At 34.1% G+C, this 57,671-nt stretch carries 58 protein-coding genes and 1 tRNA gene (2 of these 59 cut by a window edge); 36 read left to right on the top strand and 23 right to left on the bottom strand.

All coding sequences use genetic code 11. The features are described 5' to 3' along the window. From cyoE to ACNQF6_RS04690, 8 genes are all read left to right on the top strand, one after another. On the top strand, positions 1 to 276 hold the 3' portion of the coding sequence (cyoE, locus tag ACNQF6_RS04725) for a heme o synthase (protein ID WP_417963708.1). It extends 627 nt beyond the left edge of the window; 276 of the gene's 903 nt are visible here — the last part of the coding sequence; its start codon lies off the left edge, out of view; its stop codon occupies positions 274 to 276. Positions 277 to 278: 2 nt separating this feature from the next. Then, positions 279 to 866: a cytochrome c oxidase subunit 3 gene (locus tag ACNQF6_RS04720; RefSeq protein WP_417963706.1), complete on the top strand. Its 588-nt coding sequence runs from the start codon at positions 279 to 281 to the stop codon at positions 864 to 866. A 42-nt stretch (positions 867 to 908) separates the two neighbouring features. After that, complete coding sequence (locus tag ACNQF6_RS04715; protein ID WP_315206358.1) at positions 909 to 1,886, top strand: cytochrome c oxidase subunit 3; 978 nt, start codon at positions 909 to 911, stop codon at positions 1,884 to 1,886. Between the two features lie 18 nt (positions 1,887 to 1,904). Continuing rightward, positions 1,905 to 2,255: a cytochrome C oxidase subunit IV family protein gene (locus ACNQF6_RS04710; RefSeq protein WP_417963704.1), complete on the top strand. Its 351-nt coding sequence runs from the start codon at positions 1,905 to 1,907 to the stop codon at positions 2,253 to 2,255. A gap of 75 nt (positions 2,256 to 2,330) precedes the next feature. Further along, positions 2,331 to 2,972, top strand: coding sequence for a hypothetical protein (locus ACNQF6_RS04705; RefSeq protein ID WP_417963702.1), 642 nt, complete (start codon positions 2,331 to 2,333; stop codon positions 2,970 to 2,972). A 6-nt stretch (positions 2,973 to 2,978) separates the two neighbouring features. After that, positions 2,979 to 3,665: an SCO family protein gene (locus ACNQF6_RS04700; protein ID WP_417963700.1), complete on the top strand. Its 687-nt coding sequence runs from the start codon at positions 2,979 to 2,981 to the stop codon at positions 3,663 to 3,665. Positions 3,666 to 3,667: 2 nt separating this feature from the next. Further along, positions 3,668 to 4,210 carry a DUF420 domain-containing protein gene (locus ACNQF6_RS04695; RefSeq protein WP_315162950.1) on the top strand — a complete coding sequence of 181 codons (543 nt, stop codon included), beginning with the start codon at positions 3,668 to 3,670 and terminating at the stop codon, positions 4,208 to 4,210. Further along, positions 4,200 to 4,490 (top strand): hypothetical protein, encoded by a 291-nt coding sequence (locus ACNQF6_RS04690; RefSeq protein ID WP_282710828.1) that lies wholly within the window; start codon positions 4,200 to 4,202, stop codon positions 4,488 to 4,490. The genes ACNQF6_RS04695 and ACNQF6_RS04690 overlap by 11 nt, the downstream gene beginning before the upstream one ends. Before the next feature lie 97 nt (positions 4,491 to 4,587). On the opposite strand, the gene ACNQF6_RS04685 is transcribed toward ACNQF6_RS04690, so the two are convergent. Further along, on the bottom strand, positions 4,588 to 5,997 hold the full coding sequence (locus ACNQF6_RS04685; RefSeq protein ID WP_417963698.1) for a DUF4403 family protein: 1,410 nt from the start codon (positions 5,995 to 5,997) through the stop codon (positions 4,588 to 4,590). 173 nt (positions 5,998 to 6,170) lie between these two features. On the opposite strand from ACNQF6_RS04685, the gene ACNQF6_RS04680 reads away from it, so the two are divergent. The 7 genes from ACNQF6_RS04680 to tsaB all read left to right on the top strand — a co-directional run bounded on the left by ACNQF6_RS04680 (position 6,171) and on the right by tsaB (position 14,051). After that, positions 6,171 to 6,872 carry an ABC transporter ATP-binding protein gene (locus ACNQF6_RS04680; RefSeq protein WP_315162943.1) on the top strand — a complete coding sequence of 234 codons (702 nt, stop codon included), beginning with the start codon at positions 6,171 to 6,173 and terminating at the stop codon, positions 6,870 to 6,872. Next, the gene (locus ACNQF6_RS04675; RefSeq protein ID WP_099714328.1) at positions 6,865 to 8,109 is read left to right on the top strand and encodes an ABC transporter permease; all 1,245 of its coding nucleotides are present in this window, start codon (positions 6,865 to 6,867) and stop codon (positions 8,107 to 8,109) included. Before ACNQF6_RS04680 ends, ACNQF6_RS04675 begins: the two co-directional genes overlap by 8 nt. Before the next feature lie 2 nt (positions 8,110 to 8,111). After that, positions 8,112 to 9,377, top strand: a complete 1,266-nt coding sequence (locus ACNQF6_RS04670) for an ABC transporter permease (protein WP_099714329.1) — start codon at positions 8,112 to 8,114, stop codon at positions 9,375 to 9,377. 42 nt (positions 9,378 to 9,419) lie between these two features. After that, positions 9,420 to 10,535, top strand: a complete 1,116-nt coding sequence (locus ACNQF6_RS04665; protein ID WP_099714330.1) for an efflux RND transporter periplasmic adaptor subunit — start codon at positions 9,420 to 9,422, stop codon at positions 10,533 to 10,535. An 82-nt stretch (positions 10,536 to 10,617) separates the two neighbouring features. Next, on the top strand, positions 10,618 to 11,988 hold the full coding sequence (locus ACNQF6_RS04660; RefSeq protein ID WP_417963694.1) for a TolC family protein: 1,371 nt from the start codon (positions 10,618 to 10,620) through the stop codon (positions 11,986 to 11,988). 6 nt (positions 11,989 to 11,994) lie between these two features. Next, a complete protein-coding gene (locus ACNQF6_RS04655; protein ID WP_417963692.1) occupies positions 11,995 to 13,299 on the top strand; it encodes an efflux RND transporter periplasmic adaptor subunit in 1,305 nt (434 codons plus the stop codon). 83 nt (positions 13,300 to 13,382) lie between these two features. Then, positions 13,383 to 14,051: a tRNA (adenosine(37)-N6)-threonylcarbamoyltransferase complex dimerization subunit type 1 TsaB gene (gene tsaB, locus ACNQF6_RS04650; protein WP_417963690.1), complete on the top strand. Its 669-nt coding sequence runs from the start codon at positions 13,383 to 13,385 to the stop codon at positions 14,049 to 14,051. Positions 14,052 to 14,061: 10 nt separating this feature from the next. Here the strand turns inward: tsaB and ACNQF6_RS04645 are convergent, their stop codons facing one another. The 4 genes from ACNQF6_RS04645 to ACNQF6_RS04630 all read right to left on the bottom strand — a co-directional run bounded on the left by ACNQF6_RS04645 (position 14,062) and on the right by ACNQF6_RS04630 (position 17,014). Then, positions 14,062 to 14,889, bottom strand: coding sequence for a mechanosensitive ion channel family protein (locus ACNQF6_RS04645; protein ID WP_417963688.1), 828 nt, complete (start codon positions 14,887 to 14,889; stop codon positions 14,062 to 14,064). Between the two features lie 81 nt (positions 14,890 to 14,970). Then, complete coding sequence (locus ACNQF6_RS04640) at positions 14,971 to 15,480, bottom strand: YtxH domain-containing protein (RefSeq protein ID WP_417963686.1); 510 nt, start codon at positions 15,478 to 15,480, stop codon at positions 14,971 to 14,973. Between the two features lie 321 nt (positions 15,481 to 15,801). Continuing rightward, complete coding sequence (locus ACNQF6_RS04635; RefSeq protein ID WP_417963684.1) at positions 15,802 to 15,891, bottom strand: dodecin domain-containing protein; 90 nt, start codon at positions 15,889 to 15,891, stop codon at positions 15,802 to 15,804. 223 nt (positions 15,892 to 16,114) lie between these two features. After that, complete coding sequence (locus tag ACNQF6_RS04630; RefSeq protein ID WP_417963682.1) at positions 16,115 to 17,014, bottom strand: NifU family protein; 900 nt, start codon at positions 17,012 to 17,014, stop codon at positions 16,115 to 16,117. 168 nt (positions 17,015 to 17,182) lie between these two features. On the opposite strand from ACNQF6_RS04630, the gene ACNQF6_RS04625 reads away from it, so the two are divergent. Continuing rightward, positions 17,183 to 18,181: a PorP/SprF family type IX secretion system membrane protein gene (locus tag ACNQF6_RS04625; protein ID WP_417963680.1), complete on the top strand. Its 999-nt coding sequence runs from the start codon at positions 17,183 to 17,185 to the stop codon at positions 18,179 to 18,181. Between the two features lie 16 nt (positions 18,182 to 18,197). Next, a complete protein-coding gene (locus ACNQF6_RS04620) occupies positions 18,198 to 18,716 on the top strand; it encodes a gamma carbonic anhydrase family protein (RefSeq protein ID WP_417963678.1) in 519 nt (172 codons plus the stop codon). A 10-nt stretch (positions 18,717 to 18,726) separates the two neighbouring features. Here the strand turns inward: ACNQF6_RS04620 and murI are convergent, their stop codons facing one another. The 8 genes from murI to ACNQF6_RS04580 form a co-directional block, all read right to left on the bottom strand. Further along, complete coding sequence (gene murI, locus ACNQF6_RS04615) at positions 18,727 to 19,506, bottom strand: glutamate racemase (RefSeq protein ID WP_417963676.1); 780 nt, start codon at positions 19,504 to 19,506, stop codon at positions 18,727 to 18,729. A gap of 109 nt (positions 19,507 to 19,615) precedes the next feature. Next, the gene (locus ACNQF6_RS04610; protein WP_417963674.1) at positions 19,616 to 20,116 is read right to left on the bottom strand and encodes an OmpH/Skp family outer membrane protein; all 501 of its coding nucleotides are present in this window, start codon (positions 20,114 to 20,116) and stop codon (positions 19,616 to 19,618) included. A 21-nt stretch (positions 20,117 to 20,137) separates the two neighbouring features. Continuing rightward, on the bottom strand, positions 20,138 to 21,157 hold the full coding sequence (locus tag ACNQF6_RS04605; protein WP_417963672.1) for an OmpH/Skp family outer membrane protein: 1,020 nt from the start codon (positions 21,155 to 21,157) through the stop codon (positions 20,138 to 20,140). A gap of 37 nt (positions 21,158 to 21,194) precedes the next feature. Further along, complete coding sequence (locus ACNQF6_RS04600; protein WP_417963670.1) at positions 21,195 to 23,924, bottom strand: BamA/OMP85 family outer membrane protein; 2,730 nt, start codon at positions 23,922 to 23,924, stop codon at positions 21,195 to 21,197. After that, complete coding sequence (locus tag ACNQF6_RS04595) at positions 23,857 to 24,597, bottom strand: isoprenyl transferase (protein ID WP_417963668.1); 741 nt, start codon at positions 24,595 to 24,597, stop codon at positions 23,857 to 23,859. Before ACNQF6_RS04595 ends, ACNQF6_RS04600 begins: the two co-directional genes overlap by 68 nt. Before the next feature lie 4 nt (positions 24,598 to 24,601). Beyond that, positions 24,602 to 25,285 carry a type IX secretion system protein PorG gene (porG, locus tag ACNQF6_RS04590; RefSeq protein WP_417963666.1) on the bottom strand — a complete coding sequence of 228 codons (684 nt, stop codon included), beginning with the start codon at positions 25,283 to 25,285 and terminating at the stop codon, positions 24,602 to 24,604. A gap of 168 nt (positions 25,286 to 25,453) precedes the next feature. Then, positions 25,454 to 26,338 (bottom strand): NAD kinase, encoded by an 885-nt coding sequence (locus ACNQF6_RS04585; protein WP_099714352.1) that lies wholly within the window; start codon positions 26,336 to 26,338, stop codon positions 25,454 to 25,456. Positions 26,339 to 26,416: 78 nt separating this feature from the next. Then, positions 26,417 to 27,076: a CBS domain-containing protein gene (locus tag ACNQF6_RS04580; RefSeq protein ID WP_121342843.1), complete on the bottom strand. Its 660-nt coding sequence runs from the start codon at positions 27,074 to 27,076 to the stop codon at positions 26,417 to 26,419. Between the two features lie 114 nt (positions 27,077 to 27,190). On the opposite strand from ACNQF6_RS04580, the gene ACNQF6_RS04575 reads away from it, so the two are divergent. The 13 genes from ACNQF6_RS04575 to ACNQF6_RS04515 all read left to right on the top strand — a co-directional run bounded on the left by ACNQF6_RS04575 (position 27,191) and on the right by ACNQF6_RS04515 (position 40,007). Next, a complete protein-coding gene (locus ACNQF6_RS04575; RefSeq protein WP_417963663.1) occupies positions 27,191 to 27,904 on the top strand; it encodes a pyridoxine 5'-phosphate synthase in 714 nt (237 codons plus the stop codon). A 106-nt stretch (positions 27,905 to 28,010) separates the two neighbouring features. Further along, positions 28,011 to 28,769, top strand: coding sequence for an alpha/beta fold hydrolase (locus ACNQF6_RS04570; protein WP_417963661.1), 759 nt, complete (start codon positions 28,011 to 28,013; stop codon positions 28,767 to 28,769). A 54-nt stretch (positions 28,770 to 28,823) separates the two neighbouring features. After that, positions 28,824 to 29,168, top strand: coding sequence for a phage holin family protein (locus tag ACNQF6_RS04565; protein ID WP_417963659.1), 345 nt, complete (start codon positions 28,824 to 28,826; stop codon positions 29,166 to 29,168). A gap of 87 nt (positions 29,169 to 29,255) precedes the next feature. Then, positions 29,256 to 29,627: a hypothetical protein gene (locus ACNQF6_RS04560; RefSeq protein ID WP_417963657.1), complete on the top strand. Its 372-nt coding sequence runs from the start codon at positions 29,256 to 29,258 to the stop codon at positions 29,625 to 29,627. Positions 29,628 to 29,781: 154 nt separating this feature from the next. Continuing rightward, positions 29,782 to 30,642 carry a DUF3347 domain-containing protein gene (locus ACNQF6_RS04555; RefSeq protein ID WP_417963655.1) on the top strand — a complete coding sequence of 287 codons (861 nt, stop codon included), beginning with the start codon at positions 29,782 to 29,784 and terminating at the stop codon, positions 30,640 to 30,642. Positions 30,643 to 30,662: 20 nt separating this feature from the next. After that, on the top strand, positions 30,663 to 31,133 hold the full coding sequence (locus ACNQF6_RS04550) for a TlpA family protein disulfide reductase (RefSeq protein WP_417963653.1): 471 nt from the start codon (positions 30,663 to 30,665) through the stop codon (positions 31,131 to 31,133). A gap of 6 nt (positions 31,134 to 31,139) precedes the next feature. Further along, a complete protein-coding gene (locus ACNQF6_RS04545; RefSeq protein ID WP_417963651.1) occupies positions 31,140 to 31,670 on the top strand; it encodes a heavy-metal-associated domain-containing protein in 531 nt (176 codons plus the stop codon). Beyond that, complete coding sequence (locus tag ACNQF6_RS04540; protein ID WP_417963649.1) at positions 31,670 to 32,479, top strand: hypothetical protein; 810 nt, start codon at positions 31,670 to 31,672, stop codon at positions 32,477 to 32,479. The genes ACNQF6_RS04545 and ACNQF6_RS04540 overlap by 1 nt, the downstream gene beginning before the upstream one ends. 72 nt (positions 32,480 to 32,551) lie before the next feature. Continuing rightward, a complete protein-coding gene (locus ACNQF6_RS04535; RefSeq protein ID WP_417963647.1) occupies positions 32,552 to 33,289 on the top strand; it encodes a DUF3347 domain-containing protein in 738 nt (245 codons plus the stop codon). Next, positions 33,289 to 33,852 carry an AraC family transcriptional regulator gene (locus tag ACNQF6_RS04530; RefSeq protein ID WP_470303384.1) on the top strand — a complete coding sequence of 188 codons (564 nt, stop codon included), beginning with the start codon at positions 33,289 to 33,291 and terminating at the stop codon, positions 33,850 to 33,852. Before ACNQF6_RS04535 ends, ACNQF6_RS04530 begins: the two co-directional genes overlap by 1 nt. 80 nt (positions 33,853 to 33,932) lie before the next feature. Continuing rightward, on the top strand, positions 33,933 to 36,467 hold the full coding sequence (locus tag ACNQF6_RS04525) for a heavy metal translocating P-type ATPase (protein WP_417963645.1): 2,535 nt from the start codon (positions 33,933 to 33,935) through the stop codon (positions 36,465 to 36,467). A 36-nt stretch (positions 36,468 to 36,503) separates the two neighbouring features. Next, positions 36,504 to 39,143, top strand: a complete 2,640-nt coding sequence (locus tag ACNQF6_RS04520; protein ID WP_417963643.1) for a multicopper oxidase domain-containing protein — start codon at positions 36,504 to 36,506, stop codon at positions 39,141 to 39,143. A gap of 45 nt (positions 39,144 to 39,188) precedes the next feature. Further along, on the top strand, positions 39,189 to 40,007 hold the full coding sequence (locus ACNQF6_RS04515; RefSeq protein ID WP_282742275.1) for an MOSC domain-containing protein: 819 nt from the start codon (positions 39,189 to 39,191) through the stop codon (positions 40,005 to 40,007). 391 nt (positions 40,008 to 40,398) lie between these two features. Here the strand turns inward: ACNQF6_RS04515 and ACNQF6_RS04510 are convergent, their stop codons facing one another. Together ACNQF6_RS04510 and ACNQF6_RS04505 are read right to left on the bottom strand one after the other, a co-directional pair. Continuing rightward, positions 40,399 to 40,770 carry a hypothetical protein gene (locus tag ACNQF6_RS04510; RefSeq protein ID WP_417963641.1) on the bottom strand — a complete coding sequence of 124 codons (372 nt, stop codon included), beginning with the start codon at positions 40,768 to 40,770 and terminating at the stop codon, positions 40,399 to 40,401. A gap of 121 nt (positions 40,771 to 40,891) precedes the next feature. Continuing rightward, positions 40,892 to 42,343, bottom strand: a complete 1,452-nt coding sequence (locus ACNQF6_RS04505; RefSeq protein WP_417963639.1) for a flavin-containing monooxygenase — start codon at positions 42,341 to 42,343, stop codon at positions 40,892 to 40,894. A 481-nt stretch (positions 42,344 to 42,824) separates the two neighbouring features. On the opposite strand from ACNQF6_RS04505, the gene ACNQF6_RS04500 reads away from it, so the two are divergent. After that, positions 42,825 to 42,896 (top strand) — tRNA-Glu (locus ACNQF6_RS04500). Between the two features lie 115 nt (positions 42,897 to 43,011). On the opposite strand, the gene ACNQF6_RS04495 is transcribed toward ACNQF6_RS04500, so the two are convergent. From ACNQF6_RS04495 to ACNQF6_RS04480, 4 genes are all read right to left on the bottom strand, one after another. Beyond that, positions 43,012 to 43,236 (bottom strand): hypothetical protein, encoded by a 225-nt coding sequence (locus tag ACNQF6_RS04495; RefSeq protein ID WP_417963637.1) that lies wholly within the window; start codon positions 43,234 to 43,236, stop codon positions 43,012 to 43,014. Between the two features lie 227 nt (positions 43,237 to 43,463). Then, complete coding sequence (locus ACNQF6_RS04490) at positions 43,464 to 43,898, bottom strand: hypothetical protein (protein ID WP_417963635.1); 435 nt, start codon at positions 43,896 to 43,898, stop codon at positions 43,464 to 43,466. A gap of 143 nt (positions 43,899 to 44,041) precedes the next feature. Continuing rightward, positions 44,042 to 44,467, bottom strand: coding sequence for a hypothetical protein (locus ACNQF6_RS04485; protein WP_417963633.1), 426 nt, complete (start codon positions 44,465 to 44,467; stop codon positions 44,042 to 44,044). 1 nt (position 44,468) lies between these two features. Beyond that, positions 44,469 to 45,380, bottom strand: a complete 912-nt coding sequence (locus ACNQF6_RS04480; RefSeq protein ID WP_417963631.1) for a DUF6731 family protein — start codon at positions 45,378 to 45,380, stop codon at positions 44,469 to 44,471. Positions 45,381 to 45,837: 457 nt separating this feature from the next. Here ACNQF6_RS04480 and ACNQF6_RS04475 point away from each other — a divergent pair, with 457 nt between their 5' ends. From ACNQF6_RS04475 to serB, 4 genes are all read left to right on the top strand, one after another. Beyond that, positions 45,838 to 47,163, top strand: coding sequence for a trigger factor (locus tag ACNQF6_RS04475; RefSeq protein WP_417963629.1), 1,326 nt, complete (start codon positions 45,838 to 45,840; stop codon positions 47,161 to 47,163). Positions 47,164 to 47,573: 410 nt separating this feature from the next. Beyond that, positions 47,574 to 48,248 (top strand): ATP-dependent Clp endopeptidase proteolytic subunit ClpP, encoded by a 675-nt coding sequence (gene clpP, locus ACNQF6_RS04470; protein ID WP_073351820.1) that lies wholly within the window; start codon positions 47,574 to 47,576, stop codon positions 48,246 to 48,248. Between the two features lie 86 nt (positions 48,249 to 48,334). Next, a complete protein-coding gene (gene clpX / locus ACNQF6_RS04465) occupies positions 48,335 to 49,567 on the top strand; it encodes an ATP-dependent Clp protease ATP-binding subunit ClpX (RefSeq protein WP_282742287.1) in 1,233 nt (410 codons plus the stop codon). Between the two features lie 162 nt (positions 49,568 to 49,729). Beyond that, complete coding sequence (gene serB / locus ACNQF6_RS04460; RefSeq protein WP_417963627.1) at positions 49,730 to 50,968, top strand: phosphoserine phosphatase SerB; 1,239 nt, start codon at positions 49,730 to 49,732, stop codon at positions 50,966 to 50,968. Between the two features lie 57 nt (positions 50,969 to 51,025). Here serB and ACNQF6_RS04455 read toward each other — a convergent pair whose 3' ends face one another. Together ACNQF6_RS04455 and ACNQF6_RS04450 are read right to left on the bottom strand one after the other, a co-directional pair. Next, the gene (locus tag ACNQF6_RS04455) at positions 51,026 to 51,175 is read right to left on the bottom strand and encodes a hypothetical protein (RefSeq protein WP_417963625.1); all 150 of its coding nucleotides are present in this window, start codon (positions 51,173 to 51,175) and stop codon (positions 51,026 to 51,028) included. An 11-nt stretch (positions 51,176 to 51,186) separates the two neighbouring features. Next, complete coding sequence (locus ACNQF6_RS04450) at positions 51,187 to 52,710, bottom strand: GH3 auxin-responsive promoter family protein (protein ID WP_417963623.1); 1,524 nt, start codon at positions 52,708 to 52,710, stop codon at positions 51,187 to 51,189. A 257-nt stretch (positions 52,711 to 52,967) separates the two neighbouring features. Here ACNQF6_RS04450 and ACNQF6_RS04445 point away from each other — a divergent pair, with 257 nt between their 5' ends. Further along, positions 52,968 to 53,762: a DUF2797 domain-containing protein gene (locus ACNQF6_RS04445; protein ID WP_417963621.1), complete on the top strand. Its 795-nt coding sequence runs from the start codon at positions 52,968 to 52,970 to the stop codon at positions 53,760 to 53,762. 187 nt (positions 53,763 to 53,949) lie between these two features. Here the strand turns inward: ACNQF6_RS04445 and ACNQF6_RS04440 are convergent, their stop codons facing one another. Both ACNQF6_RS04440 and sppA read right to left on the bottom strand, forming a co-directional pair. Further along, positions 53,950 to 56,562: an AsmA-like C-terminal region-containing protein gene (locus ACNQF6_RS04440; RefSeq protein WP_417963619.1), complete on the bottom strand. Its 2,613-nt coding sequence runs from the start codon at positions 56,560 to 56,562 to the stop codon at positions 53,950 to 53,952. A 185-nt stretch (positions 56,563 to 56,747) separates the two neighbouring features. Then, a protein-coding gene (gene sppA, locus ACNQF6_RS04435) for a signal peptide peptidase SppA (RefSeq protein ID WP_417963617.1) crosses the window boundary here: on the bottom strand, positions 56,748 to 57,671 show its 3' portion. Its footprint extends 837 nt past the window's final position; only the last 924 of its 1,761 coding nucleotides appear in the window; its start codon lies off the right edge, out of view — the gene reads right to left on this strand; it ends in the stop codon at positions 56,748 to 56,750.

Raw genomic sequence — 57,671 nt, 5'->3', positions numbered from 1 at the left:
GGTAAAAAAGACAAAGGAACAGCCTTGCAGATTATATTATACACGGTTTGGTTGATTTTAGCGTCACTTTTACCAGTTTTGGGTTATACAGGACGTTTATACATGACGCCAATTGCTGCGATTATTGTATTTTTACTGGGATTATGGATGCTTTTTTATGCTGTTCGATTATATAAATTAAGAACTGCAAAAGCGGCCAGAACTTTAATGCTAGTTAGCGTTTCTTATATTACATTGTTACAATTGGTTTATATATTTGATAAATTTTTAAGATAGTTATGGAGATGATAATGACAACTGAGGAACAAAAATCCAGAACAGCCAGATCATATAAGTTGATTTTGTTGTTTGCAATGGTAAGTATGACTATGATGTTTGCTGGTCTTACCAGTGCTTTTGTAGTGAGTAAGTCAAGAGCTGACTGGTTGAAGGATTTTCAATTACCAATAGCATTTTATTATAGTACAGCAGTCATAATAGGTTGTAGTGTTGCTTTTCATTTGGCTAAAAAAGCAATTCAGAAAAACAATCAAAGTAAAACGACAATTTTTCTTTTGACGACATTAGTTCTAGGAATATTGTTTGTAATTTTACAGTTCGTAGGATTTGGTCAAATAGTGGATAATGGGTATTATTTCACCGGAAGTGGAAGCTCAATAACCACTACTTTTTTATACGTTGTTACGGTTGTGCACTTGATTCACCTCGCTGGTGGCGTGATTTCACTTCTAATTATAATTTATAATCATTTTAAACAAAAATACAATTCATCTCAAACCCTTGGAATTGAACTAGGTGCAATGTACTGGCACTTTCTTGACTTATTATGGGTTTATTTGTTTTTGTTTTTATATTTCTTTAAATAAGAAAAAAACGTAAATTTGGGAACTTTTTAACGAATAACTTTTATGGAAGCGACAGTTACTACTGCAAATAGTGAAGAAAAAACTTGGGGAGGCGGCAATGAGCCAATGGGAGCAAGTTATGGCAAATTAATGATGTGGTTTTTTATCGTATCAGATGCTTTAACGTTCTCTGGATTTCTAGCGGCGTATGGTTTTTCACGATTTAAATTTATTGAAACTTGGCCTTTGGCCGATGAAGTGTTTACTCACTTCCCATTTATGCACGGCGTTTCTGCTCCGATGTATTATGTGGCATTAATGACTTTTATTTTGATTTTTTCATCTGTAACAATGGTTTTGGCTGTTGATGCAGGTCATCAAATGAAAAAGAACAAAGTAGTTCTTTACATGTTCTTAACCATTATTGGTGGTTTGATTTTCGTAGGATCTCAAGCATGGGAATGGAAAAATTTCATCAAAGGGGAATACGGAGCTATTGAAACAAAAGGAGGAAGTTTACTTCAGTTTGTGGATAAAGACGGTAACCGTGTAGCTTTAGCTGAGTTTGCAGCTGTTTTACCTGAAGAAAGAGAACAATTGACTAGAAGTAAAGGAAAATGGTTTATGGATGAACCAACTTTGCCTTCTTATTCTGTTGCCGAAGTTCAAGCGGGTTTCAAAGCACATCCTGAACTTTTGATCAGAACTGAGGTTATAACCAAGGACAAGAAGAAAACAATCCTTTCAAGAGAAGAGTCTGAAGCAAGATTGAGTCAAGCACATTATGTTGTTGAAGGGGCTAACTTGGTAAGAAACGAATACGGAAGTAAATTATTTGCTGACTTCTTTTTCTTTATCACTGGTTTCCACGGATTCCACGTTTTTTCTGGAGTAATCATAAATATTATCATATTTTTCAATGTGTTAATTGGAACTTATGAGAAAAGAAAAAGTTATGAAATGGTAGAAAAAGTGGGGCTTTATTGGCACTTTGTCGATTTAGTATGGGTATTTGTATTTACAGTTTTCTATCTAGTTTAATTTCAAAAAGTAATTATCATGTCACACGAACACGTATCTAATATAGGTAGAATCTGGAAAGTTTTCGGAATATTATCTGCCGTTACTATTGTAGAAGTTTATTTGGGTATTTTGAAACCAGATTTTCTTTTTATGAATGATTTTTTAAGTATGAACTTACTTAATTGGATATTCTATGCTCTTACTGTTTTTAAAGCCTATTACATTGTATATGCATTTATGCACATGGAGGGTGAGAAAAGTTCTTTAAGAAGTGCAGTTGTTTTTCCAGTAATTTTTCTGATTTTATATTTACTCTTCATTCTTTTGACAGAAGGGGATTATATTTATGAGGTTTTTAAAAATTCTACCATAAAATGGAATTTTTAACAAGATATTAATTCAAAAAGAGGGTACGCATTGCGTACCTTTTTTTATTTTTGTACTTTAAAAAGTATCACTACAATGAAAAAAAATATTGTCCTTTTCGTTCTTTTTATTTTACCTATAGTTGCCTACCTTTTTTTTGCTTCAGGTGTTAATGGCTTTACTAAATTACCTACAATAACTCCTAATACTGCTGATTTAGGTAATTGGCAATCTTTAGACGGTCAAAAAGTTAGTTTGAATGGCAAAGTAACAATTCTCGGTTTTATGGGTACTGAGCTTTTAAAAAACAGGGGAAATCTTTTCAATTTAAATCAAAAAATTTATCAAAGGTATCATGAGTTCAAAGATGTTCAGTTTGTGATGATTTGTCCAACCGGAACTGAAAAAGATGCTAAAAAAGTGGTCAATGCTTTGGGCGCTTTTACTGATGTTGCTCAGTGGCGATTTGTATTCGCACCTACGGAAGAAATTAATACCTATTATTCCCAATTAAAATTAGTGGAGAAATTGGATGAGAATTCTGGCACGCCAAAAGTTTACATCATTGATAAAAAACGAAATCTTCGCGGTCGAAAGCTTGTGAAAGATGCTAAAGAAGGATATAATACATTTCACCCGGCGGAGTTGAGTAACGAAATGCTGGATGATTTTAAAGTCATTCTTTATGAATATCGTGCAGCCCTTAAAAAGAACAATAACGCCACCAGAAAAATTTAATATTTTATGTTCAAAAATAAATCATACATAGGAATCTCTTTTATTATTTTGATTTTTGGGATTTATGCAGTTCCAAAAATAGTAGAGAGAATTAAAAACGATAAAGTGGTTCAAGGGGATAGACTTGACAGTGTTAATCCAGCAACTGCAGAAGAAGGGCAGTTAATTAAAATTGGTCCAGCACCTAAATTCGAATTAATAAATCAAGACAATAAGAAAATTACTAATGAAACGTACAAAGGGAAAGTGTATGTTTTAGAATTTTTCTTTTCCACCTGTCCAACGATTTGTCCAAAAATGAATGAAAGCATGTTGGTCTTGGAAAAGAGTTTTTTTGGAAATCCTAATTTTGGAATTGTCTCTATTACTATTGATCCAGAACATGACACGCCACAAGTATTAAAAGAACATGCGAATCTTTTAGGAGTAAAATCGTCTAATTGGAATTTTTTAACTGGAGACAAAGCCTATATTTTTAATTTAGCCAATAAAGGTTTTAATCTTTATGCAGGTAAAAACAAAAAAGTTGCCGGTGGTTTCGAGCATTCAGGATTATTTGCATTGATTGATAAAAACGGAAATATCCGTTGTAGAAATGATGATTTTGGAAATCCAATTTTATATTATGATGGTTTGGATAAAAAAGGAGTAAGAAACATTCAACAAGATATTAATATTTTATTAGAAGAATAAGAATGGAAAATAATTCGTTAGAGCAGAGATTCAGTAAGTTCATTATTGCAGTTTCAATTTTAATTCCAGTAGTGGTCGCCATACTTTTTGGAGTAAAACTAAAAGATTTTGGATATAATGTAGAGCCACTTTCATTTTTGCCACCAATCTATGCAACTACCAACGGAATCACGGCTATTATTTTAATCGCTGCTGTTGTAGCCATTAAAAACGGAAAAAGAAAACTTCATGAAAGGTTGATGACGAGTGCAATTGCCTTGTCTGTTGCTTTTCTAGTGATGTATGTGGCGTATCACATGACTTCTGATTCCACTAAATTTGGTGGAGAAGGCGCAATTAGATACGTTTATTTCTTTATTTTAATTACGCACATTGTTTTGTCAATTGCCATTATTCCGATGGTTTTAATAACGTATGTTAGGGCATTGGCAGAAAATTTTGATAAGCATAAAAAAATCTCCAAAATTACTTTTCCTATCTGGTTATATGTTGCCGTAACTGGAGTAGTTGTTTATTTAATGATTTCACCGTATTATGTATACTAACGATTTAAGTAATAAAATTAAAGTGGTCAAAGCCCCTGGAAAAGTAAAAAGAAATGGTAAATCGTATCTTTTTTCTTTATTGTTAATTCTTGTTTTCAATCTCTTTTCGCTATCAGCAAATGCGCAATGTGCCATGTGTCGCGCTGCATTGACTAGTGAAGGAAATACAACTAAAGCAGCAGCGGTAAATGATGGGATTGTTTATTTAATGGTAATTCCATATCTTCTTGTTGCAGGAATTGGTTATGCTATCTATCGAATGAAAAAGAAAAAATCCTAAAAATTTCAATAGGAATATCAAAAGTCAATCTGAAAACAGTGTATTTCAGTTTTAAGGATTCGGTTTACTGATTTCTAAAAACTGACCACAGACCACTCTAATTCAGTCCATCTACGGAAACATTAACGGTTCCTTTTACTTTTATAAAGGCAATAATAGCTTGATTTGTCAATTGGATTTTCTGAAATTGAATCTCTTCCATTTTTCCATTTACAAAAACGCCTTGCATAGGTGAGTAGTTTTTTAAATAAGTCATCATGCTTTTTTGACCTTCTTCAAGATTTGGTTTTATGGAGTAGCGACAACTATGCTCTATTTTTCTTAAGATTAATCCTTGCGCTAACCAATTAGCAGTTAGCATTAATTTATTTTTTGTGTCCAAAGCATAATCCAATTGATCAAAATATACTTCTTTGGTTTTGTCGTTATATTGTGGAAAACCGGCTAAATAGATGGTTCCGTTTACAGAACCCAATACATCTAAAGCGATTATCATTTTTCCGTTCTTATGCCAAATGGCAACATTCTGAACTTTTACTTTCTTGGATCCTGAACCAAATTCTTGTCCGGCAAAATTCTTGGTCATTAGTTTTGATGCTTCCAGATAAGTAGAAACAGCAACAATGTTTGCCGTTATTTCCTGAGGGATTTTAGATACCGGTTTTAAAACAATTTTACTGGCATTAAATTTAGATTCCGGTTGCTTTCCTATTAATGTTTCCATGTTGCATTTCATTCCCATTTCCAATACAAAAGTGTCATTTTTGAGTTTGGCATTGGTAGAATAAATTTCAATAGGAACAATCCGAAGCCAGCTTTCATACGCATCGCTCATTTGAAAAGGAACACAAATTTTCTCTAAAGCCGCCAAAACATTCGGTTTGAAGTCCATTGATTTTGCAATAGCATCATCAATTTTCTTTTCTATTTTTGATTTAAAAAGCTTTATTCCGGGATTGATAAGATAGGTTACAGGAACATTTTTTCCAAAAACGGTCATTGTCGGACTTTCATTCCAATCCAATGATTTTAATTCCGTTTTAGTATTCATTTTCCAATTTGTTAAACCTACATCACTGAGCAAAGTGACCACGCCATCAAGATTGAATTCTTTGGTATTGTACAATTCAACGCCCATTTTCTTTGTTCCAATCCTATATTTTACGATAGCTTTCAATGGTAAAACAGTTCTAATTTTTTGACCATTGGCTCCGTTGTCATTCTTGATTGTGATTGGAGCTAGTTTCCAAATCTTCATTTCAATATCATCATCTTCAATATTGTTGTCTTCATAAATTAGCCCATTCAGGAGTGAGTTCGTTTGATTTTCTATATCCTTCAATTTTACGCTGATGGGCAAATTGATAAAGGAAGGAGTGTTCTCGTAAACCAAAGGTGTGGCGTCGTCCGGTTCTGGTTTTAAAGTAGCTATTTTATTAGTTGTTGAACAGCTTGTTATCAGTGCGATAGACAGGATTATAAGTAGAGCTGAAAAGTATTTATGCATTTTATTTTAGTTTGGTGAGGCAAAATTAGCAAAACAATTCTTTTTTAGGATTAATGTGTAACATTTTCACAACAATTAAGTCTTATGATTAAATTCCTGATAAAGGTATTAACGTTTTCTTATTACAATTTCTTTTAGAGAAGAATTAATATTGTTTTAAAATTAACATAATTATGATTGAAATTAAAGATTTGCATAAATCCTATAAAATGGGAAATTCCGAATTACATGTATTAAAAGGAATTAATTTCAACATTAAAGAAGGGGAATTAGTGGCTATTATGGGGTCTTCCGGTTCGGGAAAATCTACATTGCTTAATATTCTTGGGATTCTTGACGAAGCGGATTCAGGGAATTATATTTTGGATAATGTGCCTATTAAAAATCTCAATGAAACTATTGCTTCAAGATATCGTAACAAGTTTTTAGGTTTTGTTTTTCAATCTTTCAATTTGATTAATTATAAAAGTGCTTTGGATAATGTGGCGATGCCATTGTATTATCAAGGTATAAAAAGAAAAGAACGCAATGAAATTGCCATGAATTTTCTGGAGAAAGTAGGTTTGTCTTCGCATTCTCATCACTTGCCAAATGAACTTTCCGGTGGGCAAAAACAGCGTGTCGCTATTGCAAGAGCATTAGCATCAAATCCGAAAGTATTATTGGCCGATGAGCCTACAGGAGCTTTGGATACCAAAACATCTTATGAGGTTATGGAGTTGATACAAGGGATTAATGACGAGGGAAAAACTATTTTGATTGTAACACACGAGCCTGATATTGCTGCTATGTGCAAAAGAAATGTAGTTTTAAAGGATGGCTTAATCATCGATGATAAATTAGTAGAACAAGTAAGAGCATCCGCTTATGTTTAATGTAGAACGCTGGCAGGAAATTTTTGAGGCAATTGCCAAGAACAAACTGAGAACGTTTCTCACGGGAATTTCTGTGGCTTCTGGAATTTTCATTTTAGTCATTCTTTTGGGTGCGGGCAAGGGACTTCAAAACGGAATTGAAAAACAGTTTGAACGTGATGCCGATGGATTAATTTCTGTGTGGTCTGGCACGACAACAAAAGGCTATAAAGGGTTAAATCCGGGTAGGCAAATTCAATTCAGAAATAGTGACTATGCTATTTCAGTTCAGAAATTCGGAGATCAATTAAACATAAAATCTGCGAATTATATTTTCTGGAACGGGGTTATGACATATGGTAAAGAAACTGGAAATTACAGATTTATTGGGGTTTATCCCGATTATGTAAATGTTGAAAATGCAACTATTGTTCAAGGAAGATTTATCAATGAAAATGATTTGAAAAATAGCGAAAAAGTAACCGTTATTGGACAAAAAGTAAAGCTGGATTTATTTAAAGAAAAAAATCCTATTGGTGAACAACTTGTGATTAATAACATCACCTTCAAAGTGGTTGGTGTTTTTACTGATCCAGCTGGAGAAAGAGAGGAGTCCAGGGTATATTTGCCAATAACCACAACTCAGCAAGCCTTTGGCGTAGGTGATAAAATCAGTAATTTGGATTTTACGCTCACAAAAAAAGACACTTATGAGGAAGCTTTAGCGCAATCAACAAAATTTACGGAAGAGTTAGGACAATTATTGAGAAGTAAAAATATAATTGCACCGGATGATGAAAGTGCCATAGGAATTAATAATTCCATAAAAAATGCAAAACAGTTTTATGATTTAAATCTGTATATCCGATTGTTTTTTTGGTGGGTTGGAATTTGTACCATAATAGCTGGAGTTGTAGGAGTAAGTAATATTATGTTGATTATTGTAAAAGAAAGAACCAAAGAAATTGGTATTAGAAAAGCACTTGGAGCATCTCCGGTTTCTATTATTGGAATGATTTTGCACGAATCCATTTTTATTACGACAATAGCAGGATTTGTGGGGCTTTTATCAAGTTTATTATTGTTGGAATTAGTAGGTCCGCTAGTATCAAGCGATTATTTCTTGAATCCGGAAGTTGATTTTAGTATCGCTTTAACCACCTTGATATTATTAGTTGTAGCTGGCGCTTTAGCTGGATTTTTCCCTGCATACAGAGCCGCCAAAATAAAACCCATTGTAGCACTTAGAGACGAATAATTATGTTTGACAGAGATAAATGGAACGAGATTTTAGAAGCTTTAACTGCTAATACATTCAGGACGATTCTTACTGCGTTTGGTGTTTTTTGGGGAATATTTATTTTGGTAATATTACTCGCGGCAGGAAATGGATTAGAAAATGGCGTTAAAAAAGGGTTTGACGGAATTGCCACCAATACCATGTTTATGTGGTCACAAACTACTTCAAAACCGTTCAAAGGATTGCCTGCAACCAGACAATTTGACTTTAAAAACGTCGATGTTACTGCTTTGAAAGAGAATTTTCCAGATTTATTATACGTTTCACCCAGAAATCAATTGGGTGGTTTTGAAGGAGCAAATAATGTAGTCAGAGGAACAAAAACGGCGGCTTATACTATTTATGGGGATTACCCAGAGTTGATTAAGCAAGAATCGATGGATATTATAAAAGGACGTTTCGTAAATCAACAAGATATTGTATTGAAGCGTAAAGTTGCGGTTATTGGTCAGGGTGTAATAAGCGAAATGTATGAAAAAGCAGAAGAGGTTATTGGAACTTATATCAAGATTAACGGAGTGAATTTTATGGTTGTGGGTGTTTATAACTCTAAATCCAGAAATAATGGTGATGCTGAATCTGCTCAAAAAAATATTTTCATGCCATTTACTACCTTTCAACAAGCGTTTAATTATGGCGATACAGTAGGATGGATGGCCCTTACAGCTAATGATGATGCTTCAATTACGGAGTTAAAACCTAAAATTTTAGACTTCATGAAATCCAGACATTCGATACATCCTCAAGATGACAGGGCGATTGGGAATTTTGATTTGTTTCAGGAGTTCAGTAAAATACAAGGTTTGTTTCTTATTCTAAGATTCATTGCTTATTTTGTAGGGACATTGGTATTGCTTTCGGGCGTAATTGGTATTTCTAATATCATGTTGATTGTTGTCAAAGAACGTACAAAGGAAATAGGAATTCGAAGAGCTTTAGGTGCAACACCGGGTGCGATTCGTTCCCAAATATTATCAGAAGCTATTTTTCTGACTATCATAGCAGGAATGTTTGGAATTGCATTGGCCACAGGATTATTAGCAGTTTTAAATATGGTTTTAGAGTCGATGCCAAGTGAAGGAATGATGTTCGCGAATCCAAGTGTAGATTTGACAGTTGTATTTATTGCTTTGTTCATACTCATTGGTTCAGGTTTATTAGCAGGATTAATTCCGGCTCAAACTGCCATAAATGTAAAACCAGTAGACGCATTAAGAACAGAATAAAGTATCAATCAAAAATTATTTAATCGATTAAACATAAGCAAAATGAAAAAAGGATTAACCATAACTATTTTAATTACAATCGCACTAGTGTTCTTTGGTGCTTTGTATTATTTGTATGCCAAGAATCAGGAATCTCCAATTGTTTTTGAAACCGATAAGGCAGAAATAAAAACGATTGTAAAAAATACCATTGCAACCGGTAATATTGTTCCAGATGAAGAGGTGCTTATCAAACCTAATATTTCAGGTATTATTGAGGCGGTTTATATTAAGGCCGGTGAAAATATCAAAGCGGGTGATTTAATTGCAAAAATTAAAGTTGTTGCCAATGTATCTAACTTGAGTAATTCTCAAAACCAGGTTCAAACCTCCAAAATTGCTTTAGACAATCAGGAGAAAGTATTTTTGAGACAAAAAACGTTGTTTGATAAAGGCGTTATTTCGGCAAATGATTTTGATGCGGCACAATTAGCCTATAAGCAAGCCAAGCAGAATTATAGCGCATCAAGACAAGGATATGATATTGTGAAAACAGGAACAACTTCTGGATTGGGAAGTTATGCGAATACTTTGATTCGTTCTACAGTAAATGGAATGGTGTTGGATGTTCCGGTAAAAGTAGGAAACCAAGTGATTGAAAGTAATAATTTCAATGAAGGAACAACAATAGCAAGTGTTGCCGATGTTGGACGTATGATATTCGTTGGAAAAATTGACGAATCAGAAGTAGGTAAAATAAAAGAAAAATTACCAATCGAAATTACTGTTGGTGCTATTGAAAACAAAAAATTTGATGCGGTTCTGCAATACATTGCCCCAAAAGGTAAAACAGAAAATGGAGCAATTCAATTCGAAATAAAAGCATCTTTGACTAATAGAGACGATACTTTTATCAGAGCTGGTTTAAGCGCAAATGCCTCGATTATTTTGGAAAAAGCAGATAAAGTTTTAGCGATAAAAGAATCTCTAATTCAATTTGATAAAAAAACACAAAAACCATATGTAGAGATTGAAACCGGAGTGCAAAAATTTACAAGAAAAGATTTAGTCTTAGGCGTTAGCGATGGGATTTATGTCGAAATCAAAAGCGGAATTAAAGCTTCGGATAAAATAAAGGTATGGAATCAAGGGCTAAAAAATGAAGAAGTGAAGCCTTAAATATACACTCAAAAAAGAATTTTAGTTTTTAAAAAAATGTTAAATATGTGTAGTACCTTTGCTACACTTTCATTCAAAATATATGAAAAAAAATAGTTGTATCAGTTTCGTTCTTATCGTGCTATTTGGTTTATCCGTTCAGGGACAATCCAAAAAATGGACTCTGGAAGAATGCGTAAAATATGCCATACAAAATAATATCTCAATCAAGCAATCCGAGTTAGATACTAAAACGGCAGCCATTGATAAAAAAGGAGCGATTGGAAACTTCCTTCCATCATTGAATGCCAGTGCTTCTCATTCTTGGAACATTGGTTTGAATCAGGATATTACAACAGGGCTTTTGCGTAATCAAACGACTCAGTTTACGTCTGCTGGAGCAAATGTGGGAGTGGATATTTATAAAGGTTTACAAAACCAAAACACATTGCGTAAAGCCAATCTTTCAATAGTTGCGGCGAAGTATCAGTTGCTTAAAATGCAGGAAGATGTCGCATTGAATGTTGCCAATGCTTTTTTACAGGTGCTTTTTAACAAAGAAAATTTAAAAGTTCAAAAAGAACAATTGGGGATTAATGAAAAGCAATATGCACGTTCAGAAGAATTAGTGAAAGCAGGATCTATTCCTCGTGGCGATTTATTGGACATAAAAGCTACTGTGGCATCAAACAACCAAAATGTTATTGCAGCTGACAATGCATTATTAATTTCAAAATTAAGTTTGGCTCAATTGTTACAGTTGAAAGACTTTGAAAATTTTGATGTTGTTGATGATACTGATGTTAAAGATGAAAATAATATTATGGCGCAATCTGCGGCTACTATTTATGATAAAGCCAAAGAGGGTAGAACTGAATTGAAAATTGCAAGAACTAATTTAGAGATTGCGCAAAAAAATGTAGAAATTGCCAAAGGAGCTTTTCAGCCTACTTTACAAGGTTTTTACAGTTTTAATAGTAGGGTTTCGTATGCAGATGTTCCTGTCTTTGACAGTATGGGAAATATAATTGGAACAAAAAGTCCAGCACCATTTTTTGATCAATTCGGGGATAATAAAGGACAATCTTTTGGAGCTCAGTTGTCGATCCCTATATTTAATGGATTTTCAGCTAAAAATAATGTAGAGCGTTCTAAAGTAAGTTTAGAAAGATCAAAAATCGCTGTAGAGCAACAAGATTTAGATTTACAAAGAAATGTTTTCACCGCTTTTGCAGATGCGAAAGGTGCTTTGAATGCTTATGAATCTTCGGTTGTAGCACTTGAATCAAGACAAGGAGCTTATGATTATGCTAAAGAGAAATATGCAGTAGGTTTGATGAATGCTTTTGATTTTAATCAATCACAAACCTTACTTACTAATGCACAATCAGATGTTCTTAGAACAAAATACGATTATATTTTTAAAATTAAAATATTAGAATTCTATTTTGGAATTCCACTTATCAAAAACTAATTTATCATGTCAAAGAAAACAATTTATATCCTAATAGGTGGAGCAATAGTACTTATCGCTGCGTTGATAGCACTTTCAAAATCTGGAGTTATCGGGAATAAGGACAAAGGAACTGAAGTTGAAATCGCCCAAGTTATCCCAACAACTATTGTTGAAACGGTTTCGGCTACAGGGAAAATTCAACCAGAAATTGAAGTTAAAATTTCATCTGAGGTATCAGGAGAGATTATTTCTTTAAACGTAAAAGAAGGGCAAGTCGTAAAGAAAGGGGATTTGTTAGTTAAAATAAACCCAGATTTATATACTTCAGGTTACAATCGTTCGGTTTCAAATTTATCAGGAACCAGAGCAAATTTGAGTCAGGCCGATGCTTCGTTCAAGGAATCTAAATCAAGTTACGACCGAAATAAAACATTATTCGATAAGGGAATTATTTCAAAGTCGGATTGGGATAAAGCAGTTGCCTCTTATGAAGTGGCTAAAGCTGCAAAGCAAACGGCTTATTTTAATGTTCAGAGTGCTTCCGCAACTGTAAATGAGGCCAAAGACAATTTAGGACGTACTACTATTTATGCGCCGGCAGATGGAACAATTTCTATGTTAAACGTAGAATTAGGAGAGCGCGTTTTAGGAACACAACAAATGACTGGAACGGAGATTTTGAGAGTGGCCAACTTGAATAATATGGAAGTGGAAGTAGATGTAAATGAAAATGATATTGTGAAAATAAAAGTAGGTGATGATGCTAATGTTGAAGTTGATGCTTATCTTAAAAAACAATTTAAAGGAACTGTAACTAGTATTTCTAATTCGGCCAGTTCCGCTTTGACAGCAGATCAGGTGACTAATTTTAAAGTTAAAGTAAGAATCCTTAAAGAATCGTATCAAGATTTATTAGAAGGAAAACCGGATACGTATTCTCCTTTTAGACCAGGAATGACAGCTACGGTTGATATCATCACAGAAACAAAAACGAATGTATTGTCTGTGCCAATTAGTTCAGTAGTAGTAAAATCAGATACGACAGCTGTAAAAGAAATTAAAGTCGAAGATCCTAATGAAGAGCAAAAAGGAGCTGCGCCAAAAAGTGATAAGAAATTTGAATGCGTATTTGTAAAAGTGGGTGATAAAGCCAAAATTAGAATTATCAAAACCGGAATTCAAGACGATACAAATATTGAGGTTTTAACCGGTCTTAAAAAAGGAGACATAGTGATAACTGGACCTTACACTACCGTTTCAAAGGATTTAAATTCTGGAGATAAGGTAACGTTAAAAACGGATAAGGATAAAGCAGAAAGCAAGAAATAAAATAATACACTACTATTTTAAAAATCACAATCATGGGATATATTTCATGATTGTGATTTTCAAGTTAAAATAAAATCTAAAAATTGGAATACATTCTCAACATCGAAACCGCTACAAAAAACTGTTCTGTTGCTCTTGCAAAAGGCGGAAAAACTATTGTATGCAAAGAAATTGCCGAAGAAGGATATTCTCATGCAGAACGACTTCATGTTTTTATTGAAGAAGTTATAAAGGAGGCGGGAATTACGCTCAATGATTTATCAGCCATCGCAGTGAGTCAGGGTCCAGGTTCTTATACCGGATTGCGAATAGGAGTTTCAGCAGCCAAAGGACTTTGTTACGCATTGGATATTCCATTAATTGCCGTAGATACTTTGCAGGCTTTGGCGTCACAAGTGACTATTTCCAGCGGATTGATTATCCCTATGATTGATGCTCGAAGAATGGAAGTGTATAGCGCTGTTTTTGCTCCAAATTATGAGCGAAAAAGAGAAGTTCTAGCCGAAATAATTACAGAGAACTCATTTGAGGATTTGGAGGAAACACTTTATTTTGTTGGTGATTGTGCTGAAAAATGCAAGTCAGTTTTGACTAAAGAAAATTATATTTTTCTTGACGAAATTGTATATCCTTCTGCCAAAGAAATGAGTGCGATAAGTTTTGAAAAATTCAAAAAAAGCGACACTGTAGATTTCGCCTATTTTGAACCGTATTATTTGAAAGACTTTATGATTACGACTTCAAAGAAGTAATATATTTAGATTAAGAATTTTCCGGGGATGATTCTCTTACGTATGGTTGTATAACAATTCCGGCTTTATCAAATGCCAGTTTACAGCTTTCTAAAGTTTCAGAGAAAACGACACCATAATCTTCGTTATTTGCCCATGGCCTCACCGCAAGCTGAATGGCATTGTCAGTTAAGTTTTTTACAGAAACTTCGGCAGCAGGAGTTTGAAGTACTTTTGGATTATTTTTTAAAATGGCAGTAATTATCTCTTTCACTTTTTTAATATCCGTATCGTAGGAAATAGCGATGGTCAAATCAGCTCTTCTGATTTTTTGCAAAGAATAATTGATAATATTTCCATTTGATAAAGCTCCGTTCGGTACAAAAATAGTTTGATTATTAGCTGTAATTAGTTTGGTTACAAATATTTGTATTTCGCTGACAGTTCCTGTTACTCCTTGTGCTTCAATGGTATCATGTACCTTAAAAGGTTTAAAAAGAATAATCAGCATTCCGCCTGCAAAATTTGATAATGAACCTTGAAGTGATAAACCTACTGCAAGTCCCATAGCACCAAGGATAGCGACAAATGACGATGTTTCTATTCCTAGTTTTGAAATGAAAGTCACAAACAAGAGTACTTTCAAAACCCAAACCAGAATATCGGCAAGGAACTTTGTCAAAGTAGGATCTAAATCTCTTTTTATCATTAGTTTCCTAATGAATCTGTTGATAAGCCGTATGGCGTAAAGACCAACAAATAAAATGAGAAAAGCAGAAATAATTTTTGGCGAATAATCAATCAATACAGTGATAAATGTATTGACATAATCAGTTAACTGATTTGGATTTAAGTTCATTTTTTATCTAATAAAAAACCTTCCCAAAAGAGAAGGTTAAGTTTGAAGTGCAAAAATACAAATAAATTGTTTTTTTATAAATTAATCTGCGTCTTCTTCTATTTTATTTATCGTTTCTTTAGCTTTTTCAGTGGATTCTGCATCAGCGTCATTTGTTAATTCACTTGCTTTTTCAGAAACAGTTTCGACAGCATCAGTAGCTATAGTCTTAGTTTCATTGGCTATTTCTTCAACTTTTTCTGTTGCTATAGCTGTTTTTTCTTTTAAGGATTCTACTGCTTTTTCAGAATATTCGGTCACAGTTTCTTTTGCATGACTAGCAAAATCTTCTACTTTATCTATAATTGGAGTTGCAGTTTCTTTTGCTTTTTCAAATGTTTCTTCTACAAAAGTTTCGGCTTTTTCAAGGTAAGGAGTTGCAGTTTCTTTTGCTTTTTCAAATGTTTCTTCTGCAAATGTTTCTGCTTTTTCTAGGTAAGGTGCTGCACTTTCTTTTGCTTGATCAAAAGTAGTTTCGGCTTTGTCAGCTAATTCGCTGGCAGTTTCTTTGGCTGAGCCAAATAAATTTTTAAAAAATGAAGATAGTCCCATGGTATTTTTATTTGATTAGTCTTACAATATTAAACAATTTTTTCTAGGATTACTTTATTAAACCATTAATAATTTGCTGAAAATCAGTATTTGGCATCAATTGAGTCCCGTTTTAGCAAACACAAAACAACGTTTTTGTATTTCGTATACAAATAAAAAAGGAAGACTTGATGTTTTTTGATTCCAGCGAGTACCATCCAGTTTGAAAATACAAATGAATAACTGAGGTCAAAAACTGTTGTATCGAATAATTGTAAGAATCTCTAAAAATAAAAAAAGCGTTCGCCACGGCGAACGCTTAAATGAATCGGTCAAATTAATCTATTCGAGTTCGAAAGTTAATTTTAGATTTACTCTATATTCTGTGATTTCACCACCACTTACGGCAGCATTATGGTCTTTAATGTACACAGAACGTATTTGGTTTATGGTTTTATTGCCTTAGCAACTCCTTTTCGAGTGGCATCTTCTCAACTTATATCTGAACTGGAAAGCACTTCAATTACTTTTAATACTGACATAATTTCTATTTGTTGAGTTAAAGATTAAATGTACCTATTTTTTAAAATTTCAATTTAAAAAGGTAATTATTTTAACGTAACTATAACATTGTCAATTAAATGTGTATTTTTTTTTATGCGTTTACAGCTTCTACTTTAATTCCCTCGTCGTTCAGCATACTTTTCAGCATGTTTTCTATACCGCTTTTTAAAGTAAATGTTGATGACGGACATCCGCTGCAAGCTCCTTGAAGGATAACTTTTACTGTCTTGTCAGTTTCGTTATACGAATCGAATGCAATATTTCCACCGTCAGCTTGTACGGCCGGTTTTACATATTCCTCTAATATGTTGATGATTTGTTGTGAAGTTACATCCAGATTGTCAAACTCTTTAGCTTTGGTAACTTCTTCAGCTGTTACTGCTTGAATGAAATTTTCATCAAGAACTGTCCCACCGTTTTCAATATATTGCTTGATGAAGCTTCTCAATTCCAATGTTATTTCCTGCCATTCATTGATTTCATATTTAGTAACTGAGATGTAGTTTTCATCAATGAAAATCTCTTTTACATAAGGAAATTTAAAAAGTTCTTTTGCTAATGGTGAAGCAGCTGTTTGATCGATGTTTTTGAATTCAATAGCATTTTTAGTTAACATTTTGCTGACTACAAACTTCAATGCTGCTGGATTTGGAGTGGTTTCTCCATAAACGGTCACAGGCTGTTTCTTGGTTTTGTTTTCATCAATAGTAATGATTGTTCCGCCATTGTTTACAAATGTTTCCATTTGTTCTGCTACGGCATCCTTGACATCGTCCCATTCAACAATGCTATATTTTTCGATTGCTATAAAATTTCCTGAGATGTAAATTGTTTTTACAAACGGAAGATAAAATAATTGTTGTGCTAGTGGAGAAGTTTTAGCTTCATCAATGTTTTTGAATTCAAAACTTTCATTTTGAGTTATAAAATCTTGAAATTCAAACTTTAATATAGTTGGGTTTTGTGTTTCTTTTATGCTAACTTTGTTCATGACTTTTAAATTTTTACAAATTTACTAAAGTTATTTTCTATGAATAACTATATTTGAGTTTTTAATGAATAAATTAACTTTAGTTTAATTTTTAGAGAAACTGTTTTCCTTGTTTCTATAAAACTTTTATTACTTTACAATTATTCACTCCTATTAAAAAGTAATTAAATGTATAATAAAATTAAATTTTTATCTGCTCTTTTTTTTATATCCTTTTATTCCTTTTCGCAGGAAGGAATCCCAGTTTATTCGGATTACCTTTCAGATAATTATTACTTAATACACCCTTCAATGGCTGGTGCTTCAAATTGTGCCAAAATTAGGTTGACGGGCCGTAAGCAATGGTTTGATCAGCAAGATGCACCAGAGCTTCAAACATTAAGCTTTAATGGAAGAGTGGGCGAAAAAGCAGGTGCTGGAATTATACTTTTCAATGATAAAAACGGATATCATTCTCAAAAGGGAGTCAAATTTACTTATGCTTATCATTTGATGTTTTCAAGAAATGAAATTGATTTGAATCAACTGTCTTTTGGGATCAGTGCGGGATTAATTCAAAGTCAATTGGACGAAACGGAATTCATGCAATCTGGTGATTTTGATCCAATAATAGATGGAACTGTCGTACAAAAGGATTCTTATTTTAATGTAGATATTGGAGTATCCTACAATTACTTAGATTTTTATGCTCATGCTACGGTGAAAAATGCTATAGAAACCAGAAGAGATATTTACACGGAATATGAAAGTGATAATTTAAGAAAGTACTTGTTGAGTGCCGGTTATATCTTTGGTGACAGAGATAAAATATTATGGGAACCTTCTATTTTATTCCAAATGGTGGATCAAACGAAAGAAAAATCAATTGATATTAATTTAAAAGCCTATAAAACGTTAGATTTTGGAAAGCTTTGGGGCGGATTATCTTATAGAAGAAGTTTTGATGGGGCAGAATATCTTGATGGAAATTCTGTTTCGAAACAAAAGTTGCAATATATTACGCCAATTGTTGGTGTCAACTTTGATAAATTTATGTTTGCTTATACGTATTCTCAATTATCGGGAGCTGTTAAATTTGATAATGGTGGTTATCACCAAATTACTTTAGGAATCGATTTGTTTTGCAAACCTGTGAAATACGATTGCAACTGCCCAGCAATTAATTAATTTTTATCCTTTTTTCATGCTAATCAAATCTGTAAATGGTAAGTCACCTTCAATTCCTCAGGATTGTTACGTTGCCGAAAATGCCACCATTGTAGGCGATGTTTCTTTTGGAGAAAATTGTAGTGTTTGGTTTAACGCCGTAATTAGAGGAGATGTAAATTTCATCAAAATTGGTAATAAAGTAAACATACAAGATGGTGCGGTTATTCATTGTACTTATAAGAAACATCCAACAATTATAGGAAATAACGTTTCCATTGGTCATAATGCCATTGTGCACGGTTGTACAGTTCACGATAATGTGCTTATAGGAATGGGAGCAATTGTTATGGATAATTGTGTAGTCGAAAGTAATTCTATTGTGGCTGCCGGTGCGGTTATTACCCAAAATACAGTTGTAGCATCTGGTACAATCTGGGCAGGAGTTCCTGCTAGAAAAGTGAAAGATATTGACCAATCTGATTTTGCTGGCGAAATCGAACGCATTTCGAATAATTATGTGATGTATTCAAGTTGGTTTAAAGAGGAAGAGTAAAAAATATTGTTTAAAATTCTATTTCTTCAACCGTATATTTATTTTCCAAAATTTCAGTCAAAACTTTGGGATTTGTATTCGTATAAAAAACCGGTTCACTGTTTTCTGCTGATGAAAAACCTACTTTGTCAAGTAAAATATTTCGTGTTTGTTTTGCTACAGCTTCGCCGGAATCTATAATTTGAATGTGTTCCGGAATAATTTTTTTGATTTGAGGAATCAGATAAGGATAATGACTGCAACCTAATACTAAATAATCAATATTGGCTTCGATCATTGGATTCATGTAGGAGTGAAGCAGTTCAGTCATCTCTGGTGAATCGATATCTCCATTTTCAATTAGTTGCACTAATCCATGACCTACTTGCTCAATTATTTTTGTGTCTTGGTATTTCTCTGTAGTCTTGTTAAACAGTTCACTGTTCAAGGTTCCTTGAGTAGCAAGGATTCCTATTATTTGTGTTTTAGAATGCGTAACTGCAGGTTTTATAGCAGGTTCAATACCTATAATAGGAACGTCATATTTTGCTCTTAATTCTTGGATGGCATTAGTCGTTGCGGTATTACAAGCTACAACAATTAATTTGCAGTTCATCTCCAGTAGGAAATCAGTATTTTTCATACTCAATGTAATAATCTCTTGTTTAGATTTTTGTCCATAAGGTGCATTTTTACTGTCTGCCAGATATATTGTTTTTTCATTGGGTAGTAATTGATGGATTGCTTTCCAAATGGAAGTTCCGCCAATCCCTGAGTCAAAAATTCCTATTGGTTGATTATTACTGTTCATAAAAACAAAGTTACATGCTGGAATTTGAATTTCCTAAAATTTATTTTAAACAAAAAAACTGCTCAAGCCTATGATAAGGTGAGCAGTTTTATACGAGTATCTAATTTTTTTAGAAACCTAAATCTTTTTTTACATCAATAGTCAAGTTAGGACCATCAGCAAGCAAAAGACTAGAACCATCAAGAACATATTGGAATCCTTTAGCTTTTCCTACTTTTTGAATAGAAGCTCTTACTTTTTCCATTAATGGTTTTACGATATCAGATTCTTTTTGTTGCAATTCTTTTTGAGCATTGTCTCTAAAGTCCACAATTCTTTTTTGCATATCTTGAACTTCTTTAGAACGTTCACCGTTTACAGCTTCAGTTACTGTAGCTGCTTCAGCTTCGTATTTTTTCAATTTTGCTTGGTATTCTTCAACCATTTTTTTGTAGTCAGCATCATACGTAGTACTCAATTTATCCAATTGTTTTTGAGCATCTAGCATTGCTGGCATTTTTGTCATAATCTCACTTACATCAACATGAGCAGTTTTTGCTTGTGCATTAATCGTTTGGCTTGCTCCTAAAATAAAAATTGCAGCAATAAATAGAGTTTTAATTTGTTTCATCGTTTTTAAAATATTTAATAATTAATTTTTGTTTGTATTTTCTTTTAATTTTTCTTCTTTAGCTTTTCTAATTGCCTCTCTGTCTTCCAGTATTTTTTTTCTTTTCTCGTCTAATGCTTTCTTGCGATCCTCTAAAACTTTCTTACGATCTTCTAATGTTTTTGCTTTTGCATCAGCTTGTTTTTGTTTGGCATCTTCAACTGCTAGTTTTGCACTGTCTTTAGCAGGTTCGTTACTTGCGGCTGTTGCTGTGCCATCTATTTTAACATTTGCAGAAACCGTGCCATTTTTTTTAGCCTCTCTGTCAGTAGCAATTTGTTTTCTTTTATCGTCAAATTCTTTTTTCTTTTGCTCCTGAAGCAATTTTCTATCAGCGATTACTTTATCTCTTGTTGCTTTTTTATCATCCAAGAGTTTTTGTCTATCTGCCAACGCTGGATTTTCATCCAATGCATCTTCTTTGTTTTCTTTTGCCTCTTCTTCTTTTTGTTGTTTTTTAGTCAACTGTTCTCTTTTTTCTGTCCTGTTTAATGTGCGTAAAATTTGATCGCTGATGTCAAATCTTTTTGCTGCGAACAACATAGTCAAATCAGAAGTTTTGTCGAAGATAAAATCATATTTTAACCGTTCTGCAATATCTTGAACTGCAGTAAAAACTTGATCTTGTATTGGTTTTACCAAAACAGATTTTTGTATCATCAAATCTCCGTTGGCACCAAATCTTTTTTGTTGGTAATCCAGATTTTCATTTTCAAGAAAATTAATTTCTGTTTCTCTTTCATCAATTAACTCTTTTGTTAATAAAGCTCTTTCTGCTTTTAAGGCATCCTTCAATTTATTGATTTCAATTTTCTTAGCATCAATCTCCAGTTTCCATTTCTCAGCTTTTTGCTCTAATTGAGCCTTAGCTTCAGTGTAATCGGGTACATTTTGTAAAATGTATTCCATATCAATGTAGCCTAGCTTAGTTCCTCTGGTTTGCGCATTAGATGTTTGTACTACAACTAGCACTAAAAATAGATATAAAAATTGTTTTCTCATGACGATACTGTAATAGAAAATTTAAAATCAATTTTTTTTAGAATTGCTGGCCAATGATAAAATGGGTTTCCCATCCATTAGCTTTTGCTTGTCCTGGTAATGTATCAAAGCCGTGACCAAAATCAATTCCCAATAAACCAAATGCTGGCATAAATACACGCAACCCAATACCAGCAGAACGATTTAAGGCAAAAGGATTATAGCTTTTGAAATCCCTAAAAGATGATCCTGCTTCCATAAATGCCAATGCGTAAATTGAAGCCGATGATTTCAATGTTATAGGATAACGTAGTTCCATTGAGAATTTATTAAAAACAGTAGCTCCAATTTGATCTCCTGCTTCATTTACAGGTGTTAATGAGTTGTTAGGATATCCTCTCAACTGCACGGTTTCTCTTCCATCCATGGAGTAATTTGCCAGTCCGTCACCACCAAGATAGAATCGTTCAAAAGGAACAACTCCTCTTTCTTGATTGTATGCTCCAAGGAACCCAAACTCAGCTAAGGTTCTTAGTACTAATTTACCATAAATTTTTGTATACCAGTCTGCTTTAAACTTTATTTTGTAATATTCTAACCATTTAAAACGCTCTTGATCTACTTTACTTACGTCTGTAGCGGCTAGATTAAAGTCGGTTACTTTGTTTCCAGCAGTATCAATATAATCTCCTATTTGAACAATGTTACCATTTGCATCTGGAACATTTAAACGGTCAACAGTGTTTTTTAATTTGTATTCTTCTTTATCTCCTAATGTCGAATAATTAATTCCGTTTAACAATGAATAAGGAGGTGTTAACTTAGCTGAAATACTAAACTCCGATCCGTATGTTGGGAATATTGGATTCACACCTTTATTGCTTCTTGTTAATCCAACAGTGTAGGCAAAGTTTCTAGATGTACCATCTCCAAAAGTAAATAATCCGGTATTGTAATTATTCAAATCATAATGTTGGTAACTTAACGATTGTGACAATACAAAGAAATCATCTGGAACAGTCAGTCTTTTTGCTAAACCAACAGACACTGTCATGATATTAAAACTTTTAGTTTTATCAGCTCTCTGAGTAACAAAATTATTTAAAAATTGTTTGCTGTAGGATATAGAGCTACTAAATTGCACTGGTTTTTTTCCTCCAAACCAAGGTTCTGAAAATGAAACACTATACGTTTGAAAGAATGTACTTGCTTGCAAACGTAAAGAAACTTTTTGACCATCTCCCATTGGTAGTGGTTTGTAAGCATCTTTGTTGAACATATTTCGTGCAGAAAAGTTGTTGAAAGAAAGTCCCAGAGTACCAATGAAACCACCTCCACCATAACCACCTTGTAGTTCAATTTGACTGGAACCTTTTTCTACAAGATTGTATTCAATATCTACAGTTCCTGCTCCTGAATCAACATTCTTGAACTTTGGATCAATAGCTTCTGGATCAAAAAATCCTAGTTGCCCAATTTCACGAATGGTTCTAACTAATTCTTCTTTGCTATATTTTTCTCCTGGTTTTGTTCTTAATTCACGATAAATTACACGGTCATTTGTTTTATCATTTCCTACAACGGTAATTTTGTTAAAATAAGCAATTGGTCCTTCTGTGATTCGTATTTCAAAATCAATAGTGTCATTTGCTGTTCTTACCTCAACCGCATTTATATTAGAAAATAAATAACCATTGTTTTTATATAAGTTATCAATGTCTTCTCCGTCAGGTTTTGAGGCGTCTGCAATTCTTTTTTGTAGCAAAACACCGTTATAAGTTTCTCCTTTTTTAACTCCTAATACTCGGCTTAATCCTTGATCCGTGTATACTGTATTTCCTAAAAATTTAATGTCTCCAAAGTAATATTTGTTCCCTTCTTCTACGTTTATTTTAATGGATAGTGCGTTTTTTTCTTTGTCAAAAGTAACCGAATCTGAAATTATTCGGGCATCTCTATATCCTTTTTCTTTATAAGCCGAAATTACTTTTTCTAAATCCGTTTTGTATTTGTCTTTTATAAATTTAGATGCTTTTAGAATTCGAATAGGATTTTTTTGTTTCGTATCCTTCATCGCTTTTCGCAAAGCTTTGTCTGATATTTTTGTATTTCCTACAAAATCAATTTTTTGAATTTTTACCTTTTCACCCTTGTCAATACTGACAAGCATATTTACAGAGTTTACTGTTGAAGTATCTTTAACAGTGTTTATGTTTACCTTAGTATTGTAAAAACCGTCTTTTTTGTATTTGTTTTCTATGTAGTTTTTTGTAGTGGTAATCAAGTTCTCATTGACTACTTTACCTTTATTTAAGCTGTTATCTTTAATTAAAGCTTCTGTCTTCGCTTTCTTAACCCCTACAAATTTTACTTGGTTTAATTTAGGTAACTCTACAATGTTCAAATCAAGATAAATACTGTCGTTCTCAACTTTATTTACATAAAATGAAATTTCATCAAAGAGACCTAGTTTCCCAAGTTTTTTTATAGCAGCACTAATTTCTTCACCTGGTATTGTTATTTCCTGTCCTTTTTGCAAACCAGAGAAAGTGACTACGGTTTGAGAGTTGAAACTGATATCTCCAACCACCGCTACATCGGCTAAAATGTATTTTTTTCCTTGATCAAAAGGGACTCTTTCTTGAGCTTTAACTTGTGAAAAACTTCCAAAAATCAAAACGGTAAGGACTATTTTTATGCTTTTATTTAACACTAAAAAATTATTTAATTTGTTCACTTGTTTTTCCAAATCTACGCTCTCTTTTTTGATAACTAATGATAGCCTCATATAAATCTTGTTCTTTAAAGTCTGGCCACAATATATCAGTAAAATACAATTCTGCATAGGCAATCTGCCACAACAAAAAGTTACTTATCCTATGTTCTCCACTTGTTCGTATTAATAAATCTACGTCAGGTAAATTTTGCGTGTAAAGATGCTCATTAATAATGGAATCGTCAATAGTGTCTATTGAAATTATATTATTTTTAACTTTATTACAGATGTTTCTGACTGCGCTGACAATTTCTTCTCTGGACCCGTAGCTTAACGCCAGAGTCAATGTCATTTGTGTGTTGTCTTTAGTTTTATCAATAACATCAAGTAGTTCTTTTTGCGCTGATTTTGGTAATTTTTCTAAATTACCGATAGCATTCAGTTTGATGTTGTTTTTTTGGAGTGTTACAAGTTCTTTTTTCAAGGAGTTGATCAGTACTTTCATTAAAGTTTCAACTTCTAGTTTTGGTCTGTTCCAGTTTTCAGTCGAAAATGCATATAAAGTAAGAAATTCGATGCCGAGTTTAGCACTCGCTTCGATTATCACTTTAACTGATTTTGTTCCGCTTTCATGGCCAAAGGCTCTTAAAAGACCTTGTTGCTTTGCCCAACGGCCATTGCCATCCATTATAATAGCTAAATGTTTTGGCAAGTTATTCTTGTTGATAGTCTCTAGTAAATTCATTTTTTTATTCTGCACAATAACAGGGTTTATTCCCAAAGGTATAAGTTAAAGTAACTCCTGAAAAAACATACCAATCGTTATTATTTATATTTCCAAATCGAAGTGATTCTAAATTTTTATTTTCTGGATTATTTCCATCTATGTTATCTGTCAAAGTATATCTTGCACCAATTTCTGCAGCCAATATTATACGAGGACTAATGTTCGATTTTATTCCTACAGTTATTGGTAATGCAAATGAACCAGTGCTTTTATCTTTTTTAGTTTCTCCGTCCAATACATATAATTCATCATGTCTAAAATAACTTACCCCAGAATGCACATAAGGACTGATTTTAGTACTTGATTCATGAAGATTGAAATCAAAAAAGTTGAATTCAAGGCCTAAAGATACTTCTTTTATGCCGTTTTCAAAGCGATAGCCTCTTTGGTTTCTACCGGCTTCTTTTGAATCTAAATCATTTGAAACGATTTTTGATTGCGTATAAGAAAATCTGTACGCATGTCTGGCACTTTTATTCCACTTATATAGGAATCCAAATGCAGGTTGGTTTGGCGAAACATACGTAGTTGGGCCAACATCACCTATGAAATTACTTCCGCCCATAAAAACACCGACCTCATGTATCTGAGCATTGGTAATCATTAAAGGGAAAAAACAAAAAAATAAATAAAAAATTTTCTTCATTTAATCAAAAATTGCGTGCAAATATAATAATTATCAATTCGATTCAATACCCATTCAGTTAAATGTGTGTTTTTTTAATAATTAACTACTAAACCTACACTAATTAAGTATTAGTTTAACTAAAACGGGGAAAATTGATAAAATCGTATAGTGCTTGATTAAAATGAATTAATTCCTTTTATCTTCTCCCCAAAGTAATTTCTTGCGAAGTGTTTTCAAAAAGGTCTCTTCGGTGATTTCTACCATATTAATTTGAAAAGGAGTTTTCTTTAAAGTCAGAATTGATTCGTTTTTTACCGAGGTAACTCTGGAATCTAAGGAAACTAAATAGTATTCTTCTCTTCCAGAAACTTTCAGTCGGATTTCAGTTTCATCTGGAACTACAAGTGGTCTTGCGGTAAGATTGTGAGGAGCAATAGGAGTAATAACAAGGCTTTTTACGTCAGGGGTCAAAATGGGACCGCCGCAGCTTAGTGAATATCCTGTGGATCCAGTAGGTGTCGAAATGATTAAACCATCGGCCCAATAGGAATTCAAATATTCTTCGTTCAAGTATGTGTCAATCGTAATCATCGAAGTGGTGTCTTTTCGACTGACTGTAATTTCATTCATGGCAAAATTAATTGCGTCAATGGATTCATTTGGTGGAGTACACGTTAAACTCAGTAAAGTTCGTTTAGAAATCGTGTATTTTTTATCGAGAACAAATTGCATAAACGATGCAATATTCTCTTTTTGTACAGAGGCTAAGAAACCTAATCTCCCAGCATTTATACCTAAAATGGGGATGCCGGAATCTCTTACCAGAGTTGCGGCTCTTAGTATGGTTCCGTCTCCGCCGATGCTTATCAGCATATCAAAACTGGAGTCAAGTTCCGTATGGGATGTAAAAGTCTTGTATTTTTTTTCTACAATCTTCCGTTCATTAAGCATCAACAAAAAATGAGATTCAATAATCATCTCTACATTGTTTTTGTTAAAAAAAACAAAGATGTCATTTATGATGGGTTCTGTACTGTTTTGATAATATTGACCGTAGATAGCTACTTTCATCTTTTTGTTTAATCGTTTAATGTTGATATGTTTATTTTAGCATTTAATCGATTAAACAAATAATCGGTTAAACAAAAACTATATATTAAGGTATTTGTCTAAATAATCGGAGCGCTCTTTCAAATTATTGATATAATTGTCTTCTTGATGTTCTGATATGATTTCATAATTGTATCTTCTAAAAGTTTGTATGATTTCATTCATGGCGCCCAAAGTTATTTTCAAAGTAACTTCAACACTCTCAACATCCGCTTCCGATATGAAAAGTCCTAAAAGTTTTCCGTTATTGCTTTCTATAATTTGAGTAATTTGACTCATAGAATAATCCAAAACTCCCTTTTTAACAACAATGATTCCGCCAGGTTCTTTTAGGAAAGGTGTTTCATGAAAAAATTTCATGATGTCCTCTATTTCATAATATCCTACATAGGTATTGTTTTCGTCCAAAACGGGAACTAAATTGGTGTGGTTTTTTGCAAAAACTTCTAAAACATCCAGCCACATCGTATTTGTTCTGGTAAAAAATCCTTCAAGAGTAAAACGATAATCCGCTACTTTTTTATCACTGTCAAAAGTCTCTATATCTTCGGATGCTATACTGCCAATATAAACGCCCTCTTCAACAATTGGAAAATGTGAAAAGTGTAACTCACTAAAAAAGTCTTGAATAGCCGCAATAGAATCGTGGCTTTCAATCGCTTTAAAGTCATTGGTAATATATTCTGTAATTTCTGTCATAAATCAATCGGCAATATTTCATGCAAAATAATCAAAAATAAGCAAAATCTCCTAAGTTTTACTTTGTATTTTTGCTCCAAGTAAATACTAGTATCAAAATCAAAAAGTGTTCTAATGACAAAGTTAAGTGTAAACATCAATAAGATAGCTACTTTGCGAAATGCTCGCGGAGGAAATGTTCCCGATTTATTAAAAGTAGCCACCGATATTCAAAAGTTTGGTGCCGAAGGAATCACCATTCATCCCCGTCCGGATGAGCGCCACATTCGCTATCAAGATGCCCGAGATTTAAAGGCTATCGTTTACACCGAATATAATATTGAAGGAAATCCAGAGCAAACATTTATCGATCTGGTACTCGAAATAAAACCGACTCAAGTGACTTTGGTACCGGATGCAATCGATGCGATAACGTCTAATGCGGGTTGGGATACCATAAAACACGCTTCTTATTTAACCGAAATCGTTCAGGAATTTCAACGTAACGGAATCAGAACTTCCATTTTTGTGGATCCTGTTCTCGAAATGATTGAAGGCGCGAAGAAAATTGGAACTGAAAGAATCGAGTTGTACACTGAAGCATTTGCACATCAATACAGTTTAGGAAATCAAAACGGAATTTTGCCGTACACACAATCAGCAGTTTTGGCGAACGAATTTGGATTGGGAATCAACGCAGGTCACGACTTGAGTTTAGACAACATTCAGTTTTTTAAACAAAATATTCCGGGATTACTCGAAGTTTCTATCGGTCACGCGTTAATTTCTGAAGCCATTTATCTGGGATTGGATAATGTGGTAAATATGTATTTGCAAAAATTAAAATAGTTTTTTAAACCATTAAGGAATTAAGATAGATGAAGTCAAAAGCTTCAAGACCTTAATTTATTTAATGGTTTGTAATTTAAATTATAACGTTAAAATTTAAAACCATATGCTTTTTTCAAAAATAGAAGGCTCAGGGCAACCGCTTTTAATCCTCCACGGATTCTTGGGAATGTCCGATAATTGGAAAACACTCGGAACGCAATTTGCGGCTGATTTTCAAGTTCATATTCTCGATTTACGCAACCACGGACGAAGCTTGCATTCAGAAGAGTTCAGTTATGAAATCATGGCGCAGGATGTTTACGAGTATTGCCAGGCTCAAAATTTAGGAAACATCAACATCATTGGTCATTCGATGGGTGGAAAAGTAGCGATGCTTTTGGCAACGACACACCCTGAATTAGTGGATAAATTAATTGTGGCTGATATTGGACCAAAATTTTATCCGCAACACCATCAGGATATTTTGGCAGGATTGAATGCCGTTGATTTTTCAATAAAGCCAAGCCGAAGTGATGTCGAAGAAATTATGGAAAAGTATATTCCTGATTTTGGAACCAGACAATTCTTAATGAAAAACTTATTTTGGCTAGAGCCGGGACAACTCGCTTTCCGATTCAATTTGGCAGTATTTAATCATAAGATGGATGAAATAGGAGTTCCGTTATCGGAGAATTCAATTTTTGAAAAGCCAACTCTTTTTATTCGCGGAGGAAAATCTAATTATATTTTGGACAGTGATTTCGAAAATATAAAACAACATTTTCCTGATTCAAGCATCGAAACGATTCCGAATGTAGGGCATTGGCTTCATGCCGAAAACCCAACTGAGTTTTACCAAAAAGTAAGTTCTTTTTTGAAATAAACGTGATAATTTTAAATTTTCACTACATTTATTAAAATTTTAAAACAAAAATCTATGAATTTACTGATCAAAATTCTTATCACTTCGGGCTTAGTATTGCTAATTGCGAATTTTATGCCGGGGGTTCATGTAGCAGGATTTACTACAGCATTAATCGTAGCAATTGTTCTGGGGTTGCTTAATATATTTATCAAGCCAATATTGGTAATACTTACATTGCCGGTTACCATCATCACTTTAGGATTGTTTTTATTGGTAATTAATGCATTAATGATTTTGTTGTGTACAAAAATTGTGGGCGGATTTAGCGTAGACACCTTTTGGACCGCCTTATTTTTTAGTATTATTTTGTCAGTATTGCAGTCTATAATGAATGGAATATTAGATGAAGGAAAGTAAAGAACCGTTTTTAACATGTATTTGTGAATGAATTAATTTACGGTATTTGTTAATTTTATACCTTTGTGTTCCTATATAAGATAAACAATGTCTAAAAAGTTTTACATAGTGCTATTAGTTATGCTTGGTTTCTTTATGACACCGAGCTTGGCTTTTGCATGTGGAACAAAAACTGAGAAGGCATGTTGTAAAAAAGAATCCTCTTCAAAAAAGGATAAAAAAGAATGTTGTAAAAAAGAACAGTCTTCAAAAAAAGAATCTCATGAAGGTTGTAGTGGAGCTTGTAAAGATGTTACTTGCAGCAGTTCAACAGTATATATAGGGATGACTTCGTTGTTTTACACCGAATTAAACAACCAACTCTTTAGTTTTTCGGCAGAAAAACAAAATTACTATTACTCAGAAATCTTTATTTCCTCAGATTTCTGTTCTATTTGGCTTCCACCTAAAATAAGCTAAATTCCTTTTTCTGACAGCCAAAAGACTGTCTATTTCAAAGCATTTTATGCTTTTATAATCATTAAATTTTAGTCGAATACAATTTGAAATGTAGCAAAACATGCTATTGTTTTCAATGTTTTTGCGACTAATTCACCTCAAAATTATTCATACAATGAACTCAATAAAAAAAATATTGATGGCAATAACACTATTGCTTTCGGTTACAATTGCAAGTGCGCAAATTAAAAATGCTACAACAGGAACAGTAAAAATATACGGAAACTGTGACATGTGTAAAAACAAGATAGAAACTGCCGGAACCCTGAAAAAAGTAGCGAAAGTCGAGTGGGATAAAGATTCCAAAATAGCAACACTTACGTATGATTCGACCAAAACGAGTCAGGACGAAATCTTGAAACGCATTGCTTTAGCCGGTTACGACAGCGATAAATTTCTTGCCCCGGATGATACTTACGATGCATTACATGGCTGTTGTCAATATGAAAGAGAAGCAAAAGTAGCCGTTTCAACAGAGATGAAGATGGAAAGTGTTGCTGCAGAAAATCATGCAAACCACGCTGCAGTTGTAAAACAACAAGTGGATACGGAATTAAAAGTTGTTTTTGATACCTATTTCTTATTGAAAGATGCTTTGGTAAAAACAGACGGAAAAGCTGCCGCTACGGTTGCGAAAGACCTTTTGACAGCATTAAATGGAGTGAAAATGAATAATCTTGCTATGGATGTTCACATCGTTTGGATGAAAGAAATGAACGGTTTAAGGGCTGGAGCCAAGAATATTTCGGAAACACAAGACATCAAACGTCAAAGAGAAATTTTCATTCCACTTTCAAAATCGATGTATGAATTGGTAAAAGTAGCTCAATACGAAACTCCGGTTTACCTTCAGTTTTGTCCCATGGCTAATGATGGTAAAGGCGCAAACTGGTTGAGTAAAGAAAACGCCGTTAAAAACCCCTATTACGGTTCTCAAATGATGACCTGCGGAAAAACGGTTGAAACGATTCAATAACTGCATAAAAGGAATATAAAATGAGAAAGATAATGCTGCTTTTCAGTTTAATAATCAGTATTTCAACTGCAACTGCACAAATGAAAATTGGAGACAGCCTGCCTGATTTTCAACTTAAAAATAATAAAGAAGCAATAATAAATTTGACTTCTCTGAAAGGTAAAACGGTCTTAATTGATTTTTGGGCTTCTTGGTGTGCGCCTTGTAGACTGGCCAATAAAAAGTTGGCTCCTTTATACAATCAATATAAAAATGACAACTTCGAAATTGTTGGGATATCCCTGGATACGGACAAAACCAAGTGGATGAATGCTATTCAAAAAGATAAATTATCATACGAGCAATTAATTGATGCTAAAGGTTTTGATGCTAAATCAGCACTACTTTTTGGAGTAGAAGCACTACCTAATTCGTATTTATTTGATGCATCAGGAAAATTAGTAACCATCAATCCAACGGAGCAAGAAATAATAATGCAAATAAAAAAATAAAGTAAAATGAAAAATATAAATTTAAAATTCATTGCTATAGCTTGTTTGTTTTTAATACCAAGTATAAAATCCTATTCTCAAATCTCAAAAGCAGAGATAACTGCTATAGGTTTAACGTGTTCTATGTGTTCTAATGCTATAAACAAACAGTTAAAAGCAACCGTTGGTGTGGATAGTGTGAGTACTGATTTGAATACGAATACCTTCACGGTTTATTTTAAAAAAGAAAGTAAAATAATGCCAAGAGTACTGAAAGAAGGCGTCGAAAAAGCAGGTTTTTTTATCGGTTCATTAGTAATAACAATGCCTGCAGAAAGCTTTAAAACCGAAGGCGATAATACCATTTCAGTAAACGGTTCTACTTTCGTTTTATTGAATGAGGAACTTAAAAACAGTAACAGGGAAACCAAATTGAAGGTTTATGACAAAGGATATGTAACCCAAAAAGAGCATAAAAAACTGCTTAAAACGTTTTCAAAAATAGCGTCATATCCATTGGATAACGAAGACGATTACCATATCAAAACTGTAATTTAATGAGAAAGTTTTTAATCGTATTTATGTTTTTTCTTATTCAAGGAATATCGGCTCAGGAGCTTTTTGTGGTAACTGATCCGGCAAGCAATGTTCCTGCGGGTTCATTAGGAATTCGTTTGGGACAATCCATTTTTAAGGAGCAAATGAAATCAGGATATAGTTATCATCTCATGCCTGAAGTTACTTGGGGAATCAATAAAAATTTGATGGTGAGAACATCAATGTTTGTTAGCAATAGAAGCAATCAGCTGGTTACTGAAGGCGCTAGTTTTTATACGAAATATCGTTTCCTTTCTACGGATGATTTGCATAGTCATTTTAGGATGGCAGCATTTGGGAGATATAGTTTTAATAATGCAGATATCCATCAGGAGCAGATAGAAATTATGGGGCATAATACTGGTTTTGAAACGGGAATAGTTGCTACGCAGCTTATAAAAAAGGTAGCCATAAGTGCTTCTGTCAGTTTTGAAAAAGCATTTGATAATAAGCCGGATTACAGATTTCCAACGATACAAAGTGATAACGCTACCAATTATACAGTATCGTTAGGAAGATTGATGTATCCAAAAAAATACACTAATTTTAAGCAAACAAATATCAATACAATGCTTGAGTTTGTTGGTCAGACATTAAACGAAAATGGTAAATCATATTTGGATATTGTGCCTTCCATTCAATTTATCATCAACAGCCAAGCCCGAATTGATGTTGCTTATAGACAAGAATTATACAGTTCTATGTTGCGGTCTGCGCCAAATGGATTTTATCTAAATTTAGAATACAACTTTTTTAATATCATAAAATAAATTTTAGGGCTTGAATTTAAGCAGTGAATAGCTGATTAAAAAGAAGTCAATATATAATCATAAAAAAATACCATGAAAAAAATACTGTTTTTGTCTCTGATTGCGACTTTTATGACGGTTTCTTGTAACCAAAAAAACAAAGATGTAAAGACTTTAAATTCTGAGAAAACAGAAAAAACGGCTGAACTATACTCTTGTCCGATGCATCCGGAAGTTACTGGTGTTGCCGGAAGCGAATGCCCAGAATGCGGAATGGAGCTAACTGAAAAAGTTATTCCAACAACCTCAGCTGGAAAAGAAGAAACTCCTGTTGCTATCTCTGATGCAGCGGAAGAGCCAAGCAACATAATTAAAATAACGAATACTGACAAATCAACTTTTCCAACTGATGCGATTGTTTACAAGTATCTCAAAATTAAAAATGCACTGACCAAAGACGATTCAAAAGGTGCAACTGCTGCTGCAAAAGAATTAATTGCCACTTTGAATAACAGCAGTTCAACCTCTTTGGATACCAAATTAAAAAACACTTACAATGGTTTTGTGGCTGATGCTAAAGCGCATGTCAAACACATTGGCGATAATGCAGGCAAAATGGATCATCAAAGAGAGTATTTTTCTTTATTGAGCAAAGATGTTTATGGTTTAATAAAGGCTTTTGGTACAAAAGAAACTGTATATCAAGATTATTGTCCAATGTATGGCGACGGAAAAACCGGGTATTGGATCAGTGAGACAAAAGAAGTTATCAATCCTTATTATGGTTCTGAGATGCTGAATTGTGGCAGAAGAATTGCAGTTGTAAAATAATGATGAAGCTTAGCATAAAAAATATGGTATGCAACCGATGCATTACAGCAGTGGAGTTAGAGTTAGAAAAACTCGGACTTCATGCCGTTTCAATAACGCTAGGAGAAGTCGAATTAGAAGCAGAATGTACCGAAACTCAAAAAAGGGATTTACTCAAACGCTTACTTTCTCTGGGTTTTGATTTAATCGATGATAAAAAAAACATAACAATCGAAAGAATAAAAACAGTGCTAATTGATTTAGTTTACAACAAAAATAATGTGTTAAAAAGCAATTTATCGGATTATTTGTCAAAGGATTTGGCACAAGATTATAGTGCTTTGAGTAATTTATTTTCGGAGATAGAAGGAGTTACAATTGAGCGGTATTTTATTGCTCAAAAAATAGAAAGAGTCAAAGAATTATTAACGTATGATGAGTTGACTTTAAGCGAAATCGCCATTCAACTTCAGTATAGCAATGTGGCACATTTGAGCAATCAGTTCAAAAAAACAACTGGATTTACGCCAACTTATTTTAGACAATTGAAAGTAAAAACGAGAAAGCAAATCGATCATTTGTAATCACGCAAACCTTTTCCAAAATTGTGTAACAAGGGAATGACGGTATAATCGGAAATTCGTGGTGTCAAAATTCAAACATTATGAAACATAGTTACACTATTACCGGAATGTCATGCGATGGTTGTCGCTCGAAAGTGGAAAAAACATTGAATGCTATCGATGGAATTCAAGTGACAGTTACTTTGGATCCGCCAACAGCAACTATAACAATGGATGAACACATTCCCACTGCTCAATTACAAGAGACCTTAACTGCAGCCGGAAATTATACAATAACAATGAATAATGCAACTGATTCTCATGACGTTACCGAAAAGCCAAGTGAAAAATCATGTTGTAGTTCGAATAAACAACAAGAGAAACCAATCGTAATTTTGCCCACTAATGCGCAAGCAAAATACTATTGCCCGATGCATTGTGAGGGCGAAAAAGTCTATGATAAACCCGGAAGTTGTCCGGTGTGCGGAATGAATCTTGAAAAAGTACCAGAATTAAGTGCTGCAAAAACAATGTACACGTGTCCCATGCATCCCGAAGTAATCAAAGACGGTCCCGGTTCGTGTCCCATTTGTGGGATGGATTTAGTGCCAATGGAACCTACCGATTCTGAAGAAAATAAGGTGTACAATGATTTGGTGCGCAAAATGAAAATAGCGGTTGTGTGTACCGTTCCTATTTTTATTATTGCCATGTCAGATATGATTCCGAATAATCCATTAATGAAAATAATGGATGTAGAAAAGTGGAATTGGGTGCAACTCATTTTATCGCTTCCAGTCGTTTTTTATGCGTGTTGGATGTTTTTTGAGCGCGCTTGGAAATCAATTGTTACTTGGAATCTCAATATGTTTACCCTTATCGGAATTGGTTCTGGTGTTGCTTTTCTGTTTAGTTTAGTCGGATTATTTTTCCCAGCTGTTTTCCCGGATGAATTTAAAACGCACAACGGAACGGTTTCACTCTATTTTGAAGCAACGACAGTTATATTAACATTGGTTTTATTAGGACAATTGTTAGAAGCCAGAGCACACAGCCAAACCAGTGGAGCCATAAAAGAATTGTTGAAATTAGCGCCAACCGAAGCCATTTTAGTTAGCGATGGAGCGGATAAAGTAATCTCGATTCACGACATCAAAAAAGGAGATTTATTGCGGGTAAAACCTGGAGATAAAATTCCGGTGGATGGAAAAATCACCGATGGCGAAAGTACAATTGATGAATCGATGATAACAGGTGAGCCCATTCCTGTTGATAAAAAAATAAGCGACAGCATTAGTTCCGGAACGATAAACGGCAATAAATCCTTTGTGATGATTGCTGAAAAAGTAGGTTCGGAAACCTTGCTTTCGCAAATTATACAAATGGTCAATAACGCCAGTCGTTCGAAAGCACCCATCCAGAAATTAGCCGATAAAACAGCTAAATATTTTGTGCCAATTGTGGTTTTTGTATCTGCAATTACCTTTTTTGTTTGGGCACAATTTGGTCCTGAACCCGCAATGGTTTATGGATTTATCAATGCGATTGCGGTATTGATAATTGCCTGTCCGTGCGCTTTGGGATTAGCTACGCCTATGTCAGTCATGGTGGGTGTTGGTAAGGGAGCACAATCGGGAGTTTTGATAAAAAACGCCGAAGCACTGGAAAACATGAACAAAGTAAATGTGTTGATTACAGATAAAACAGGAACAATTACCGAGGGTAAACCTTCGGTTGAAAAAGTATTTTCCTTGAATAATGACGAAGATTCTTTGTTGCAAAGCATCGCATCTTTAAATCAATACAGCGAACATCCTTTGGCGCAAGCCGTAGTCAATTTTGCGAAAGCGAAAGCAGTTTCATTAATCGAAGTAAAGGATTTTGAAGCGATTTCAGGCAAAGGAGTTATTGGTACAGTAACTAACAAGAAAGTGGCGCTCGGAAATGAAAAATTGATGGAGCAAGTAAATGTTTCAGTTTCTGAAGAATTAGAAAATAAAATCACTGCCGAACAAAAACTGGGAAAAACGGTTTCTTATATTTCAGTGGACGGAATCGCGGTAGGATTTGTATCGATAACTGACGCCATAAAAGCAACAAGTATCGAAGCCATAAAAGAACTGATGCGCCAGGGAGTTGAGGTGATTATGCTAACGGGCGATAATGAAAACACAGCAAAAGCAGTGGCGACACAATTGAATTTAAGTTCGTTTAAAGCAAGTTGTTTGCCCGAAGACAAGCTCAATGAAATTAAACGATTGCAATCCGAAGGAAAAATTGTGGCTATGGCAGGTGACGGAATCAACGATGCTCCGGCTTTGGCGCAAGCCGACATAGGAATAGCCATGGGAACCGGAACAGATGTGGCTATTGAAAGTGCAAAAATAACATTGGTGAAAGGGGATTTGCAAGGCATTGTCAAAGCGAAAAACTTAAGTCATGCAGTGATGCGAAATATCAAACAAAATTTATTCTTTGCCTTTTTCTACAATGTACTTGGAATTCCAATTGCAGCAGGCGTTTTGTATCCTTTTTTTGGAGTGCTGCTTTCGCCAATGATTGCAGCTTTGGCAATGAGTTTCAGCTCTGTTTCTGTAATTGCAAATGCGTTGCGATTGCGTGGTTTAAAATTTTAAATAAATATATTTTAGAGTTCAATTGAAAATTAAAACATGAAAAACACCATATTATTAACCGTATTTCTGATTCTTATCTCTCCTTTTGCTAAAGCAGAAATTGGAAATGAAAACAACATTTCCAAAAAAATAAAAATTTTTCAGGTACAACCTACGACATACACATGCCCAATGCATCCTGAAATTCATGCTGCTAAACCGGGAAAATGTCCAAAATGTGGTATGGATTTAATAAAAGAAAAACCAGTAAAAAAATCCGTTCTAAAAAAACAAGCGCCAAAAGCAGTTGTAAAAAAAGCTGTGCTAGTAAAAGCTAAGATTATCGAGACTAAAGCAGCAAGTGATGATTTGCATCAAAATCATACAAGTGCTCCTGTAGAGAATATTAAAGTTATAGAAGAGCCAGTAAAAAAAATAGTCAAAAATGTCCCTTCAAAAACTGTTCGGTATGATTTATATGTTCGGGATACGATTGTCTCTTTTGGTGATAAACCAAAAAGAGCGATTGCCGTAAACGGACAAATTCCAATGCCAACACTTACGTTTACCGAAGGCGATATTGCCGAGATTTATGTGCATAACGAATTAAATGAAGATACCTCGTTGCATTGGCACGGATTATTTTTGCCCAATAAAGAAGACGGTGTGCCTAATTTGACACAAATGCCCATCAAACCGGGTACAACACATAAATATACTTTTCCCATTATTCAACACGGAACGCACTGGTACCATAGTCATACGGGTTTGCAGGAACAAATTGGGATGTACGGTTCCTTTGTGATGAATAAAAGAAACGAAGACCCAACCTTTAGGGAAGGAATTGATGATTTACCAACCGTTCCCATTATTCTCAGTGAATGGACGGATATGAAACCGGAAAATGTACATCGAATGCTACACAATGCCACGGACTGGTTTGCAATTCAAAAAGGAACTACGCAAAGCTATGCCGAAGCTATAAAAGCGGGACATTTTAAGACAAAAGTCACCAACGAATGGAAAAGGATGAACGCCATGGACGTAAGTGATGTGTTTTACAATAAATTCCTTATCAACGGGAAAAATGAAAGTCAGCTTTCGCAGTTTAAGGCGGGAGATAAAGTCCGATTACGGATTTCCAATGGTGGAGCTTCTACCTATTTTTGGTTGAATTATGCCGGAGGAAAAATCACCGTGGTTGCTAGTGATGGAAATGATGTGGAACCTGTTGAAGTCGACCGATTAATCGTTGCTGTTTCTGAAACGTATGATGTTGTTGTAACGATCCCTGCCGATAAAACTGCATATGAGTTTTTAGTCACTTCGGAGGATAGGACTAAATCGGCTTCGTTGTATTTAGGAGATGGCATCAAGCAATTGATTTCGCCTATGCCTAAATTAAAGTATTTTGAAGGGATGAAAATGATGAACGGTATGATGAAAATGAATGGCGATTTAGATGATATGGGCATGCAAATGTCACTCAACCAAATGGACATGAATGTGGTGATGTATCCTGAAATTACTGGCCCCCCAACCCCCAAAGGGGGAGCTCAAAAAGAAGTTGAAGTGAATCATTCTTCGCATGATATGGGGAAAATGAAAATGAATAATTCTTCTCCAAAAAAGGACAGCATGAAAATGACGGAAGCCGATTATAATAGTAACGAACTTTCAGAAATCACTACCTTGAATTATGCGATGCTGAAATCACCCATTAAAACAACATTACCCAAAGACGCACCGGTAAAAGAATTACGTTTTGAATTATCAGGAAACATGAATCGGTATGTTTGGAGTCTGGACAATAAAGTAGTTTCGGAAGCCGATAAAATTCTAATTAAAAAAGGAGAGAATGTTCGAATTGTACTCTTCAATGGCTCCATGATGCGCCACCCGATGCATTTACACGGACACGATTTTAGAGTGCTGAACGGAAAAGAAGCATACGCACCGCTGAAAAATATCATTGATATTATGCCGATGGAAACCGATACGATTGAGTTTAATGCGAATGTTAAAGGCGATTGGTTTTTTCATTGTCACATTCTCTATCACATGATGGCGGGAATGGGAAGGGTTTTTAGTTATGAAAATCAAGAGCCAAATCCCTTGATTCCAAATCCAAAATTAGCGCAACGCAAATTATTTGCTGATGACAGAGCTTTTCATGTGATGGCCGAAAATGATTTTGCCACCAATGGAAACGATGGAATGTTGATGATTCAAAACACGCGTTGGAGTATTGGTACCGAATGGCGTTTGGGTTACAACGATCATCATGGTTATGAAACTGAAACACATATAGGACGATACATCGGGAAAATGCAATGGCTGATGCCGTTTATTGGTTTTGACTGGAGGTATCGAAAAATGGAAATGGGAGAAATGGAAGAAAATCTTTTTGGTCAAGCCAATACCAAAGACAATCGTGCTGTTTTCAGCGCCGGAGTCGAATATACGTTGCCCATGCTCATCAAAGCACAAGCCGAAGTCTTTACCGACGGGAATTTCAGATTGCAATTTGAACGCATGGATATTCCGGTTTCCAAAAGATTGCGCATGAATTTAATGTGGAATACGGACAAAGAATACATGGCGGGTTTGCGCTATATTGTTAAAAGAAATTTTGGAATTACCACGCATTACGACAGTGATATGGGAATGGGTTTTGGATTGAGTTTGAATTATTAAAAACGGAATACTTTGTTTTTGTAATTTTGGAAAAAATATAGTGCTATGGTACAACTTTCAGAAATCTGGATTTATCCTGTAAAATCATTAGGTGGAATTAAATTGCAAGAAGCTCAAGTGACCGATCGTGGTTTGGAACACGATCGCCGTTGGCTGTTAGTTGATGAAAACGGATTGTTTCTGTCGCAAAGGGAACATTCGGAATTAGCTCTTTTTCAACCTGAAATTGCAGGGGATTTTCTGAATATTACACATCGTGTACAATTAGAAACAATACAACTACCGTTGCATCAATCTTTTTCGGAGACCAAAACTAAAATTGATGTGATGGTTTGGGAGGATTCCATTCAGGCGTATGAAGTCGATTCGGTTATTTCAGATTGGTTTTCCAGAATATTGGGATTCTCTGCTCGTTTGGTTTACATGCCCGAAGAAAGTCACCGAAAAGTAGAGGCTAAATATGCCGTTACAGAAGCTGATATTAATTCTTTTTCGGATGGTTATCCTTTTTTGTTGATTGGTCAATCGTCTTTGGATGATTTGAATTCGCGTATGAAGGAAGCGCTGCCGATGAATCGGTTTCGACCTAATTTTGTTTGTACAGGCAGTGACGCTTATGAAGAAGAATCTTGGAAAGAATTCACAATTGGTGAACTAACTTTTTTTGGTGTGAAACCTTGCGGGAGATGTATAATGACAACAGTAGACCAAGAAAAAGGAGTGACCTCAGGAAAAGATCCTTTACGGACTTTGGCAAAATACAGAACAGTAGGGAATAGCGTGTTGTTTGGGCAAAACTTGATAGGTTCTGGAACTGGTCTTGTTGCTGTTGGTGATGCTATTGCTGTTTTGATTTCTATTTAAGTTTCCTAATTTCTTACTCAAATTTATAGCTTTTTGAAATAGCTAAAAAGTCGGGAGACGCCTTAGCGCAACCCGACTTTTAATACTATTCTTGTTTATAGCTTGAGTGTTATAACGTATTTATGAGCAATCAAATCAATCTTTTTTATGTTGTTCCGTATGATTTTGATTTCCGTGAATCGTATGGTCTCCCACATTCATTCCGTTTGACATCCCGATCATTAAGGCGGTTATAATTAGCATAATTTTTCTTTTTGCCCAATGAATAGGGCGTTTAGATTCCTCTAAACGTGTTTTAGTTTTGTGTTTATACATTTTGTAAATGATAAATGATTAGACATTTGGTATCCTCTTTATGCATGGAATTGCATAAATGCGTTGAAAGAAATTTCTAGGCTGTGTATAAACTTTTATAGGAATTTCGGGAAGTAATCATCTCATTTATGAAGATGTATTGAGATGCAAATGAACGTACTTTTTGATAAAGCTGCGTTTGTAATTTTAGAAGAACGGGAATTTGAAGACTAAAAATATCTTGAAATTGGAGATAAGCTAACTGAAATAGGAATGCTGTTTTTTCAGCCGAATTTATCTGATGGAACACATATAATTTCGAATCCTTATGATTTAATTCTCGTCTTAGAATTACGTTCGAGAATTGGTAATAATCTGCTGAATTTGATGGAGAATCTAAAGCACCGTCATTCACCATCAGGCCAAAAGCCAGAAAGAGTGAAAGGAGATATTTTAGATACTTTGTCAATTTATTTTAATTTGAATTATTGTATAACGTTACGAGGTTTTGTTAGGATTTTGCGGCTAAATTACCTTTAATTTTTGAATTATTAGTGCCAAATTTTTATTATCCGCTACTCTTGAACCACTTATTTGAAAAAGGTAAGTCGTTTATCTTTCACGGAATCTATGCGAAGCATTTTATAATCCAGCACATAATTTTGGTAAACACGCCATGGTGCTTTGTTCCCTTGACTAGGAAGTGTATTCGCAGCTCTGTTTATATAGCCGGAGTTCAGATTCAATAGCGGAACGGGCTTTAAATTTGTCTCGACTACTTTTGCCTGCACCGCTTTATAATTGTGGTTGTCTAAATATTTCAAAACTCGAGATATATATTCGCTGGTAAGGTCACTTTTCAACGTCCACGAAGCATTGGTATAGCCAACAAAAATAAAGAAGTTGGGCAGGTCGCTTAACATAAGACCTTTGTATACAAAAGATTTAGAAACATCAAAAGACTCCGAATCCAGTTGGATTTTCACACCTCCAAACGCTAATAAATCAAGTCCGGTTGCGGTGATTATAATGTCGGCAGCTAGTTTTTTTCCTGATTTTAATAAAATCCCATTAGTTAGAAAGCGATCGATATGGTCCGTAACTACAGTAGCTTTCCCTTTTCTGATGGCTCTAAAAAAATCACCGTTTGGGGCAATGCAAAAACGTTGTTCCCATGGATTATAGTTGGGTATAAAATGGGGGTCTACAGGAAAGTCACCCAGACCTTTTTTAGCCCCTTTTATGATAAATTTTTTCATTGCCTCTGGAAAGTACTTGCACAGATTAAAAAAGACTATAGCATAGAAAATGTTTTTATAACGAATCAGTCTATAGGCTACTTTTTTTGGGAACAAGCGTTTCAGGCGAGCAGCGATTTTGTCTTTATTGGGCAAAGCAGCAATATAGGTTGGGGATCGTTGCAGCATAACAACTTGCGCCACTTTTTCAGCAAGTTCAGGAAGGATGGTTATAGCAGTGGCTCCGCTGCCAATTATTACCACTTTTTTATCTATAACATCTAATTTTGCAGGCCATTTTTGGGGATGGACTATTTCACCTTCAAAATGAGATTGATCCTTAAATTCAGGAGTATATCCTTTGTTATAATTATAATAGCCGCTACAGCTAAAGATAAACTGGCACGTATAAACAGTTTCTTGTTCCGTGGCAGTATTTATGGTAGTGACGGTCCATAATTTCGCTTTTGTATCGAAGTTATAAGAAAGAGCGCGTTGATTGTACCGGATATGATCGCCTACTTTATATTCGTCTGCGGCTTCATTCAGGTATTTCAAAATCGAAGGCCCATCAGCGAAAGACTTTTGGTCCTCCCATGTTTTAAAGGAATAGCCAAAAGTGTACATATCCGAATCGGAACGGATTCCAGGGTATTGAAACAGACTCCAGGTACCGCCAAGTTCTGCCCTTGCTTCTAAAATAACATAGGTTTTGTCTGGATTTTTTCGGGACAAATGACAGGCAGCGCCTATACCGGATAATCCTGCTCCTATTATTATAATATCGGTATGCGTCGTATTCATGTTGTTATTTTAGAATTAAATGCTGTTGCAAAATACAAAATACTATCAACAAAAAACGCCATTACATTTTCTTAAATAATGATATTTGTAAGCGATGCTAAAAACTCTTGAAAGTGAAAAGTGAGTACGATGTTGTTTGAGGAACGCGAAGAGATTTTGTCTTTGTCTTTTCTACGAAGGAGAAATCACTGCTTTCGATTAGATATTTACCCGACTCACGTTAATTTTTATAGTTCGATTTAAGGAAAAAACGCCTAAAGTCTCTTGACTTTTTTAAGTTTTGTATTCGAATGGAGTCGTAAACTGAAAGCAACCATAAAATGTTTTAAAAAAAATGTCTCTTCCTGTTTTACCGTAAGTGTTAATCCTGAATGAATTATAATTTTCAAATAAAAAAATGTGGTTTCCACGCAGCGGTTTTTGGTTTTGGCTTTGCGCATCTCAAAAATAGTACTATTTTTGTACCCGAAACAATGAAAATGGCCCGTTCGTCTATCGGTTAGGACGCATGGTTTTCATCCATGTAAGAGCGGTTCGATTCCGCTACGGGCTACAATTCTAAATAACAATCTTAAAAAGCCTCGAAAATTATTTTTCGGGGCTTTTTTTATTGGTTATGGATTTTATGAAATAAGAGAGTAATTGAGCTTTCGGAGCAGAGGTAAATATTAAATTCTATTTAGCAATTCTTTTACAGTAGCAAATAGTCCAATCAATAATATTATAAATATTCCGCGTATTCTAAATTTTGATAAGGAATCTCTATATTCATTTTTTTTCTCGCTTTTTCTCTTTTCGTATAAATCCCATTTGACAATTAAAAAAGCAACAAAAATCCAGAAAAAGAAATAAAAAATTAATGTATTTGTACTTTCTTCTTGTATGTATTCCATTGATATTAATTTATACTTATTTATAATATACTACGATGCGCAAAGTCTCCCGACTTTGTGCCAAATCCTATATGCCGTTTACGTTTTACACTTTTTGCTTGTTATTGTGGGCGCAAAGTCAGAGACGTTTGCGCAGCATTAATGATAATTTTATTCTTTGAATGAACACTTTGCGGAGCTGGGCAAATTTATTTTTTGAAAGAACACTTTGCGAAGCTGGTAAAGTATTAATCAATAGTTCCACATTTAAAAGTGTCATATTCTATATTTAATTTTTTAAACATCATTTCAAAGTCCTCTATTTTAGAATTATATTCTGTTTTTCCGTATTTGAGGTAAATTGTTGTTTTTAAGTCACCTCTGATTATAAATTTCTTTTTATATGGTTTGCATTTTCGTCCATAAAATTTCATGTAAATTCTATTATCGACAATGTCTTTTGGATTAATATAAAAAATGTCAATTCCATCAAAATCAGTACAGCATTTTGCTTTGATTCTTTTATTGCCGGAGTATATTTCAGTAAATGTTCCAATTAAAGTATCTTTAGTCTTTTTCTCAATAGTTAATAAATCAACTCTGAAGTCCTTTTTTAAGTTTTCAGTTTGCCCAATTATAGATAGACTAAAAAGCAAGAATACTATGTAAATAATATTTTTCATTTCAACTGTTTTACAACGATTATTATTTTCCTCCGCTTGCGCGAGCGTCCCGCTCGTGTCACGTATGAAATTTGTTCTTTTGTTTTTCGTGCTTTTGTGTGGTCACGAGCGGGACGCTCGCGCTAGCGGGGGGAGCAGTTTTTTTATTCTGTTGACATTATTTTCAAAAACGTTTTCATAAAATTTAATGAAGTTAAAAAAGATAAAATATTTAAGAAAATTATTGGATAAATTAATATTTGATGACTTTTAAAAAAGTCCTCAAAAAGAAATGAAAATATTGAAAATAGAATAGCAATAAAACTTAAATAAATTGAATTTTTCAAAGAAGAATTTAAGGATTTCATTCCTCCAGATTTGCGAATAAATTCAATTTTTTCATTTCTTATAGAATGTAATAAAGTTGAAATGGTTAGTAAAAAACCAATAATAATACTGAATGTAGTTATAAAAAGTTCAAAGAATTTTTGATAATTTAATTCTCGGCAATAATGATTTGAAAGATAGTAAATGGCATAGGTTACTAACAGTGATAGAATAATATAAAATATCTTTTCAAATTTTGTCATTTTATTTTTGAAGTTTTTCTAATTCCTCTCTATGTGCTAAAAAATCACCTTCTAATTGGTCATATTTTATTTTTATCTGAAAACTCCCAATTGTTCTTGTTTTTTCAATGCTTATTTTAGTAATTAATCTATTGGAAATTAAATCAAATATATGGTAATTTTCTGAATCAACATCCACACCAGTAATTCTTAAATTTTGAACTAAAGTTTCTTTTTTGTCGGTTTTGTATAACCATTGTGCTAATTGTCGAACGTTTTCAAGTGAGAGTGTTTTTTTTCTTGAACGACCATTTGAAATGATTATTTTGGCGGAAGTACCTTTTAGATCTTGCATTAATTGCAAAATATTATTTGCATTTTTTTCACTTGGCTTTAAAATTCCCATATCATTATTTGGAATTGCCAAATCCATTTCTAAACGAGTATATTTATTTGAATTTAAAAATTTATTATACTCGTTTGGTAATACAACAAATTTTAAATGACAATTTGTTAAATCAAAATTCTTCATTATAAAATCTTCAACAGATTTTTGTGAAGTTCCTGGTTTTTTTGATTCTAATCCAATAATTCTTGTTTTTCTATCATAAATAAATGAACTGTCAAAACCAAGACCGTCAAATTTCCCTATTTTAAGTTCAGAGGGTTTATTTTCAATATCATTAAAAGAAGGAGGAATATTAGTTGTTTGATTATAAACAAACGTTCCTAAAACATATCTGTTATGTCTTTCCTCTAAATCGAAAATATTTACATAACCATCAGAATGTTGAATACGTGTAAAACCACTTTTTTTGGTAAATATGTTTTTATCACAATTTTTAAAGAATATATCTTTTTCTTTTGGATTTAGACCTTCATCATTTGGAAATAATTGATAATAATAAACATTAGTGTATTTTATTTCACTCATATTTTCTGTTTTTTTGTTAAAAATCGTGTTTGATTACAGATTCTTCGTTAAAATTGCTCACAACTCGTTTATATGTGTGACAAAATCACATAAAGCGACCCAAATTTGGGTAGATAGGTATGATAATCATCATATCTAATTTCAAATATATAAATAAATTATTACAAATTATCAAAGCAACTTTATATTGTTGAATACCTCGACCCGCGTGAAGGATGGCAGTGAAAATCCTTTTATGAAGCGAAGCGCAATAAAAGATTATAACGTACAGCCTGACCCAAAGTTGTGAGGAGGAACGACGAAGCAATCTGCAGGGACACGCCCAAATTATTTTCCTTTTCTGGCCTGTGATTTTGTCAAATAACTGCCTAAAATTCAAAATGGTAAAATACTTGTTTGGGTTGCAAAAATTTTATAATTTTGCAGTCCAATTTTATTATGTAAATTAAAGAAGAAGATGGATATCAAAAGAGTAGCAATAGACGCTGTGAATGAAACAATTGTAATGACTGTTGTTCACATGGATTACAAAGGACAAGTTGCAAAAAGAATAAACGAAAAAATGCCTTTGGCAACTGTTAAGGGATTTAGAAAAGGAGCGGTGCCTAAAGATCTTGTTGAAAAACAATACGGTAAAGCTATTAAACAAGAAGAAGTTCAGAAAGTTGTTGATTTGGCTCTAGAGCGTTTCGTACAATCTGAAAGATTAAACCTTCTTGGAACGCCACTTCCTAAAGTAAACGAAGATTTTTCTTGGGATGCTGAAGAATTGGTTTTTGAATATGAAATTGGATTGGTTCCAAACTTCACTTTAGACTTAGATGCTAAAAACGACATCGTAAAATATGTGGTTACTGCTGACGATAAATTAATCGACGGTCAAGTGGAAAGAATCCAAAAACAATTTGGAACTGCAATTCCTCAAGAGGTTGTTGGTGCAGATTCAGATGTAACAGGAACATTCACTAACGAAGAAAAAGGAATTAATAACGCTACCACTATTGCTGCTGATCTTTTCAAAGACAAAGCGACTTGGGATTTATTCACAGGTAAAAAAGTAGGTGATGTAGTGACTGTAAATACTAAAGGTTTATTTGAAGACGACCACCAATTGATGGACGTGATGAAAGTAAGTCATGATGACGTTCACGGTTTAGATGTTGATGTAAACTTCACAATCGAAGCAATCAACACTGCTGAATTAGCAGAATTGAACCAAGAATTGTTCGACAAATTGTTTGGAGCTGGAACTGTTTCTTCACTAGAAGAATTGAAAGCAAAAATCAAAGAAGATGCTGAAACTCAATTTGCACAACAAGCAGACCAAAAATTATTAGGTGATGTAACTGAGTTCTTAATCGAAAGCACAAAATTTGATTTACCAGCTGAATTCCTTAAAAAATGGTTGCAAACTGTTGGTGAGAAAAAATTGTCTCCTGAGGAAGCTGAAGTGGAATATGCACGTTCTGAAAAAGGATTGCGTTTTCAATTGATCGAAGGTAGAGCAATGGCTCAATCTGATATCAAAATCACTTTTGAAGACTTGAAAACATTCACTACAAAAAATATCCGTCAACAAATGGCGCAATTCGGGCAAACAAATCCTACTGACGAAGAAGTTCAAGGAATTGTAGCTAGAGTTTTGTCTAACCAAGACGAAGTGAAAAGACTTTCTGACCAAGTTGTTGCTGAGAAATTATTGGAATTGTTCAAAGAAAAAGCAAATCCTACTACTAAAGAAGTAACTTACGAAGAATTTATTGCTGCTTCTTACGGAGAATAAATTCTAGTCTTAAAATCAAATGTCATAAAGTCAAAAGTTGAAAAAAACGGAAAACAATTTCGTTAGTTGTTTCAAATTTTATGATTTGATTACAGATTGTAAACAATAAAAAATAGTTATATTTGAGCGTCAGAAAAAATATTTTTTGGCGCTCTTTTGTTTGAATTAATTTCAGGAGCTAATCCAGCTGTACGTTTCAAGTTTTTTCTTCCGTTTCTGTTTTTTAAATTCCTGCAAGAGCTTCTTCCAGTCGCTTTGCAAGAATAAAAAAACTAAAAAACGGAATTCAAAAAGCTTTTCTCTTCCATCTGGGCTAAAAAATAAGACATATTGACATCATTTATAAAGAGGTATGACCTTTGCATTAAATGGAATCACAAGATATAACGTAAAACTTAGAACAAAAAAATATGAACTACGGTAAAGAATTTAAAAAATTTGCTACAAAGGACCACGGCGTAAACTCTATGTATTACGATAAAATCGTAGGCGCAATGACTCCTAAAAACATGACTCCATATATCATTGAAGAACGTCAGTTGAATATTTCACAATTAGACGTTTTCTCCAGATTGATGATGGACAGAATTATTTTCCTTGGAACAGGAATTGACGACCAAATTGCAAACATCGTTCAAGCACAGTTATTGTTCCTTGAAAGCGCCGATGCTTCTAAGGACATTCAAATTTATTTGAATTCTCCAGGAGGAAGCGTTTACGCAGGATTGGGGATTTATGACACGATGCAATACATCAAACCAGATGTAGCAACGATTTGTACAGGAATGGCAGCTTCTATGGGAGCAGTGTTGTTATGTGCAGGTGCTGCAGGAAAACGTTCAGCTTTGCCACATTCAAGAGTAATGATTCACCAGCCATCAGGAGGAGCGCAAGGGGTTGCTACTGATATGGAAATCAACTTACGTGAAATGTTGAAACTGAAAGATGAATTATACAAAATTATCTCTCACCATTCTGGACAAACTTTTGATAAGGTTCATACTGATAGCGAACGTGATTATTGGATGATTGCTGAAGAAGCAAAAGCATACGGAATGATTGATGAGGTTTTAATAAGAGGATAAATTATTAGTCGAAAGTCAAAAGTCCGAAAGTCAAAAGCATAGCTGAGACTTTACGACTTTTGACTTTATGACATTAGACTAAAAGAATGGCAAAAGTAGTATTAGAGTGTTCGTTTTGTGGAAGAAAGAAGCCAGAAACCCAATTATTGATTGCTGGTATCAATGCACATATTTGTGATAAATGTATCGAACAAGCACACGGAATTGTTTTAGAAGAATTAAAATCCAGCGGAAGTTCAAAGCTGGTTGGAGATTTGATTTTGAAAAAACCAAAAGAAATCAGAGCGTTCTTGGATCAATATGTAATTGGACAGGACCAAACTAAAAAAGTAATGTCGGTTGCAGTTTACAATCACTACAAACGTTTGATGCAACAGCAATTAGACGATGAAGTTGAGATTGAAAAAAGTAACATCATCATGGTGGGACAAACAGGAACAGGAAAAACATTGGTGGCTAAAACCATTGCAAAAATGTTGGATGTCCCTTTAGCTATTGTTGATGCAACAGTACTTACAGAAGCAGGTTATGTAGGAGAAGATGTCGAAAGTATTTTGACGCGTCTTTTGCAAGCAGCTGATTATGATGTTGCCAAAGCAGAACGCGGAATTGTATTCATTGACGAAATAGATAAAATTGCACGTAAAAGTGACAATCCGTCTATTACGCGTGACGTTTCCGGTGAAGGGGTGCAACAAGCATTATTGAAATTATTGGAAGGAACTGTTGTGAATGTGCCACCAAAAGGAGGACGCAAGCACCCAGACCAAAAATTTGTTGAGGTCAATACTCAGAATATTTTGTTTATCGCCGGTGGTGCTTTTGATGGAATTGAAAGAATTATTTCGAAACGATTGAACCGTCAAGCCGTAGGGTATTCTACTTCAAAAAATGTGGATAATATTGACAAAGACAATTTGTTGCAATACATTATCCCAAAAGACATCAAAGATTTTGGATTGATTCCGGAGATTATAGGTCGTTTGCCAGTATTGACACACATGGATCCTTTAGACAGAGAAACCTTGCGTGCAATTTTGACACAGCCTAAAAATGCGTTAATCAAACAATACGAAAAATTATTTTTGATGGATGAAGTAACTTTTACCATCACTGACGAGGCCCTGGATTTTATTGTTGATAAAGCATTAGAGTATAAATTAGGCGCTCGTGGATTGCGTTCTTTATGTGAAGCTATCTTAACAGATGCGATGTATGAACTGCCAAGTTCTGATGATAAAACATTAGAAATTGATGTTGAATATGCTAAAGAAACGTTGAATAAAAATTTATTGAAACGTTTGGAGATTGCATCCTAAAAAATGCATTTTTCTTAAAAATACAAACCTGTTCATTCATTTGGACAGGTTTTTTTATAGGTAATTTAAACTATTTGTTATTGTTTAAAAAAAGGAACATTTTTTTTTTATATCAACGTCAGATTGACGATTTTTGTCCATTCTAAATCAAATAATTATAAAATGCAGGTACAAGACATAGAGGTTATTTTATTAAAAGTTTCTGGTCAGGATAAACCGGGGGTAACAGCTGGTTTAACATCCATCTTGGCGACTTACGATGCCATTATTTTAGATATTGGGCAAGCAGATATTCATGATACACTATCTTTAGGTATTTTATTTGAAATAAAAGCGGGGTCTTCTTCTGGACCTGTTTTAAAAGATTTATTGTTTAAAGCCTATGAATTGGGTGTGAAAGTAAAATTCATACTGATTTCTATTGCTGATTACGAAATTTGGGTAAAAGCACAACGCAAACAACGCTATATTATCAATATTTTGGGCGAAACATTAACGGCGGTACAATTGGCTGCTGTGACTAGGATTCTCTCCAACCAAAGTCTGAATATTGACGCTATCAAAAGATTAACCGGCAGGGTTTCTATTATCGATAAGGAAGAATTTCCTCGTTCTTGTATACAATTATCAGTTACGGGAACTATTGTAGATAAAACGTTTATGACGGCGAGTTTTATGGAAATTTCCAGAACGTTAGATGTAGATATTTCTTTTCAAGAGGATAATATGTATCGCAGAAACAGACGTTTAGTGTGTTTTGATATGGATTCGACGTTAATTCAAACCGAAGTAATTGATGAATTGGCTGAGTTAGCGGGTGTGGGTGAGCAAGTAAAAGCCATCACGGAAGCAGCGATGAATGGCGAAATTGATTTTAGCGAAAGCTTCAAACAACGTATGGCTTTGTTAGAAGGTTTGAGCGAGGACGTACTGCAAAACGTTGCTGAAAATCTGCCAATAACCAAAGGAGCGCATCGATTGATGAAAGCCTTGAAATATTACGGCTATAAAACGGCTATTTTATCTGGAGGATTTACCTTTTTTGGAAAATACCTGCAAAAAGAATTAGGGATTGATTACGTTCACGCTAATGAATTGGAAATTATAGACGGCAAATTGACGGGTAATTATCTTGGCGAAATTGTTGATGGTAAAAAGAAAGCAGAGTACCTTCAAGCCATTGCTGATAAAGAAGGAATACATATCAACCAGACCATTGCGGTGGGTGATGGTGCCAATGATTTACCTATGTTGAATTTAGCAGGATTAGGAATTGCTTTTCATGCCAAACCTACGGTAAAAGAAAAAGCAGAGAGTTCTATTTCCAGTTTAGGTCTCGACGGTGTTTTATACCTGTTAGGCTACCATGACAGGCATATAGATATGATGGAGGAGGAGTAAATATATAATTATAAAAAATAAAAAGGGCTGTGTCAGAATCATTTTGTTCAGCCTTTTTTATGCTTTAACGGTAAACACTTTTTCAGGTTTTTCAGGTGTTTGTTTTTCGGGAGATTTACAAATTCCCCTAGCACCACAACTCATTCTATGCGGTCCGCAGGAGCTCAAGAAAAAAAGTGTTATCAAGATGTAGAAGGTGTTTTTCATCGTATCATTTTTTATACGGCTTGAAACTGCATGCTTTTCAGTTGTTCTAAATAATCTCTTTGGTTTGAAAGTCTTGGGATTTTGTGTTGTCCACCTAATTTGTCTCTATCTTTTAACCAATCATAAAATAAATTTTTACGGGCTACATTTATCATTAGCGGGTTTAATGTCATGTTGTTGTAGCGTTTGGCTTCGTAATCCGAGTTTAAGGATTGTATGGATTCATCTAATGCTTTCTGGAATTGAGATACATCCGCTGGAGGGTTTTTAAATTCAATCATCCATTCATGAGCACCTTTTTCTTTGCCCTCCATAAATATGGGCGCAACGGTGTAATCAACCACTTCGGTTTGGGTCATTTTACACGCTTTGGCAATAGCCTGATCCGTGTTTTCGACCATTAATTCTTCGCCAAAAACATTAATGTGATGCTTGGTTCTTCCCGTAACCCGAATTCGGTATGGATTCAATGATGTAAAACGTACGGTGTCGCCTATCAAATAACGCCACAAACCAGAATTTGTGGTAATTATCAAAGCATAATTTTTAAACAATTCTACGTCTGCTAATCGAATAACTTTTTGTTCCGGTGTCCCAAAAGTATCCATTGGAATAAATTCATAGAAAATTCCGTAATCCAACATCAATAATAAATCACTGGAATTATTTAGATCCTGAATGGCAAAAAAGCCTTCAGAGGCATTGTATATTTCGTAGTATTTAAAATCTTTTTTCGGGAGTATTTTTTTGTACTGTTCTCGGTACGGTTCAAAATTTACTCCTCCATGAAAGTACACTTCTAAGTTTGGCCAAAGTTCGAATAGATTTCCTTTTCCGGTTTCTTCCAGCATTTTATTCATTAAAACCAACATCCAGGAAGGAACTCCAGCAAAACTGGTTACATTTTCATTTTTCGTTTCGTTTATAATCGCAGTAATTTTGGTTTCCCATTCGCTCATTAAAGAAATTTTGTTGCTTGGCGTACTGCTGAACTCCGCCCAAATAGGCATGTTTTCGATTAAAATTGCGGATAGATCTCCAAAGAACGTATTGTTGTCTTCATAGATTTGGGAACTTCCGCCAAGACGCAGACTTTTCCCAAGAAACAGCTCTGAATCTTCGTTGTTATTCAAATACAAACACAATAAATCCTTACTTCCTTTATAATGACAATCTTCCAAGGCTTCATTACTCACCGGAATAAATTTACTTTTGGCATTGGTAGTTCCGCTTGATTTGGCAAACCATTTTATAGGGGTTTCCCAAAAAACATTTTGTTCCCCTTTGCGGGTTCTTTCAATCAACGGCTGTAATTCTTCGTAGGTCGAAATAGGAATTCTTTCGGCAAAAGTCGCATAGGAATGTATCGAAGCATACTCATATTCTTTGCCTAATGCAGTGTTTTTTGATGACTGAATTAAATTCATAAGCAATTCTTCCTGAACCTCATTCGGGTATTTTAGGAAAAGTTCAATCTGATGGATTCTTTGTTTTAGAACCCAAGAGGCAAACGAATTGATTATGGTTAGAGGCATATAGATTTCAGATTGTTGATTAACGATTTTAAATTTCAGATTTTTTTCTATTGTAAAAAGGTTGAAATTTAAGATTTGAATATCGATTGACAAATACTAACTTTGTCAAAGCATCAAAAATAGTGTTTTTTTATAAAAAACAATTCTATATTATAGTAAAGATTTTAACTCAGAAATGGGTTTCTAATAATCGGAATTCTAAAATGGGTAGCGTTAATCTAAAATCATAAATCGTTAATCAACAATCTAAAATCGCAATGACTTACGAAGGTGTACTTACAAAAATGCAAACGGAATTTGGAAACCCAATTCAATATTACTTAGTTTTTGAGAATAGTTTTTTGAATGTGAATCAGTTGTTGAATAAAGAACTCGAAATCAATTTTGTGGGATACCAATGTTTGAATTGTGGCAAGAAGAAAAAAATATTCCGTCAGGGATTTTGTTATGATTGCTTCTATTCTAGTGCAGCTGTTGGCGATTGGATTATGAAACCGGAGTTGAGTACTGCTCATCTTGGGATTCAGGACAGGGATTTAGCATATGAAGAAAAAGTACAACTGCAACCGCACATTGTATATTTGGCTTTGTCAAGTGAAGTCAAAGTAGGAGTGACCAGAAAAACGCAGATGCCAACACGATGGATTGATCAGGGCGCAACCCAAGCCATTTCAATTGTGGAAGTTCCTAATCGCTATTTAGCAGGAATTACTGAGGTGGCATTGAAAAATCATTATGCCGATAAAACCAATTGGAGAAAAATGCTGACCAACAATGTGGAGCAAATTGACTTAATCGCAGAACGATTAAAAGTAGAGAATTTGATCCCAACAGAAGTTCAGGAATACTTTTATTCGCAGAAGAATGATTTGTACAAGATGCATTATCCCGTTTTACAGTATCCAACCAAAGTAAACAGTTTGAGCTTGGATAAAACACCGCAGTTTCAGGGAAAACTTACCGGAATAAAAGGGCAATATTTACTTTTTGAAGACGGAACGGTTTTTAATATACGTGGTTCAGAAGGCTATGTAGTGACAATTAATGTATAAGAAACACAGGTTTTTTAACCATTAAGGAATTAAGTTTCATTAAGATTTAGAGCTTAATTTTTCTTAATTCCTTAATGGTAAAATCTCAAAAGCAAATAGTTTCGTTGTTTAGATTCAAGTATAAAATTCAATAAAAAAGAGGAATCTCACTTGGTGAAATTCCTCTTTTTTGCTTCATAAAACGGTCTTAATTTACTTTTGTAGTATCTACTGCTTTCTTTTTCTTTTTAAATAAACCGTTGAGCAAATCGGCAGCTTTAGCTTTTACCTCTTCTTTTGTGGCTGGTTTAATAGGAGTCGCCGTTTTTGTAGTATCTCCAGGTTTCTTATTTTTATTAATGAAATCTGTCAAAGCCGAAGTTCCTTGTTTTACAAGCCTGTCTTTTTGTTGGTTTACTAATTGTGCAGTCAATTTAGTCACCGCACTATTGATGTCGGTTGTGATTTTTGGATTTGTAAAATTACCTACTAATACAGCATTTATAGGAAAGCTTTCTAATTTTGCAGCATCGGCAGCAGATAATTTTGCAATTAGCGCATTCGCTTCTGAACCTAGATATTTAGCCGGAACATCAAATTTTAAATTGTAATTCATGCTTTGGTCAAAACCGTGCGTTCCTCCAATAGTGGCTTTGATGTCTTTGTACTTAATATCAAATGGTTTTACATTTACTTTTCCATCTTTGAACGTAACCGCCGCTTTCAAATCATTCAAATTAATTTTACTTACATCAATAAATTTCAAGTTAGACCCTAATGCAGTCAGCAAAGTCGAATTAGTTGAGTTTACTGTCGTAGAAAGCAATTGTCCCAATAAATCTCCGGTAAGCGTTTTCAAGTCAGGAGTCAGTTCTGTTGCATCAAGATTTCCGTTCAATTTGATACTTGAATTTAATTTTCCGTTGATAATTCCGGCAATAGGCGCAATTTTTTTCAACATATCCAGTTGAGTGAAAGACTGTGCGATATCGACTTGATTTAATTTTAAATCCATATTAAAAACGGGCGTTTTTCCTTTTGTGGAAACAGCTCCATTCACTCCGATTGTCCCTCCGAAAATAGATGTTTTTACATTTTCTAAAGTTACTTTTTCGTCTTTCACGATTAGTTTCCCCGAAACATCTTTGAGAGTCAAATTGTCATATAAAACTGTAGTCGCTTTTGCGGTAAGCGTACAATTTAAGAAAGCAGGAATCTTCATTGCGTCTGCTTTTTTAGCACCAACTTTAGTGGTTTCACCTGTTGTCATAAAATCATCAACGGCTAATTGTTTAGAATTCATGTTGAAGTTTCCTTTCAATTCTTGGTTTCTAAAGATAAATCCGTAAAAATTCTCTAAAATTCCCGTTACACTAATGTCACTTTTTCCTGTAGTCGCGTTCATTTGTTTTAAATTGACCTGACTAGGATTAAATTGAACCAAAGCAGTGCTGATATTCATTGTTTTGCCGTTTTCATCCACATAGTTGAAACCAGATAAACTCATGGTTCCGGCATTATTTATATTTTGATACTGACTTTTCTCTACAGACGCCATATCAAATTTTGTAGTCACATCAGCCTTTAAAATTCCGGATAAGGGCTTGTCCAGCTTTATAGGATACGCTTTAGAAAGATTGGCTAAATTGATAGTTCCTTTTAAAGCCGCGTCAACTATTGCATTTTGAGTGATGTTTCGGATGTTTGCTTTAGCATTAAAAACATCTTGGTCAATTTTGAAAGAAAGCTTGTCTAAATTGACGTATGTATCATTTAGAATACCCGTTTCGTTGATGATTTTAGTATCAATAATGATATTTTGAACCGATTTTGGTAAATTAGGATATTGAAACGATGCGTTATTGGAAGCAATTTCAATATTGAATTTTGGCACTGTTGTATCAGAATACAAGCCTTTTGCAAAACCCGCAACGGTAAAATCACCGGTTGTTTTCACGTTGTCTAAACTTGAGGCATAGGCTGCTGGAATGATTCCTAAGAAATTTTTAAAAGACGAGGTTGGTGTTTTAAATTTCAAATCATATTGTTGGCCCGTTTCCACCATTTGAATAAAACCATCAAACTCCAGCGGCAATTGATTGATTAATGCTTTATTTTCTTTGAAGGTGTATTTGCTTTTTTCTAAATCGATTCCCAAAACTGCGTCCAGCGTCAAGGCGACATTATTCATGTAATTGACTTTGTCCATATTCAGTGATACTTTTGCAGTTGATTTGGTAACCAAATCTAATTTTTGTGCTGCAAAATCTCCGGTTCCTTCATGGTTTAGACTGTCGATTGCCATTTTTATTTTTGAACTTTCGTCAAAATAGCGAAACTTGAAATTCTCGATTTTATACTCTTGGATTTTTAATGATAACGGACTGCTTTTTCTATCGTCTTTGGCTTTGCCATCTTTCAATGCAATGTCGTAATTCCCGATTCCGTCTTTATTAAAAATGATATTGATTAATCCATTTTTCGAAGTGATTCCGTCAATAGACATCGCTTCCTCTTTACCTTTAAAAAGTTCTTTGATGGACATTTTTAAATTCAATTCACCTAATGAAATCAAAGTATCACCTTCAAAAGGAGCTTTGTTTATAATGACTAATTTTTCCAATGTTACATTCGCATTTGGAAAATTTTTGAATAAGCTTAAATCTGCTTCTGCAAAAGAGACTTTGGCATCTACTTTGGCATTAATGGCTTCAGAAATTTTAGCTTTTATTTGATCTTTAAATAGATAAGGCGCAGCAAATAAAGTCACGACGAGCAGGACAATCAGAACTCCAATGATTTTTAAAACTTTCTTTACCATAATTTAATTTCTTTAGATTCTATTAGTGTAACAAAAATAATGCCTTCTGTTCTTTTACAAAAATAGTATTTTTAGGACAGAGTGATTTTTTTGAGGTTTTTTATAAACAATAATTTAACTTTATAGTATAAAAAAATCCGTTTTAGCAATTTCTAAAACGGATTTTTTAATGGGTTATAAAAGTTTTAATGAATATTAATTTCAAAAGGCATTAAGGCTTGAACTCCTTTTTGTGCTTGCAATTTTTTTATTTGTTGCATAATTCTAAAGTTTTCTTCTCCTATTTCCTCTTTTATAAAATCTTCTTTAGATTTTGCAAAAGGAAGATTAGCTAAAAGATCGTCGAAGTTTTTCTCGTATTCCGGGTAATTTTGGGTACTGTAGCTTTTTATTTTTGCCAATGAAGCCGCTTTTGCAATAGCATCATCTAAGCCTCCAATTTTATCTACAAGTCCAATTTTCAATGCTTCGGAACCGGTCCAAACTCTTCCTTGTGCAATCGCATCTACTTGTGCAAATGTCATTTTGCGACCTTGTGCTACATGTGTAACAAATGTTTTGTAAATGTGTTCCACACCTTCTAAGGTAACTGCTTTGAAATTTTCATCGATTGGAACAAAAGGACTGTAATTTGCTGAGTTTTGATGTGTTTTAACTTGCTCGGTATGAATTCCAATTTTAGTGGCCAATGGTGTGAAATTAGGTAATATTCCAAAAACACCGATAGAACCCGTGATTGTGTTTTCTTCGGCAAAAATGGTGTTGGCGTTACACGCAATGTAATACCCACCAGAAGCCGCATAATTACCCATAGAGACAACTACTGGTTTTACTTTTTTAGTCAATTCAATTTCTCTCCAAATTAAATCTGATGTCAAAGCACTTCCACCCGGACTGTCAATGCGGAGTACAATGGCTTTTACATTTTTGTTTTTTCGAGCCTCCTGTAACGAGCGACGCATAGAACCTTCGCCAATGACATTCACATCGCCTTCACCGCCCATAATTTCTCCTTGAGCATAAATAATAGCGATTTCGTCATTGCTGTCAAGATTTTGGGAAGTAGTAGCAATTTTTTGAGCATAATCTACAACAGATATTTTATTGTA

The sequence above is a fragment of the Flavobacterium pasteuri genome (assembly GCF_048286615.1).
Lineage (GTDB): Bacteria > Bacteroidota > Bacteroidia > Flavobacteriales > Flavobacteriaceae > Flavobacterium.
Note: the sequence above shows the minus strand (reverse complement) of the source record. Positions and strands in the feature narration are given on the sequence as shown.

Bases quoted from the DNA above. Each gene is read 5' to 3' on its own strand.
- ACNQF6_RS04445 (WP_417963621.1), top strand. From the start codon at position 52,968: ATGACTTACGAAGGTGTACTTACAAAAATGCAAACGGAATTTGGAAAC.
- ACNQF6_RS04675 (WP_099714328.1), top strand. From the start codon at position 6,865: ATGTTTAATGTAGAACGCTGGCAGGAAATTTTTGAGGCAATTGCCAAG.
- ACNQF6_RS04575 (WP_417963663.1), top strand. From the start codon at position 27,191: ATGACAAAGTTAAGTGTAAACATCAATAAGATAGCTACTTTGCGAAAT.
- ACNQF6_RS04620 (WP_417963678.1), top strand. From the start codon at position 18,198: ATGCTAATCAAATCTGTAAATGGTAAGTCACCTTCAATTCCTCAGGAT.
- ACNQF6_RS04665 (WP_099714330.1), top strand. From the start codon at position 9,420: ATGAAAAAAGGATTAACCATAACTATTTTAATTACAATCGCACTAGTG.
- ACNQF6_RS04630 (WP_417963682.1), bottom strand. From the start codon at position 17,014: ATGAACAAAGTTAGCATAAAAGAAACACAAAACCCAACTATATTAAAG.
- ACNQF6_RS04565 (WP_417963659.1), top strand. From the start codon at position 28,824: ATGAATTTACTGATCAAAATTCTTATCACTTCGGGCTTAGTATTGCTA.
- ACNQF6_RS04700 (WP_417963700.1), top strand. From the start codon at position 2,979: ATGTTCAAAAATAAATCATACATAGGAATCTCTTTTATTATTTTGATT.
- ACNQF6_RS04710 (WP_417963704.1), top strand. From the start codon at position 1,905: ATGTCACACGAACACGTATCTAATATAGGTAGAATCTGGAAAGTTTTC.
- ACNQF6_RS04495 (WP_417963637.1), bottom strand. From the start codon at position 43,236: ATGGAATACATACAAGAAGAAAGTACAAATACATTAATTTTTTATTTC.
- ACNQF6_RS04440 (WP_417963619.1), bottom strand. From the start codon at position 56,562: ATGGTAAAGAAAGTTTTAAAAATCATTGGAGTTCTGATTGTCCTGCTC.
- porG (WP_417963666.1), bottom strand. From the start codon at position 25,285: ATGAAGAAAATTTTTTATTTATTTTTTTGTTTTTTCCCTTTAATGATT.
- clpX (WP_282742287.1), top strand. From the start codon at position 48,335: ATGGCAAAAGTAGTATTAGAGTGTTCGTTTTGTGGAAGAAAGAAGCCA.
- ACNQF6_RS04505 (WP_417963639.1), bottom strand. From the start codon at position 42,343: ATGAATACGACGCATACCGATATTATAATAATAGGAGCAGGATTATCC.
- ACNQF6_RS04570 (WP_417963661.1), top strand. From the start codon at position 28,011: ATGCTTTTTTCAAAAATAGAAGGCTCAGGGCAACCGCTTTTAATCCTC.
- ACNQF6_RS04490 (WP_417963635.1), bottom strand. From the start codon at position 43,898: ATGAAAAATATTATTTACATAGTATTCTTGCTTTTTAGTCTATCTATA.
- ACNQF6_RS04545 (WP_417963651.1), top strand. From the start codon at position 31,140: ATGAAAAATATAAATTTAAAATTCATTGCTATAGCTTGTTTGTTTTTA.
- ACNQF6_RS04530 (WP_470303384.1), top strand. From the start codon at position 33,289: ATGATGAAGCTTAGCATAAAAAATATGGTATGCAACCGATGCATTACA.
- ACNQF6_RS04585 (WP_099714352.1), bottom strand. From the start codon at position 26,338: ATGAAAGTAGCTATCTACGGTCAATATTATCAAAACAGTACAGAACCC.
- ACNQF6_RS04640 (WP_417963686.1), bottom strand. From the start codon at position 15,480: ATGGGACTATCTTCATTTTTTAAAAATTTATTTGGCTCAGCCAAAGAA.
- ACNQF6_RS04600 (WP_417963670.1), bottom strand. From the start codon at position 23,924: ATGAGGCTATCATTAGTTATCAAAAAAGAGAGCGTAGATTTGGAAAAA.
- ACNQF6_RS04515 (WP_282742275.1), top strand. From the start codon at position 39,189: ATGGTACAACTTTCAGAAATCTGGATTTATCCTGTAAAATCATTAGGT.
- ACNQF6_RS04560 (WP_417963657.1), top strand. From the start codon at position 29,256: ATGTCTAAAAAGTTTTACATAGTGCTATTAGTTATGCTTGGTTTCTTT.
- ACNQF6_RS04555 (WP_417963655.1), top strand. From the start codon at position 29,782: ATGAACTCAATAAAAAAAATATTGATGGCAATAACACTATTGCTTTCG.
- ACNQF6_RS04525 (WP_417963645.1), top strand. From the start codon at position 33,933: ATGAAACATAGTTACACTATTACCGGAATGTCATGCGATGGTTGTCGC.
- ACNQF6_RS04625 (WP_417963680.1), top strand. From the start codon at position 17,183: ATGTATAATAAAATTAAATTTTTATCTGCTCTTTTTTTTATATCCTTT.
- ACNQF6_RS04645 (WP_417963688.1), bottom strand. From the start codon at position 14,889: ATGAACTTAAATCCAAATCAGTTAACTGATTATGTCAATACATTTATC.
- ACNQF6_RS04540 (WP_417963649.1), top strand. From the start codon at position 31,670: ATGAGAAAGTTTTTAATCGTATTTATGTTTTTTCTTATTCAAGGAATA.
- ACNQF6_RS04580 (WP_121342843.1), bottom strand. From the start codon at position 27,076: ATGACAGAAATTACAGAATATATTACCAATGACTTTAAAGCGATTGAA.
- murI (WP_417963676.1), bottom strand. From the start codon at position 19,506: ATGAACAGTAATAATCAACCAATAGGAATTTTTGACTCAGGGATTGGC.
- ACNQF6_RS04680 (WP_315162943.1), top strand. From the start codon at position 6,171: ATGATTGAAATTAAAGATTTGCATAAATCCTATAAAATGGGAAATTCC.
- ACNQF6_RS04595 (WP_417963668.1), bottom strand. From the start codon at position 24,597: ATGAATTTACTAGAGACTATCAACAAGAATAACTTGCCAAAACATTTA.
- ACNQF6_RS04605 (WP_417963672.1), bottom strand. From the start codon at position 21,157: ATGAGAAAACAATTTTTATATCTATTTTTAGTGCTAGTTGTAGTACAA.
- ACNQF6_RS04610 (WP_417963674.1), bottom strand. From the start codon at position 20,116: ATGAAACAAATTAAAACTCTATTTATTGCTGCAATTTTTATTTTAGGA.
- ACNQF6_RS04690 (WP_282710828.1), top strand. From the start codon at position 4,200: ATGTATACTAACGATTTAAGTAATAAAATTAAAGTGGTCAAAGCCCCT.
- ACNQF6_RS04660 (WP_417963694.1), top strand. From the start codon at position 10,618: ATGAAAAAAAATAGTTGTATCAGTTTCGTTCTTATCGTGCTATTTGGT.
- ACNQF6_RS04480 (WP_417963631.1), bottom strand. From the start codon at position 45,380: ATGAGTGAAATAAAATACACTAATGTTTATTATTATCAATTATTTCCA.
- serB (WP_417963627.1), top strand. From the start codon at position 49,730: ATGCAGGTACAAGACATAGAGGTTATTTTATTAAAAGTTTCTGGTCAG.
- ACNQF6_RS04685 (WP_417963698.1), bottom strand. From the start codon at position 5,997: ATGCATAAATACTTTTCAGCTCTACTTATAATCCTGTCTATCGCACTG.
- ACNQF6_RS04670 (WP_099714329.1), top strand. From the start codon at position 8,112: ATGTTTGACAGAGATAAATGGAACGAGATTTTAGAAGCTTTAACTGCT.
- ACNQF6_RS04450 (WP_417963623.1), bottom strand. From the start codon at position 52,710: ATGCCTCTAACCATAATCAATTCGTTTGCCTCTTGGGTTCTAAAACAA.
- ACNQF6_RS04655 (WP_417963692.1), top strand. From the start codon at position 11,995: ATGTCAAAGAAAACAATTTATATCCTAATAGGTGGAGCAATAGTACTT.
- ACNQF6_RS04720 (WP_417963706.1), top strand. From the start codon at position 279: ATGGAGATGATAATGACAACTGAGGAACAAAAATCCAGAACAGCCAGA.
- clpP (WP_073351820.1), top strand. From the start codon at position 47,574: ATGAACTACGGTAAAGAATTTAAAAAATTTGCTACAAAGGACCACGGC.
- ACNQF6_RS04715 (WP_315206358.1), top strand. From the start codon at position 909: ATGGAAGCGACAGTTACTACTGCAAATAGTGAAGAAAAAACTTGGGGA.
- ACNQF6_RS04475 (WP_417963629.1), top strand. From the start codon at position 45,838: ATGGATATCAAAAGAGTAGCAATAGACGCTGTGAATGAAACAATTGTA.
- ACNQF6_RS04485 (WP_417963633.1), bottom strand. From the start codon at position 44,467: ATGACAAAATTTGAAAAGATATTTTATATTATTCTATCACTGTTAGTA.
- ACNQF6_RS04705 (WP_417963702.1), top strand. From the start codon at position 2,331: ATGAAAAAAAATATTGTCCTTTTCGTTCTTTTTATTTTACCTATAGTT.
- ACNQF6_RS04550 (WP_417963653.1), top strand. From the start codon at position 30,663: ATGAGAAAGATAATGCTGCTTTTCAGTTTAATAATCAGTATTTCAACT.
- ACNQF6_RS04520 (WP_417963643.1), top strand. From the start codon at position 36,504: ATGAAAAACACCATATTATTAACCGTATTTCTGATTCTTATCTCTCCT.
- ACNQF6_RS04535 (WP_417963647.1), top strand. From the start codon at position 32,552: ATGAAAAAAATACTGTTTTTGTCTCTGATTGCGACTTTTATGACGGTT.
- ACNQF6_RS04455 (WP_417963625.1), bottom strand. From the start codon at position 51,175: ATGAAAAACACCTTCTACATCTTGATAACACTTTTTTTCTTGAGCTCC.
- ACNQF6_RS04695 (WP_315162950.1), top strand. From the start codon at position 3,668: ATGGAAAATAATTCGTTAGAGCAGAGATTCAGTAAGTTCATTATTGCA.